The organism is Azospirillum lipoferum 4B, assembly GCF_000283655.1.
In the GTDB taxonomy this organism is placed as follows: domain Bacteria; phylum Pseudomonadota; class Alphaproteobacteria; order Azospirillales; family Azospirillaceae; genus Azospirillum; species Azospirillum lipoferum_C.
The window spans coordinates 1-55,444 of sequence record NC_016587.1; the positions used below are offsets into that span (position 1 = coordinate 1).

Here is a 55,444-nt window from a genome sequence, read left to right on the forward strand (position 1 = left end):
AGAGGGAACTCCGCCACCCTCGTACTTAACCCCCTCTCCCGCATAGCGGGGGAGGGTTGGGGAGGGGGCGCGGCGTCAGCCGCATCCATCTTCACCCCTTCTTCACCGCCGCCTTCTCCCGATCCACCACCTCCAGAATCCGCTGCAACGCCTCCGTGCTCAGCGGCGACTCCATCGTCAGCCCATCGCCGAACTTGCGCAGCGCGCCGATGGCGCGGCGCCGCGCGATGAACTCGTCGTCGCCCGGCTCGAAGGGCTCGACCACCGGACCCTTGTAATAACCGCCGCGGAAGCCCCACTGGCGGCGCCCGTCGGCGCGCCATTCGCTGCCGTCGGACAGCACCATGCAGCGCCCGCCTTCGGTATAGCGCTCCACCGTTGCGGTGGATTGCGGAATGGACTGGCCGCTGCAGATCGTCACGCGGTCGCCGACGCGGAAGCTGGCGGCAGTGAACATGCTGTCTCCCCAATTGGCGCCGGCCCTCTCAACCGGACCCGAGCGCCGCAGAAATTCCGAAGACGCTGTTTTCCACCAGTTGCCCCGGCAAATCCAGCCCTACAGCGCGAAACTCGCCACCACCGGCGCGTGATAGCTGACGGGGGAGGGCTCGTCGGCATGATCGACCTCGTCCGTCAGCTCCTCGTTGTGGATGGCGACCTCCCGCAGCCGTTCGGTCAGGCGCGGCGAGGCCATCAGATGGTCGAGAAGCACCGGCGTGCCGGCGTGCAGGACGGTGTAGCGCCGCTCGTCCGGGATCGCCTGCTCCAGCGGCTCCAGCACGCGGTTCGCCAGCTCCGGGTTGCCGGTGAAGTCGGGGCCGGCGCGGATGATGCGGACGGCGGTCTGCTCCAGGTCGGCGTTGCAGTCGCCGGCCACCACGATCAGCGCATCGGGATCGGCGTCGAACAGCCGGTCGACCGCCAGACGCGTCTCCAGCGCCTGCCCCGTCCGCTTGATCGAGGCGAGATAGAAGCCCTCCGCCCAGCCGGCCGCCGTCTTCCAGCTCTGGGCGCCGGTCTTCTGCCCCGGCACCGGGGCGGCGATGGGGGCGCGCAGATGCAGGTCGAAGACATGCAGGATGCGGCCGTCCGGCATCTCCACCTCGGCATGCAGCACCGGCCGGTCCCAGCCGACTTCGGTCTCCCTGTCCGAGGCCGGGTCGGCGGTGGCGAGGCGCACGCGGGCCGGCGGAACCAGATGGTGGCGCAGCAGCCGCGCCGCCCTGATCGGCCAGCGGCTGACGATCACCGGGTTGTGGCGGTCGGCCGGCGACGGGGCATCGCCCGCGGTAATATGATAATCCGCATAGCGCGTGCCCGCCAGAAGGCGGGTGAGCGCGCGCAAGCTCCGCGGCTCGCTCTTCACCGGGTGCTGGGCATCGACCTCCTGCAGGCAGAGGATGTCGGCCTCCAGCCGCTCCAGCTGCGGGCGCAGGGTGGCGATCCGCGCCTCGAAGGGCGGCTCGTCGGCATCGTCGTCCAGGTTTTCCAGGTTGAAGGTGGCGATCCGGAACAGCGTGTCGACCATGGCGGGCTCCGCGGAGGAACGGCGGGTGTCGGCGGCGCGCCCATGGATGAGGCCCGCGGATGAGGGCCGTGAATTGGGGCGCCGCCGGTCGAGCCTATCAGAACAGCTCGACGTCGCCTTCGATCCGCGTCCGGCCCAGATGTTCCATATAGGACGACTCGTTGCGGGCGATGTCGTGCAGGGTGTCGTCGCCGATCAGCCGGCGCTGGCTGCGCCCGCTGGTGGGGAAGAAGCGCACGGCGCGGGGGCTGGCGCCGCCGACGTCCCAGCTGACGGTGGGGATGCCTTCCGTCGCCAGATACTCCATCACGAACTCGACGTTGCGCTGGCCGATGTTGGCGGTGCGCAGCGTGGTCAGGTTCACGTTGGCGCCGCCGAACAGCTTGGCGCGCAGCCGGTCGCGCCGGCCGGTGACGGCAAGCAGACGGTTGATCAGTTGCTCCATCGCCGTGGCGCCGTAGCGGGACGACAGCGACAGCGTGTCCGTGCCGGCATCGGGCAGCAGGAAATGGTTCATCCCGCCGATCTCCGCCACCGGGTCGTACAGGCAGGCGGCGACGCAGGAACCCAGCGTGGTGGTGATGACGACGTTCGGGTCGTCGGTGACGACGCAGCCGCCGACGACGATGTTGACGATCTCCGCCCCCAGCCGCCGGTCATGGTAGCGGTTGGCGGCGACGTCCTGCCGTTCCAGCCTGCGGCGCAGGACGCTGCGCGCGGTCGAGGTGCGGGGACTGTCTGTCATCATCTGGCGGGGGACCCTCGCTGCTGAATGCGGACGGATATGGAGCGTGGAGACCCTCAATCAATCGAAGCGGCGATCGTTCGGGTTGCAGCCAATCAATTTTGATTTGCATTTTACCATATGCTTCATACTCCGTCCTATGACCTATGTCAGTCAATAGGTTAAAACCCACCGCTCCAATATCCCGCTCTGCAACGCACGGGCGTCCGCGGCCCAGACGCGTGCATCGGATGGGATGGCGGTCACCCGGCGATCCAGCGCCGCGTCCATCGCCGCCCGGCGCCCGGCATCGGCGATGAACAGGACGAAGCCCAGCCGCCGGCCGCTGGCCGCCGTCAGCAGCCCGGCCAACCCCTTGACATAGGCCAGGGTCCCGGACTTGGCCCGGACGCCGGGGGGCAGCGCCTTTCCCTCCTCCTCCCCCGGCAGCAGGTCCCACAGCGCCGGCCCGCCGGCCCGCAGCAGCGCCGCCATCTGCCGCGGCGTGGCGCGCGACCCGGTGCCCAGCCCCGAATGGTTGGCCAGCCGCAACCCGCTCCACCCCTCCCCGTCCAGCGGCTGCCGCGCCAACAGGCCCTGCAGCAGCGCCGCGGAACGCCCGAGCGTCGCGACGGCCGGATCCAGCCGCCGCGCGGCGGCCAGCCCGATGGTCTCGGCCGACAGGTTGTTGGAATGGCGCAGAAGCCCGCGGACCAGCTCCGCCAGCGGCAAGCTGTCCAGGGTCGCAAACGGCATCGCAGCGGCCGGCGCCCGTCCCGGCAGGGGCGGCGGCAGGGCGATGCCGGCCTCGGCGGCCAACCGGCGGAACAGCGTGGCGGCGGCCAGTCCCGGCCGGGCCACCGGCACCCAGGCCGCCCCGGTCGCCCCGGTCGCCCCCGCTGCCGGCGCCGTCATGCGCCAACGATCCGCCCCATCCGGCAGCAGCGGAAAGCGGCCGCCCGCCGCCATCGGCAGGACGGTGACGCTGTCCAGCGGCAGCCGCCCGGCATCGGCGACGGTCAGCGCCTCCGGCCCGCCCCGGCCCCAACTCAGCAGCGCGCGGTTGTAGTTCAGCGACAGCGCCCCGACGCCCGTGTTGTAGGGAGCGGCCCAGGGCTGGCCCGAATCGATCTCCGCCAGTTCGGGCAGCAGCGAGGCATCGAAGAGGAAGCGCCCCTCCACCCGGCGAAGTCCGGCGGCACGCGCCCGGTCGAGCAGCTGCAGCAGCCCCTCCGTCGCGAGCGCCGGGTCGCCGCCGCCCTGCAGGATCAGGTCGCCGCGCAGCACCCCGTCGGCTGACAGCCTGCCGGCAGACAGCTGGCCGCCGGATAGCCCACCGCCCAACAGCCGGGTTGCGAATCGGTGGTCCGGTCCCAGCAGGGCCAGCGCCGCCGAGGCGGTCGGCAGTTTCGCCACCGATGCCGGGATGAAGGGGGTGTCGGCCGCCCGCGCCTCCACCGCCCGGCCGCTGTCGGGATCGAACAGGATATAGCCGACCGCGGTGCCTTCCGGCCCCTCCCCTTCTAGATTTCCGGTTGCAGAATATGAAGGCCGCGCCACTGCGGGCAGAGCGAGGATACCGAGCAGGCCGAGGAACGGACGGCGGCCGAGCGGCATCGCGGGCAGGCGGCGCCTCAAATCGGGAAGGACGGTCACGGGTCGGGTCTTTCCGCTTCTGATACAGGCTTTCATAAAGTATTTTAGGGAAAAATCGCTGGAAATCGCGAACAGGGACGTAGCCGGGCAGCAGTCCGACAGGGGCAGGCCAAAGGGGGGCGGTATGGCAATGTCCAAGCGGCGCGAGGCGCGCTTCGAGGTGGTGGTCGAACAGGGCGGCAAACCGAACATCGACGGCGTCTTCGATGACGAGAAGTCGGCGACGGAACGCGCCAACTTCCTGCTGCGCCTTGCCAAGTTCCCGGTGGTGCGGGTGGTGAAGGTCACCGGCACCGGTCGGGAAGAGACGATCTTCCAGAAATCCTCCTCCGGCGGAACCAAGCTGACCACCATCTCGCCGATCGAGGAGGCCAGCCTCTGCACAAGCGTGCAGCAGGTCTTCTCCTTCGACAGCCGGATGACCCTGCTGCGGCTGCTGCGCGGTTATTGGGACGACCAGGGCGTCATTCCGGCGGAGCAGCTTCATCGCTACTATCCGTTGCGCTATTTCGAGCGGGAGGCGCTGCTGTTCAACCCGGCGCTCAGCCGGCTCGCCGCCATCCAGGCGCCGATGCTCGGGCTGAAGCCGCATGAACGCTACGACCAGATCGCCCGCCTGTTCGCCGGGCTGAAGGAACTCGCCCAGGCGTCCGACACGCTGGCGCCCTTCGATCAGGCGCTGATGCGCGGCGGCATATCCGGGCTGCTGCTCGCCGCCGTCGACCGCCCGGTGGAGGAGCGCGACCGCATCGTCACCCACGCCTTCGGCACGCTGCTGGAACCGCACCGCGAATGGGGGGCCAAGCTGTCCGCGGTGCTGCGCCTGCACCAGGAGGGCGACGGCGAGAACAGCCGGCTGGTCGACGAGTTCACGGCGGAGATCGTCGACGGGCGGGAGCCGATCCGCGCGCTGATCGGCTACGCGCCCGACCTGGGATCGGCCATCCTGGCGCTGCTGGCCACCCTGCGCGGCGACCTGGACGACCGCCTGCCCCATACCGAACCGCTGCTGGCGCTGTCGAATGTGCTCGGGTCCGAGGGACCGACGACCGGCTTTCCCCGCACGCGGGAGGCGCTGCTCAACCGCATCCGCGGCGGGCTGGACGGGCTGACGCCGCTGACCCGCACCGGAGCGGCCAGCGACGCCCGCGCCTTCGGCGCCATCGTCGACGGGATGATCGCCTTCGACGGCTTCATGGGCGGTCCGGCCATGGCGGAATCGCTGACCCGCCGCGGCAAGACGGTGTGGGCGACCGGCGGCAGCGACCTGCCTTTCGAGGAAACGATGACAAGGCTGACCGGGCGCTTCGGCACGGCGGCCGGGCGGCTGGGCTATCTGCTGGATCTCGGCACCAGCGCCTATGGCCACCGCAAGATCAGCACCGTCATCCAGCGTGTCGCCGACGAGTTCAACCGGATTAAATCGGCCGCCGAGCTCGCCGCCCCCGGCGCCTCCCTCCAGGAGGTGCGCGAAGGTCTGGGCCGCCGGCTGCGGGCCGCCGGCATTCCCCGCGCCCTGGCCGACGGGCTGATCGCAAAGATCGCAGCCATCCCCGACGACCAGAGGATATCGGTGACCGGCAGCGGCGTCGTGACGGGGATGCGCTTCGCGTCTTCGACGGCGGAGGTGATGACGGTCGACATGCAGGCGCCGGCGGCGGCGGCGCTGCGCCTGACGCTGAGCTTCCAGGGCCGCACGGTCGCCCTGCCCGATTTCGGCGGCGACGTCGTCATCGGCCGCGCCGCCGAATGCGGCATCGTGCTGGACCATGCCTCCGCCTCGCGCCGCCATGCGGTGGTGCGGCTGCGCGACGGCGCCTTCACGCTGGAGGATCTCAGCCGCAACGGCACCCGGCTGGTGCGGCAGACCGGCGAACAGCGCCTGCTGAAGATGGGCGACGTGGTGCCACTGTCCGGCCGGGGGGAGATCGTAATCGGCTCCCTCGACCTCGGCGAACATCCGGCACGGATCGCCTGGGACGTGTCGGGACGCTAAGCAGGTTTCTCCAGATCGGGCCACAGGCCCGGCCTGGAGAAACCTGCGGACTCTATGGTTTTGCAGGTTTTCCGAGCCCGCCCATTCGTGGGCGGAGTTCGGAAAACCTGCTTAGGGTCGGGGGGCCAGGGTCGGAACGTCGACCGCTCAGTCGCCGGCGCAGGCCTCGGCCAGCCGGGCGTCGGCGGCACGGCTGGCACGGTCGTCCAGCATCGCCACCGCCCACACCGCCAGACCGCCCAGCGCCAGCGCCGAACCGACCCAGGCGGTGGAGGTCCAGCCCCAGCCGGCGGCGATCGCCATGCCGCCCAGCCAGGGGCCGAGTGCGTTGGCGGCGTTGAAGGCGCTGTGGTTCAGCGCGGCGGCCAGCGTCTGCGCGTCCTCCGCCACATCCATCAGCCGGGCCTGCAAGGGCGTGCCCAGCCCGCCGCCGCAGCCGATCATGAACACCACGACCGACACCAGCCAGACATTGCCGGCGGCGAAGGGATAGAGCGCCAGCGAGCCGGCGCTCCACAGCAGGAGGAAGGCGACTGTCGGCATCAGGGCGCGGTCGGCCGCCCAGGCGCTGACCAGCGTGCCGACGGTCATGCCGGCGCCGAACACCGCCAGCACCACCGGCACCGCCGAGGGCGACACCTGCGTCACCTCCATCAGCGTCGAGGCGACATAGGTATAGACGGCGAACATGCCGCCGAAGCCGATGGCGCCGATGCCCAGCGTCAGCCAGACCTGCCGCCGCTTCAGCGCACCCAGCTCACGCAGCGGGCTGGCATTCGGATGCGGGCGGTCCTTGGGCGCGTAAATCCAGACCAGCAGCACGGTCAGCAGGGCCAGCAGCCCGACGACGCCAAAGCCCCAACGCCAGCCCAGCGCCTGGCCGATCCAGTTCGCCATCGGCACACCGACGATGGTCGCCACCGTCAGCCCCAGCATGGTGCGCGCCACCGCCTGCGCCCGGCGCTGCGGCGGCACCAGCGACGCCGCGACCAGGGCGGCCACGCCGAAATAGGCGCCGTGCGGCAGGCCGCTCATGAATCGGAAGACCAGCATCCAGCCATAGGAGGGCGAAAAGGCGCTGGCCACATTGGCGGCGGCGAAGACCGCCATCAGCCCGATCAGCAGCGTCCGGCGCGACAGCCGTGCCGCCAGCACCGCGATCACCGGCGCGCCCACCACCACGCCCAGCGCATAGGCGCTGATGACGTGCCCGGCGGTCGGCTCGTCGATGCCGAGGCCGCGGGCGAAATAGGGCAGCAGGCTCATCGTCGCGAACTCGGTCGTTCCGATGGCGAAACCGCCCATGGCGAGCGCCAGAAGCACCAGCCCGGGATGGGCCGAGGCCACCCGTGCCTCGGCACGCATGTCGCCGTGATGGCCGCCAGAAGCCATGGTCGTTTCTCCGCTGTCGCCGCTCGATGAAGGGATTCGGGAACCCGGCGGTCAGGGGACGGAAAACGACCGGGACAAGGTCAGGATATTTGCCTCACCCATGCTGAGGCAATCCGCCGCAGGCCGCCAATTCCGCAGATGCGAGATGAGCGGCGGGCATGGCTCGGGCGGGTGGGGGACAATCCCCTCTCCCCCCGGGGAGAGGGTTAGGGTGAGGGGGATGCGTGGCGAGGAGTCCCGCAAAGGCACGCGGTGCATCCCTCTCACCCTCCCCACTTCGTGGGTCTCCTCCCTCTCCCGGGGCGGGAAAGGGCATTCATGCCTAAAGCAGATCCTTGAACAGCGGCATCTCCGGCGCTTTCGTGGCCTTGCCCTGCTTGCGGGGGGCGGACTTCCGTTTCGGCTTGTCCTCGGCCTTGGCGGGCTGCTCCACCGGCAGTTCCGGTGCGGCCATCGGCATGGGGAGTTCCGCCGCCGGTTCCGGCGCCTCCTGCGGCGGAGCGGGCTCAGGCTCCGGTGCGGCGGCAGCCTCCGGCACCACCTCCGGCTCCACTTCCGCCACCTCCTCCGCCACCGGTTCCGCAGGCGGTGCGGCCACCGGCGCCACTTCAGGCGCGGCTTCCGGCACGGCCTCCGCCTCCGGCTGCGCTGCTTTCTTCTTGCGCGGCGGCCGGCGCGGCGCGACGCCGACGCCGTCCTTCGCGCGTTGCTTGCCCATGTCGCGGGCTTGGGCTTCCGGTGCGGCGGCATCCTCGGTCAGCCATTTGCGGCGCTTGATGACCTCGTTCACCCGACCCTGGTTGACGCCCAGCTGGAAGGCGATCTCCTGCTGGGTCATGTTGGTGGTTTCGTGCAGATGCAGGATCTCGGCGGCCAGTTCCGGCGTCATCTTGCGTCCGGTCAGGCGCCGGGCCGGGCGGATGGAGCGTTGGCTGCGGTCGCGCGCCCTCAGGGATTCCAGGATCTCCAGCGCCGCCGTGTTGCCCGCCGCCTTCAGCGCGTCCTCGAATTCCTTCAGCGTCGCCATGAACTTCCCTCCCCCTGTCACCGGCCCCTGTTGCCGGCCGGTTCCCGCTGCAACCGGCAGGATCACAGATAGTTCATGTCTTGGCGATGGAAAAGCCGTGGCATGTCCGTGTCCTTGCACGCGGGCTCCCCGCCGGGGCTCAGGCGGGAAAGCGCAGGTCGATCCGCGTGCCGGCGCCGTCGGCGGGGCCATAGCTCAGCTCGCCGGACAGCTGGGCGGCCAGGCTCTGGATGATCTTCCAGCCCAGGCTCGGCAGGCGCAGGACATCGACCCCTTCCGGCAAACCGACGCCGTCGTCGGTCACCCGCAGGTGCAGATGGCCGGGATGGTCCGGCACGGCATGCAGGTCGATGGCGACGATGCCGCCCTCGCGGCCGACGAAGGCGTGCTTCAGGGCGTTGGTCAGTGCCTCCACGATCAGCAGGGCCAGGGCCAGCAGCCGTTCGGGCGACTGCGGCGCCGCCCCGACCGAGACGCGGCAGGTGACGTCGGGTTTGCCGGCGGCCTCCAGCATGTCCCGGCACAGCCCTTCGACGTGGCGGCCGAAATCGTCGCCCGACCGCGGATCGTGCAGGCGCCGGTGCACCCGCGCCATGGTGTCCAGCCGCCGCCCCGCCTCCTCCAGCGCCGCCATCGCCCCTTCCGGCGACCGGCCGACCGACCGCCTCTGCAGGTCGAGGACCGACGAGACGAACTGCATGTTGTTGGCGACCCGGTGCTGAAGCTCGTGGAACATGGTGGTCTGCGCCGCCAGCAGGGAGGCGGTGCGGGCACGCTCCTCGTGCAGGCGCGCCAGCGTCACCTGCATGCCGTGGATCAGCGCGATGTCCACCGCGACGATCACCGCATAGAAGGTCAGCGCCAGCCCGCTGGACGCGTTCAGCGTGAAGGTTTCGTAGGGCGGAATGAAGAAGTACCAGGCGGCCAGCCCGGAGAGCACCGCCGTCGCCACCCCCGGCCCCAGCCCGACGACGAAGGTGGTCAGGATCACCGCGGGAAAGAAGGTGAGATAGGGGAAGCCGGACGGAAGGATGCCGTCGACGCTCCAGCGCAGCAGCAGGGCGATGACAAAGGTCGACAGCCCCGCGCCATAGCGCAGGGCGGGACCGCGCCGAAGCAGCGAAAAACGCGCCACCCGCTGCCAGACCGTCCACTCCGAACCCATCGACATCCCGTTCACGCAATACCGGCGCCAGCATAGCACCGGCAGCCGGCGCGTGTATGGGCAGTCTGCCGATGTCGCCCGAAAATTCCCGACGGCGCCGCCCTTGACCGGTATCGGGCGAAGCGCAACCGCCGGCTTCGCCGCAGAAGAGGTGATTTGTCCAAAGCTGTTCACAACTCTGCCACGCCCGTTCAAGTCCGCGGGGCACTTTGTTCAATCCACTGAGCGATTGTCGGGATGCGCGGCGGCCGGGGACATGCCCCGACCCGGCGCCCCCCGAACGATCTCCGAACGATCTCCGAACGACCTAGGCTGAAGGAGCCCCGCCCCGTGAAGACCCGTCCCGTGAAGTCCCGTCTGGGCGCGTTCGCCATCGCGGCCACCCTGTCCGTCTCCGCTCTCGCCCTGTCCGGCACCGCCCAGGCCGGCGCCACCTTCGACGGCGTGAAGCAGAAGGGCTACGTCCAGTGCGGTGTCAACCTGGGCCTCTACGGCTTCTCGTCGCCGGACGACAAGGGCAAGTGGACGGGCCTGGACGTCGACATGTGCCGCGCCGTCGCCGCCGCCATGTTCGGCGATGCCGAAAAGGTGAAGTACACCCCGCTGTCGGCGCAGCAGCGCCTGCCGGCCCTGCAGTCCGGCGAGATCGACATCCTCGCCCGCAACACCACCCGCACCCTGACCCGCGACACCGCCAACGGCCTGAACTTCACGCCGACCAATTACTATGACGGCCAGGGCTTCATGGTGTCGTCCAAGCTGGGGCTGAAGAGCGCCAAGCAGCTGAACGGCGCCACCGTCTGCGTCCTGCCCGGCACCACGACCGAGCAGAACGTGTCGGATTACTTCCGCGCCAACAAGATGACCTTCAAGCCGGTCGTCATCGAGAAGAACGAGGAGCTGAACAAGGCCTTCTTCGCCGGCCGCTGCGACGCCCTGACCTCCGACGCCTCGCAGCTGGCCGCCATCCGCGCCGCCGAGGTGCCGAACCCCAACGACTACGTCATCCTGCCCGAGCTGATCTCCAAGGAGCCGCTGTCCCCGGCCGTCCGCCAGGGCGACGAGGAATGGATGAATCTGGTCACCTGGGCCTTCTACGCCATGGTCCAGGCCGAGGAGAAGGGCATCACGTCGCAGACCGTCGACGCCGCCTTGACCTCTCCCGATCCCGACGTGAAGCGCCTGCTGGGCGTGACCGCCGGCAACGGCAAGGCGCTGGGCGTCGAGGAGAACTGGGCCTTCAACATCATCAAGCAGGTCGGCAACTACGCCCAGAGCTATGAGCGCAACGTCGGCGCCGGCTCCAAGCTGAAGATGCCGCGCGGCCAGAACGCCCTCTACACCGAAGGCGGCCTGATGTACGCCCCGCCGATGAAGTAAGCGAGTCATCCCTCTCCCGCCCCGGGAGAGGGAAGGGGCCCATGCGGAGCATGGGAAGGGTGAGGGGTCAGGCAAGGATCGATAATCCATGTCTGGATCACCCCTCACCCTCCCGCCTTCGGCGGGTCCCTCCCTCTCCCGGGACGGGAGAGGGTAGTCATCTCCCGCACGGAGCAACACCATGACAAACCCGGTCCAGGCGCTGAACTCCGCGCGCGTGCGGGGGTGGCTGTATCAGGCGCTGTTCCTGGCCTGCACCCTCGCCGTCGCCTGGTATCTCGTTTCCAACACGCTGACCAACCTCGCCACCCGCGGCGTCGCCACCGGGCTCGGCTTCCTGCAGCGCGAGGCCGGTTTCGAGATCGGCGAGAGCCTGCTGTCCTATTCCGCCTCCGACACCTATCTGAAGGCGCTGGTCGTCGGCCTGCTGAACACGCTGTCGGTGTCGGCCACCGGCGTCGTGCTGGCGACCGTGCTGGGCGTGCTGATCGGCATCGGGCGGCTCTCCTCCAACTGGATGGTGAACCGCTTCGCCGCCCTGTATGTCGAGACGGTCCGCAACGTGCCGCTGCTGCTGCAGCTGGTGGTCTGGTACACCATCATGAACCGGCTCCCCAGCCCGCGCGAGGCGCTGGAAATCCTGCCGGGCATCTTCCTCAGCAACCGCGGCATGAAGTTCCCGGTCCTGGTGGAGCATGCCGGCCATGGCTGGGTCCTGCTGGCTCTGCTGGCCGGCATCGCCGCCGCCGTCGCCATCGTCCGCCACGGCCGCCGCCACCGCGAGACGACCGGCAAGCCCTTCCCCACCCTGCCGGCCGCCATCGCAGCGGTGCTGCTGCCGCCGGCCGCGGCGTTCGTCGCCACCGGCGCGCCGCTGGCCTTCGACGTGCCGGTCCTGGCCGGCTTCAACTTCGAGGGCGGCGGATCGGTCACCCCGGAATTCACCGCGCTGCTGATCGGCCTGTCGGTCTACACCGCCGGCTTCATCGCCGAGATCGTGCGCTCCGGCATCCTCGCCGTGCCGCACGGCCAGACCGAGGCCGGCCTGGCGCTGGGGCTGTCGCCGGGCAAGATCCTGCGCCTGATCATCCTGCCGCAGGCGCTGCGCGTCATCGTGCCGCCGCTGACCAGCCAATATCTGAACCTGACCAAGAACAGCTCGCTGGCCGTCGCCATCGGCTATCCGGATCTGGTCAGCGTCTCCAACACATCGGCCAACCAGACCGGTCAGGTGGTGGAGGCGGTGGCGATGATGATGCTCGTCTACCTCGTCATCAGCCTCAGCATCTCCGCCTTCATGAACTGGTACAACCGCCGTGTGGCCCTGGTGACGCGATGAGGGACCCGATGAGCACGCACTCCCCGGCCGACCGGGCCGCCATCCCCACCGGTCCCGTCCCCCCCGCCCGCTGGGCCGCCTCCTACGAGGAGGAGCCGAGCCAGGCCTCCGCCCCGCCGCAGGCCAACGGCATGACGGCGCTCAAGCCCTTCGGCTGGGCCAAGGACAACCTGTTCAACACGCCGCTGAACACGGTCCTGACGCTGGCCTGCCTCGGCCTGCTGTGGCTGGTGGTTCCGCCGATGGCGAGCTGGCTTGTGCTGAACGCCAGCTGGTCCGCCACCGGCTCGGAGGCCTGCCGCGAGGCGGCCGGCGCCTGCTGGTCGGTGATCGCGGTCAAGCACCGGCTGATCTTCTTCGGCACCTACCCCTATGACGAGCAGTGGCGCCCCTTCCTGGCCTGCGCCCTGTTCGTGGCGATGCTGGGCGCCAGCGGCGTGCGCGCCTTCTGGCGGCCCTGGCTGGCCGGCGCCTGGGCGCTGACGCTGGTCGGCATGGGCGTGCTGATGTGGGGCGGCGTCGCCGGCCTCAGCTATGTGCCGAACGACCGCTGGGGCGGCCTGCCGATCACGCTGATGCTGTCGGTCTTCTCCATCGCGCTGGCCTTCCCGCTGTCGATCCTGCTGGCTCTGGGCCGCCAGTCGTCGCTGCCGGCGATCCGCAGCTTCTGCGTCGGCTTCATCGAGCTGATGCGCGGCGTGCCGCTGATCAGCGTGCTGTTCATGGCCTCGGTGATGTTCCCGCTGTTCCTGCCGGAAGGCGTCACGGTGGACAAGCTGCTGCGCGCGCTGGCCGGCATGACCCTGTTCACCGCCGCCTATCTGGCCGAGGCCGTGCGCGGCGGGTTGCAGGCGATCCCCAGGGGCCAGTACGAGGCGGCCGATGCGCTCGGCCTCAGCTACTGGCAGAAGACGATGCTGATCGTCCTGCCGCAGGCCCTGCGCATCGTCATCCCGCCCATCGTCAACCAGTTCATCAGTGCCTTCAAGGACACCTCGCTGGTCACCATCGTCGGCCTGTACGACCTGCTGACCGCCGCCACCGTGGCGACGACCGACCCCGAATGGCGCCCCTATTTCGCCGAGGTCTATATCTTCGCCGGGCTGATGTTCTGGATCTTCTGCTTCAGCATGTCGCGCTACAGCCAGTGGCTGGAGCGTCTGGCCAACCGTTACACCAGCCGCTGACCGGCTCTGGAGACCGAGCAATGACCGAAAACGCCATCATCGAACTCCGCAAGGTCGGCAAGTGGTACAACAGCTACCACGCGCTCCGCGACGTCAGCCTGTCGATCGGCAAGGGCGAGAAGGTCGTCGTCTGCGGCCCGTCCGGGTCGGGCAAGTCGACGATGATCCGCTGCATAAACCGGCTCGAGGCGCACCAGACCGGCCACATCGTCGTCGACGGCATCGAGCTGACCGACGACGTCAAGGCGGTGGAGAAGATCCGCCGCAAGGTCGGCATGGTGTTCCAGAACTTCAACCTGTTCCCGCACCTGACCGTGCTGCAGAACCTGACGCTGGCCCCCATCTGGGTCCGCGGCATGGCGAAGTCCGAGATCGAGGAGATCGCCATGATGTACCTGAAGCGGGTGCGCATCCCCGATCAGGCGCACAAGTTCCCCGGCCAGCTGTCGGGCGGCCAGCAGCAGCGCGTCGCCATCGCCCGCGCGCTCTGCATGCGGCCGGAGATCATGCTGTTCGACGAGCCGACCTCGGCCCTCGACCCCGAGATGGTCAAGGAGGTGCTGGACGTCATGACCGAGCTGGCGGGCGAGGGCATGACCATGGTCTGCGTCACCCACGAAATGGGTTTCGCCCGGCAGGTCGCCGACTCTATTGTCTTCATGGCCGAAGGCTCGATCGTCGAGAGCGGGTCGCCGGCGCAATTCTTCGAGAACCCGAAAAGCGAGCGCACCCGCCAGTTCCTGGGCCAGATCCTGGAACATTGAGGCGAACATCGAGGCGGACCCGCCGGTAAGGCGGGGTGCGGAAGGCGGACGAGAGGGCCATGCCGGCGACCATTGCCATCACCGACGACGACGCGGTGACGCGCGAGACGCTGAAGTCCTACCTGACGGACGAGGGCTTCGACGTCCTGCTGGCCCGAAGTGCGGAGGAGCTGAAGGACCTGCTGGCGACCGCCGCGGTGGACGTCGTGCTGCTCGACATCCGGCTGCCGCGCCAGGACGGGCTGACCCTGACCCGCGAGCTTCGCGCGGTGTCGGAGATCGGCATCATCCTGGTCAGCAGCCGGGCGGAGAAGCTGGACCGCATCATCGGGCTGGAGATGGGGGCCGACGACTACATCGCGAAGCCCTTCGAACCGCGCGAGATCCTGGCACGGTTGCGGAACCTGCTGCGCCGGCTGAAGGCGCCGGGCGATCAGCGCGACGACCGCCGGCGCTGCTTCGCCGGCTGGACCCTGTGGCTGGACCGCATGCGCCTGACCGACCCGCAGGGCCGGCCGGTGCGGCTGACGGGGGCGGAGTTCGAACTGCTGTCGACCTTCGTCTGCAACCCCGGCCGGGTGATGAACCGCGACTATCTTCTGACGGCGACGACCCGGCGGAAGACGGACGCGACCGACCGCACCATCGACAGCCTGGTCCGCCGCCTGCGCCGCCTGATCGAGACCGACGCCGCCGACCCCCGGCTGATCGTGACCGTCCACGGCACGGGCTACCTGTTCGCCGGCGACGTCACCCAGGACGGGTGAAAACTCCCTCTCCCGTCCCGGGAGAGGGAAGGGGCCCAAGCGGAGCTTGGGAAGGGTGAGGGATAAGACAAGGATCAAAAATCCATGTCCGGATAGCCCCTCACCCTCCCCGCGCCTCCGGCGCGGGTCCCCTCCCTCTCCCGAGGCGGGAGAGGGCCATACACCGAACCCCGAGCAAACTCCCCCGTCGCTTCAGTCTCGCGGCGGCCACGCGCTCGGCAACCTGGGCCACGGAAATCGCGAAAATTTTTCGCCGGCTTCCGTGGCCCATTTTTTATGCATCGACGCAGGCAATCGGCCTTTTCCGAAGTCAATCCGCCACATCCGGTTGCTTTTCGTCTTGCATCATTCCTCCATAGGAAAGTCCTGGACGGCCGACCAGTCAGAAAATCCGCCCTTTCCTTTGTCTGCGATAGTCCTGCTTGTCTCAAATGCAAACGAAAAGACACGAGCTGTTCACAAATGGACGCTAAACCGTTCAAAGGGCCCTGCGACGATGTGCGCGTAGCAATCCGTGAAACCGGTCTGTGGCGGCGGGGGGTTTGGGCATGACGGCAATCTCGAAGACGGCGGGCGGAATCACGGACGACGGCGGCACGCGCCACCGCTTCTGGACCCTGCGCCGCGCCATGGTGTCGGTGGTGGGCGTTCTGGTGGCGGCGCTGATCGCCAGCCAGGCCTGGGTGTCGCAACGCTACACCGACTTCGCGCTGACCACCTTCAACAGCAGTGCCGCGGCGACCCTGCGGGTGCTGGCCAACGACCGCATCCGCAAGAACTACACCGAATGGCTCCAGGGCCACGCCAACGAATGGAGCCGCGACTCCTTCCTGGTCGACAGCATCAACCAGAAGGACCCGGCCAAGACGATGCTGGCGCTGAAGAACATCAACGCCCGCCCCGTCGTGGTCGACCGCGAGGTCCGGCTGGTCTCGGTCGCCGTCTATGACGCCGACATGGCGCGCATCGCCGCGACCGGCGGGGAGCAGGACAGCGTCGCCACCGTCGCCCCGCTGTTCGAGGCGCTGAAGTCGCGCGACCTCGCCGACAAGCGCCGCCCGGCCAGCCTGCTGTGGCGCGACGGCCAGGGCCGGCCGCTCTACAGCATGATCGTGCCCATCGGCGGTTTCCGCGTGCTGGGCTTCCTGGAGGTGGTGACCGATCCGCTGCCGGCCCTGTCCAGCCTCGGCGCCGTGCTGGATGCCGACATCCGCTTCACCGACGCCAAGGGCGGCGTGCTTTTCGAATCCAAGGGCAGCGCGCCCTCGGACCATGCGCAGCTGTCCAGCACCACGGTGGCGCTCGGCGGCGACGGCGGGCTGCCCTGGGCGACGGCGGAAATCTCGCGCGACGTCGCCGAATTCGTCGACGCCACCGAGGAACTCCGCAACGACGCCCTCAAGATGGTTGCGGCCTTCGCGCTGGCCGTCGCCATCGCCGCCACCCTGCTTCTGCGCGTCGCCGTCTTCGCCACCCTGCGCAAATTCGCCCGCGCCATGGAGCAGATCGCCGCCGGCGACCTTTCCATCGAAATCCCCCGCACCGGCCGCGACGAGCTGGCGGTGATGGCGGCGGCGCTGCGCCATCTGCGCGGCAGCGTCGAACAGGTTCTGCTGATGAAGCGGATGGTCGACAGCAGCCCGGTGCCGACCGCCCTGCTGCGCACCGATGGCCCGAATGGAGAAGGACAGGTGGGATTCGTCAATCCGGCAGCCCGCGCCTTCTGCGAGGCGCACGGCATCGACCCGACCGGCCCCGACCTGCTGGCCCAGGGTCCTGACTTCACCGCCGACTGCACCGACCCCACCCGCCCGCCGATCCCGCGCCGCACCCTGACGGTCGGCGAGACCACGGTGGAGGCCCATGTCGACACCGTGTTCGACGACCAGGGCAATGTGCTGGGCAAGACGCTGTCCTGGACCGACGTGACCGACCAGATGCGCTCGGCTGCGCTCGCCCGCCAGTTGATGGAGGATGTGCATCAGGTGGCGTCGGGCGTCGCCACCCAGTCGGGCCAGCTGCGCGAGTTGGCCGACGCGCTGCGCCAGCAGTCGGCCGGCACCATCGACAGCACGGTCAGCGCCGGCAACTTCGTCGCCGAGAGCACCCGCAACGCCACCACCTGCAACGACAGCGCCGAGGTGCTGATGGACACCATCGGCAGCGTCTCCAGCCTCGCGACTGAAGCCGCGGGGGTGGTCGGCGCCACGCTGGGCGAGCTGACCGCCGCCCGCGAGGTGGTCGGCCAACTGGGCGAGAACACCGAGCAGATCCGCCGCATCGTCGACGTCATCACCGGCATCGCCCACCAGACCAAGCTGCTGGCGCTGAACGCCACCATCGAGGCGGCGGCGGCCGGCGTGGCGGGCCGCGGCTTCGCCGTGGTGGCGGCGGAGGTGAAGAAGCTGGCGGAGGAGACCGCCAACGCCACCGTGCAGATCGCCAGTTCGGTCAGCGCCATCAACGGCAGCATCCAGAACACCGTCGGCACCTTCGCCCGCATCTCCGGCTCGGTCGAGCGCATCAACGAGGTGCAGGATCTGATCGGCGAGGCGGTGGCGCGCCAGACCCAATCCTCCACCGACATCCGCAACCGGGTCGGCGTGATCGCCGGCAACACCGGCGAGGTGGCGGCACTGATCGACGGGGTCAGCGCCCAGGCCGCAAGGACCGGCGACATCGCCGGCTCGCTGACCCTGACGGCGAACACGCTGGCCGAGGAAGCCGCTTCGCTGCATAGTCTGCTCGGCACGCTGCGCGCCCAGCAGGCGGCCTGACCGCGGCCCGCCCGGTGCCGGACGCTGTGCGGATGGGCGCCGGACGGTTCGGGAGATGGATGTCACGATGAGGCTGGTCGGGACCCTCCGGCGTTTCGCTGCCGGGATGCTGCTGGCGCTGCTGGCGGCCTCACCGGTTTTCGCCGACGACGGCGAAACGCTGGAGCGCATCCACGGCCGCGGCTTCCTGATCTGCGGGCTGCGCAGCGGGGTCAGCGGGATTTCCTTTTCCGACCCGCAGGGGCACCTGGACGGTTTCCTCGTCGACGTCTGCCGCGTCTTCGCCGCGGCGACTCTCGGAAACGCCCAGGCGATCCGCGTCGTCCGCCTGCCGGAGAAGCCACAGGAATTCTCGGCGGTGGAGAAACACGAGGTCGACATCGCGCTGACCACCACGACCTGGACCTTCAGCCGCGACCTGTCCCACGACATCGAGTTCCTGATGCCGCTGCTGCATGACGGCCAGGGCTTCGCCATCCACGGCGACGGAACGCCGCCGCCGCTCGACCGGCTGGGCGCGCGCACCGTCTGCGTCAAGACGGCGACCACCACGGTCCGCAACCTGGAGGACCATATCCGCAAGTCCGACCTGCCCTGGACGATGCGGACCTTCCAGACGCTGGACGAGGCGCTGCAGGCCTTCCTCGCCCATGAATGCGACCTGCTGACCACCGACCGCACGGTGCTGGTCACCTCGCTCGCCGGCTACCGCAAGGCGGGGATGGGCATCCACATCTACCCGGACGTGATCTCGCGCGAGCCGCTGACCCCCTATATCGCGCGCGGCGACCGCAACTGGTACGACATCGCCCGCTGGGTCCTCCACGCCATCGTGCTGGCCGACGCCAGGGGCGTCACCTCCGCCGACGTGCAGGCGGGCCGCATCCCCGACGATTCCGAACTGCACCGCATGCTGGGCCATGCCGGCACCGCCGCCCGCAACCTGGGCCTGCCCGACGACTGGGCCCTGCAGGTGCTGGCGCAGGTCGGGAACTACGGCGAGATCTTCGAGCGCAACCTGGGAATCCCCTACGGCATGGACCGCGGCCTGAACAAGCCCTGGACCCAGGGCGGGCTGCTGTACGCGCCGCCGTTCAGGTAGGAGCGCCGACATGAATACTCCCTCTCCCGCCCCGGGAGAGGGAAGGGGCCCATGCGGAGCATGGGAAGGGTGAGGGGTTAGACAAGGAGCCATGCGGTTCGGGATGCTCGGATCACCCCTCACCCTCCCGCCTGCGGCGGGTCCCTCCCTCTCCCGGGACGGGAGAGGGTATTTTTTACGCCGCCAGCGCCACGCCCAGATGGCGTTCCAGCAGCGCCGCATCCGCCTTCGCCTGCGCCGCCGGCCCGGCATGCACCACCCGGCCGCGGTCGAGGAAGACCACGCGGTCGGCGAACTCCAGCGCGCGGTCGACCTGCTGCTCCACCAGCAGGATGGTCATGTCGAGCTTCGACAGCGCCGCCATCAGCATGTCGCAGATCACCGGGGCCAGCCCCTCCAGCGGTTCGTCCAGCAGAAGCACCGTCGGCTTGCCGAGCAGCGCGCGGGCGACCGACAGCATCTGCTGCTCGCCGCCCGACAGCTCGCCGCCGCCGTTGCGCCGCCGCTCGGCCAGCCGCGGGAACAGCTCATACGCCTCCTCCAACGCCGAGCGCGGACGGCCCTTCAGCCCGGTGACGAGATTCTCCTCCACCGTCAGCGACTTGAAGATGTCGCGCGTCTGCGGGACATAGCCCAGCCCTGCCGCCGCCCGCGCCGAGCTGCTCATCCCGCCGAGCTCCACCCCGTCCAGCCGGATGGTGCCGCCATGGCGGGTGGTCTGGCCGACCAGCGTCGCCAGCGTCGTCGTCTTACCCACCCCGTTGCGGCCGAGCAGGGCCAGCCGCCCGCCGGCCGGCACGCTGAAGGAGATGCCGTCGAGGATCAGCGTCTTGCCGTAGCCGGCGCGCAGATCCGCGACCTCCAGGCTTCCGACCGCTTCAGTGGGCATTGGTCCGGCTCCCCAGATAGACTTCGCGCACGCGCGGGTCGGCGACGATCTCCTTGGCGGTGCCGGTGCACAGCAGCCGCCCCTGCGCCAGCACAACGATCGAACTGGCGAAGCGGAAGACGAGGTCCATGTCGTGCTCGATCATCAGCACCGCCAGATCCTTGGGCAGCCGGTCGATGGCGTCGAGGATGCGCTGGCTTTCCGAATGGGGCACGCCGGCCGCCGGCTCGTCGAGGATCAGCACCTTCGGCTTCATGGCAAGCGCCAGCGCGATCTCCAGCAGCCGCTGCTGCCCATAAGCCAGCGAGCCGACCGCCGTGTGCGCCACATGGGTCAGCCCCATGGTGCCCAGCAGATCCGCCACCTCGTCGGCCAGACCGGCCACCTTGGCGACATTGGCGAACAGGCGGAAGGTGCGGCGGTCGCGCTGCAGGACCGCCAGCTCCAGATGCTCGCGCACCGTCATCGACTTGAACAGCCGCGCCACCTGGAAGCTGCGGATCAGCCCCAGCCGCACCCGCTCCGCCGCCGACAGCCTGGTCACGTCGCGGCCGTCCAGCCGGATGGTGCCGGCGCTGGGCGGAATCACCCCGGTGACGAGGTTGACGAAGGTGGTCTTCCCCGCCCCGTTCGGCCCGATCAGGGCGCAGCGGTCACCCGCCTTCAGCGTCATGGAGATGTCGGACGACACCTGGAGGCCACCGAAATTCTTGGACAGCCCCTCCACCTCCAGCAGCGTCGTCATGCGCCGCCCTCCTTTCCGCGCCGCAGCCCGCCCAGCCGTTCCGCCACCGACACGATGCCGCCGGGCAGGAACAGGACGATGCCGATCAGGAACAGGCCGATGAAGGCCATCCAGTGATAGGGGTCGTTGGCGGCCAGGATGTGGTGGACGCCCATGAAGGCCGCCGTGCCGATCACCGCGCCATAGAGCCGCCCGGTGCCGCCCAGCACCAGCATGACCAGCGCCTCCGCCGACCAGGAGAAGCCGGTGCTGTCCAGCCCGACGATGCCGCTGGTCACCGCGGTCAGGGCGCCCGCCACCCCGGCGAAGACGCCGGCCACCGCATAGAGCGCCACCAGATAGGATTTCGGCGAACCGCCGATGGCGGAGATCCGCAGCGGGTCCTCCTTCACCCCGCGGCAGGCCAGCCCGAAGGGCGAGCGCACGATCCGCCGCGCCACCGCCAGCCCGACCACCAGAACCGCCAGCGCGAACAGGTAGGAGGTGTGGCCGAACATGTCGAAGCGGAACATCCCCAGCACCGGCGCCGGGTCGATGCCCGACAGGCCGTCGCTGCCGCCGGTCCAGTCGCGCGCCTTGTTGGCGACCTCCTGAACGATTTGCGCCACGGCGATGGTCAGCATCAGCAGGGTCAGCCCGCGGGCATGCAGGATCAGGGCGCCGGTCGCCAGCGCGATCAGACCGCCGGCCAGCCCGCCGACCGCCAGCATGGCGAAGGGGTCGTTGTTCCAGTTGACCGCGAGGATGCCGGCGGCATAGGCGCCGGTGCCGAACATCGCCGCCTGCCCCAGCGTGGCGATCCCGCCATAGCCGAGCACGAGGTCGAGGGACAGCACGAACAGGGCCGAGGCGGCGATGCGGGTCAGCAGCGCCAGATCGTCCGGCAGCAGCCAATAGGCGGCCAGCCCGACCGCGGCGATCAGCGGGATGCCGATCCAGTCCAGCTCGCGGCGGGCCGCCAGCGGCAGGCGTCGGGTCATGGCGCCGGCCTTTCCGTCAGGTTCCGCGACGCTCGTCATGCCGTCCTCCCTTTGAAGAAGCCGTGGGGCCAGCGGAACAGGATCAGGATCAGCGCGGCGTAGAAGAAGAACTCGCCGAAATTCGGGATCAGGTATTTGCCGGCGGTGTCGACGATCCCCAGTGCCAGCGCCGCCGCGGCCGAGCCGAAGATGCTGCCCGCCCCGCCGACCGCCACCACCGCCAGGAACAGCACGATGTAGCGGATGGCGTAATAGGGTTCCAGCGGCAGAAGCTCCGCCCCCAGCACGCCGCCCAGCGCCGCCAGCCCGGTGCCGAGCGCGAAGGTCGCCAGATAGAGCCGCTCGGTGCGGATGCCCAGCGCCGCCGCCATGGCCGGGTCATCGACCGCCGCGCGCAGCCGGATGCCGAAATCGGTGCGCTCCAGCAGCCACCACAGCCCCAGCAGGGTCGCGGCCCCGGCGGCGATGACGAAGGCACGGTGGGTCGGGATCGCCTTCGGCCCCAGCTCCACCGTGCCGGTCAGCAGCTCCGGCAGCGGGATCCGCTTCAGCGTCGGGCCGAACAGGTAGTTCATGCCGGCGACGATGACGAAGGTCAGGCCGATGGTCAGCAGCACCTGCGCCAGCTCGTTGGCGGAGCCGTAGATGCGGCGGTACAGCAGCCGTTCCAGCGGCAGCGTCGCCAGCACCGTCAGCGCCACCGCCACCGCCAGCGCCGCCCCATAGGGCAGCCCGGCGCCCTGCGCCGCATAGGACGCGACATAGCCGCCGACCATGGCGAAGGCGCCATGCGCCAGATTGACCACCCGCATCAGCCCCAGCGTCACCGACAGCCCGACGGAGATGATGAAGAGGATCATCCCATAGGCGACCCCGTCGACCGCGATTCCGAAGATGCTTTCCATGCCGTCTCTCCGCCGTCCCGCTTCCCGGCCGGGAAGAGGGACGGATTGCGGGATACCCCCTTACTTCGCCAGCTTGTACCCATAGTCCGGCTGTTTCTCGAACGCCGCCTTCTCGACATTCTCCAGCCGGTTCCCGACCTTCTCGACCGTGCGCAGATAGATGGTCTGGGTGATGTGGCGGCTGTTCGGATCGATGGTCACCGGCCCGCGCGGGCTTTCCCAGCTCAGCCCCTTCACCGACTCCACCGCCTTGGCGCCGTCGATCTTGCCGCCGCCGTTCTTGATCATCTGATAGATCAGGTGGGTGCCGTCATAGGCGCCGACCGTGGTGAAGGTGGCGTTGTCGTCGTTGCCGAACAGCTCCTTGTGCTTGGCGAGGAACGCCTTGTTCACCGCCGAGTCGTGGGCGCGGCTGTAATGGAAGCTGGTGGTCATGCCCAGCACCGCGTCGCCCAGCGCCGGCAGGTCGGGCTCCTGCGTGATGTCGCCGGGCCCGAACAGCTTGACGCCCTTTTCCTTCAGCCCGTTGTCGGCGAAGGCCTTGGCGAAGGCCAGCGTGGTCGGGCCGGCGGGCAGGAAGGCATAGACCGCCTCGGCGCCGGTGTCCTTGATCCGCTGCATGAAGGGCGCGAAGTCGTTCGACTTCAGCGGCATGCGGATGGTGTCGGCCACCTTGCCGCCATTCTTCTCGAAGGTCGCCTTGAAGGCCGCCTCGCCGTCCAGGCCGGGACCGTAGTCGCTGACCGCGGTCACCGCGGTCTTGATGCCCTGCTTGGCCATATGCTCGGCCAGCGGAACCGTGTTCTGCCACAGGGTGAAGGAGGTGCGGACGAAGCGCGGCGACTTCTCGGTGATGGCGGAGGTGGCGGCGTTGAACACCACGGCCGGGATGTTCGCCTCGTCGATCAGCGGGGCGACCGCCATGGCGTCGGGCGTGAAGGCGAAGCCGGCCAGGAAGGACACCCGCTCCTTGACGATCAGCTCCTGCGCCAGCGCCTTGGCCTGGGCCGGGTTGGTCTGCTCCAGGTCGCGGAAGACGAACTCCACCGTATCGGCACCGACCGTCTTGCCATGTTCGGCCTGGTATTGGGCGATGCCTTCCTTGAAGGTCTTGCCGAACATCGCGAACGGCCCGGAGAAGGGAGCGATGACGCCGACCTTGATGGTGGCGGCGCCGGCCGGACCGGCCGCCAGCGCCAGACCGAACGCCGCACCCAGCAGCGCGTTGCGCAGAGTCCTCGTCATTGTCCCTCCCACATGTGACCATATGCCGGTGCCGGACGCTTTGTCCCGGTCGTTGACTGTTTGGTACACCGTACTGAGGGATGCCCGAACCGTCAAGTGCGATATTTGATGATACGTTCTATAATCGCACAAACTCCAGTGTCACCACAAGCCCCTGAAAAGCTGAGATTTATAGCGCAAATCTGGGAATGATTTTCGCGTATTCCTGATATTGCACCGCAATATGGGCGATTAACGAACTTGCACTAGCTTTTTCGCCCTTGACACGGAGCGAACAGCGTCGCCACTCTGTGCTGAAAGACGAACATTCGTGCGATTTTCGCACACACGGGAGGGTCATATGGCGAAGATCACGCCCCTGCGCGACGCGGTGGCGAGCCTCGTGCAAGACGGCGACACGGTCGCACTGGAAGGTTTCACCCACCTGATCCCCCATGCCGCCGGGCATGAGATCATCCGGCAGGGCCGGCGCGACCTGACTCTGGTCCGCATGACGCCCGACCTGATCTATGACCAGATGATCGGCATGGGCTGCGCGAGAAAGCTGATCTTCTCCTGGGGCGGCAATCCCGGCGTCGGCTCCCTCCACCGCTTCCGCGACGCGGTCGAGCAGGGCTGGCCCCACCGGCTGGAGACCGAGGAGCACAGCCATGCCGGCATGGCCAACGCCTATGTCGCCGGCGCCTCCAACCTGCCCTTCGCCCTGCTGCGCGGCTACACCGGCTCCGACCTGCCGAAGGTCAATCCCAACATCCGCTTCGTCGAATGCCCCTTTACGGGCGAGAAGCTGGCCGCCATCCCCTCCGTCCGCCCCGACGTGACGGTGATCCACGCCCAGAAGGCCGACCGCCGCGGCAATGTCCTGCTCTGGGGCATCCTCGGCGTCCAGAAGGAGGCGGTGCTGGCGGCCAAGCGCTCCATCGTCACCGTGGAGGAGATCGTCGACGATCTGGAAGCGCCGCCGAACGCCTGCGTCCTGCCGGCCTGGGCGCTCTCCGCCGTCTGTCACGTCCCCGGCGGCGCCTATCCGTCCTATGCGCAGGGCTATTCGGAGCGCGACAACCGCTTCTACAAGGCCTGGGACCCCATTGCCCGCTCGCGCGAGACCTTCCAGGCCTGGATGCAGCGCCATGTCCTGGACACCGACGATTTCGCCGGCTTCCGCCGCGTGCTGGCCGAAAGCATGAAGGAGGTTGCGTGATGAGCAGCCCTGAGACCACTGGCGAAACCCTCGATTTCACCGCGACCGAGATCATGACGGTGGCGGCCAGCCGCCTGCTGCAGAACGGCACCGTCTGCTTCGTCGGCATCGGCCTGCCCTCGACCGCCGCCAACCTCGCCCGGCTGACCCATGCGCCGGACGTGGTGCTGATCTATGAATCCGGCCCCATCGGCGCCAAGCCGACCGTGCTGCCGCTGTCGATCGGCGACGGCGACCTTGCGCTGACCGCCGACACCGTGGTCGGCACGCCGGAGATCTTCCGCTACTGGCTGCAGGGCGGGCGGATCGATGTCGGCTTCCTCGGCGCCGCCCAGGTCGACCGCTTCGCCAACATCAACACCACCGTCATCGGTCCCTATGACGCGCCGAAGGTGCGGCTGCCCGGTGCCGGCGGCGCGCCGGAGATCGCCTCCCAGGCCAAGGAGGTGTTCATCGTGCTGAAGCAGAGCCCGAAGGCCTTCGTCGCCAAGCTGCCCTTCGTCACCTCGGCGGGCTATCTCGACGGCGGGGACGCACGGGCCAAGGCCGGCATCCCCGGCGCCGGCCCGACCGCGGTCATCACCGATCTCGGCATCCTCACCCCCGACCCGGTGACCAAGGAACTGACCCTGACCAGCATCCACCCCGGCGTGACGGTGGAGCAGGTGAAGGCGGCCACCGGCTGGGACCTGAAGATCTCGCCCGACCTGAAGACCACCGAAATCCCGGACGCCGGCGCGCTCGCCGCCCTGCGCGACCTCCAGGCCCGCACCGCCGCCGCCCACGGGCAAGTTGGCGGGGAAGGATAAGATCATGCGTGACGCCTATATCTGCGACGCCATCCGCACCCCCATCGGCCGCTATGCGGGATCCCTGTCGTCGGTGCGCGCCGACGATCTCGGCGCCGTGCCGATCCGCGCGCTGATGCAGCGCAACCCGTCGGTCGACTGGGCCGCAGTGGACGACGTCATCTATGGCTGCGCCAATCAGGCCGGCGAGGACAACCGCAACGTCGCCCGCATGGCGGCCCTGCTGGCGGGCCTGCCCGACGCGGTGCCGGGCACGACGATGAACCGGCTCTGCGGCTCCGGCCTCGACGCCGTCGCCACCGCCGCCCGCGCCATCAAGGCGGGCGAGGCCGATCTGATGATCGCCGGCGGGGTGGAGAGCATGAGCCGCGCCCCCTTCGTCATGGGCAAGGCCGACACCCCCTTCTCCCGCTCCGCCGAAATCTTCGACACCACCATCGGCTGGCGCTTCGTCAACCCGGCGATGAAGGCGGCCTACGGTGTCGATTCGATGCCGGAGACGGCGGAGAATGTCGCCGACGACTGGAAGATTTCGCGCGCCGACCAGGATGCCTTCGCGCTGCGCAGCCAGGAGCGCGCCGCCCGCGCCATCGCCGACGGCAGCATGGCCCGCGAGATCGTCCCCGTCACCGTCAAGTCCCGCAAGGGCGAGACGGTGGTGACCACCGACGAGCATCCCCGCGCCACGACCATCGAGGCGCTGTCGGCGCTGAAGCCGATCGTCCGCCCCGGCGGCACCATCACCGCCGGCAACGCCTCGGGCGTCAACGACGGTTCGGCCGCGCTGCTGATCGCGTCCGAAGCGGCGGTGAAGCGTTACGGCCTGACCCCGCGCGCCCGCATCGTCGGCGGCGCCACCGCCGGCGTGCCGCCGCGCGTCATGGGCATCGGCCCGGCGCCCGCGACCCGCAAGCTGCTGGAGCGGCTCGGCCGGACCGTCGCCGACATCGACCTGATCGAGCTGAACGAGGCCTTCGCCGCCCAGGCGCTGGCCGTCCTGCGCGAGCTTGGCCTGCCGGATGACGCCGCCCATGTGAACCCGAACGGCGGCGGCATCGCGCTCGGCCATCCGCTGGGAGCCAGCGGCGCCCGTCTGGCGACCACTGCGGTCTACCAGCTCGAACAGTCCGGCGGCCGGACGGCGCTCTGCACCATGTGCATCGGCGTCGGCCAGGGCATCGCCGTGATGATCGAGCGGGTGTAGCCTCACGCTTCGAATGCCCCCTCCCTACCCCTCCCCCACCTTCGGTGGGAGAGGGAACTCCGCCGCCCTTGCACTTAACCCCCTCTCCCGCGGAGCGGGGGAGGGTTGGGGAGGGGGCAAGAGCACTCCATCAATCCGGAACCGTCAGCGGACCCCCCATGCCCTTCATCGAAGCCGCCGGCATCACCCAGCACTACGACCTGACCGGCCCGGCCGGCGCGCCGGTGCTGCTGTTCGCCAACTCCATCGGCACCAGCCTCCAGATCTGGGACGCCGTGGTGCCGCACCTGTCGGACCGCTACCGCGTGCTGCGCTATGACATGCGCGGCCATGGGCTGACCCAGGTGACGCCGGTCACCGAAGAGGTCGGCTACAGCATGGACACGCTCGCCGACGACGCCGCCGGCCTGCTCGACGCGCTGGGCATCGCGCGCGCCCATGTCTGCGGCCTGTCCATCGGCGGCATGATGGCGCAGCGCCTCGCCGTCAAGGCGCCGGACCGCGTGCATGGGCTGATCCTGTGCGACACCGCCGGCATGATCGGCCCGCCCTCCATCTGGGCAGACCGCATTGCCGCCATCCGCGCCCGCGGCATGGGCGCCATCGCCGACGGGGTGATGGCCCGCTGGTTCACCCAAGCCTTCCGCGACAGCCGGCCCGAACAGATCCGCGGCTACACCGCCATGGTCGCCCGCACCACCGAGGACGGCTATGTCGGCTGCTCGATGGCGATCCGCGACGCCGACCTGCGTGCAGACAATGCCGCCATCGCCGCCCCGACCCTGGCGATCTGCGGCGAGGAAGATGTGGCGACCCCGCCCGACACCGTCCGCGATCTCGCCGCCGGCATCCCCGGCGCCCGGTTCGAGCTGCTGCCCGGCGCCGCCCACATCCCCGGCGTCGAGAAGCCGGCGGAGCTGGCCGCCCTGATCGACGGCTTCCTGAGGGATCTGTGATGGCCGACCGTGAAATAAAGGACAAGGATCTGTACGACCGCGGCATGGCGGTGCGCCGTTCGGTGCTGGGCGACGCCCATGTCGACCGCTCGCTGGAGCGCGCCACCGATTTCGACGCCGATTTCCAGGAGTTCATCACCAAGACCGCCTGGGGCCAGATCTGGACCCGGCCGGGGCTGGACATCCGGACGCGCAGCATGCTGACCATCGCCATGCTGGCGGCGCTGGGCAAGGACGGCGAGCTGAAGCTGCACATCCGCGCCACCCGCAACACCGGCGTCACCCGCGACGAGGTGAAGGAAATCCTGATGCAGGCCGCCGTCTATGCCGGCATCCCCGCCGCCAACCACGCCATCGCGCTGGCCCGCGCCGTCTATGCCGAGATGGACGAAGAGGACGCCCGCAAGGGCTGACATGCAAGGGGTGAAGCCCATGACCGCCGACCGCCATTCCGATCCGCTGCTCGACCCGCTCTTCACCAGCGACGCGGCGGCCGATGCCTTCTCCCCCACGGCACGGCTGCAGGGCATGCTGGATTTCGAGGCGGCGCTGGCGCGGGCGGAAGCGGCGGTGGGCGTCATCCCCGCCCATGCCGTCCCGGCCATCGAAGCGGCCTGCAAGGCTCATCTCTACGAGCTCGACGCGCTGGGGGCGGAGGCGGCGCTGGCCGGCAACACCGCCATCCCGATGGTCAAGCACCTGACCCGTGCCGTGAAGGCCGCCGACGAGGAGTCCTCCCGCTACGTCCATTGGGGCGCCACCAGCCAGGATGCGATGGACAGCGGCCTGATGCTTCAGCTGCGCCGTTTCCTCGACGGGCTGGATGCCGATCTGGCGGCGCTGGCCGACGGCCTGGCCGAGCTCGCCGACCGCCACCGCGCCACGCTGATGGTCGCCCGCACCTGGCTGCAGCACGCCCTTCCCACCACCTTCGGCCTGAAGGCCGCCGGCTGGCTCGACGCGCTGGGCCGCGACCGCCAGCGGATCGCCGCCGCCCGCACCCGCCTCGCCCTGCAATTCGGCGGCGCAGCCGGGACGCTGGCAGCCCTGGGCGAGGCCGGCCCGGCGGTGGCGGAGGCGCTGGCGACGGAGCTGGACCTCCCCCTGCCCGCCCTGCCCTGGCATGCCAGCCGCGACCGCATCACCGAACTGGCCTCCTCCCTCGGCATTCTCGCCGGCACGCTCGGCACGCTGGGCCGCGACATTTCGCTGATGATGCAGATGGAGGTCGCCGAGGCGTTCGAGCCCGCCGGCCCCGGCCGCGGCGGCTCCTCCACCATGCCGCACAAGCGCAACCCGGTGTCCTGCGCCGTCCTGCTTTCCACCGCCATCCGTGCCCCGGCGCTCGTCGGCGGGCTGCTGGCGGCACAGGTGCAGGAACACGAACGCGGCCTCGGCGGCTGGCATGCCGAATGGCAGGCGCTGCCCGACCTCTGCCGCCTCGTCGCCGGGGCCGCCCGCCATGCCCGCGAGACCATCGCCGGCCTGACCGTGGATGCGGAGCGCATGCGCGCCAACCTGGACCTCACCCGCGGCCTGATCCTGGCCGAGGCGGTGACCATGGCGCTGGGCGACCGCATGGGCCGCATGGCCGCCCATTCCCGCGTGGCCGACGCCAGCCGCCGCGCCGCCGAAGCCGCCCGTCCGCTGCGCGACGTGCTGGCCGAGGATGCCGAGGTGGTGCGGGCGCTGGGCATCGACGGCCTCGACCGCCTGTTCGACCCGCTGCGCTACACCGGCGCAGCCTCCCATTTCATCGACCGCGTTCTGGCACTCCACAGGCACCAACGGCGTCAGCAGAACTGACTGCCCCCAAGGAGGACTCCCGAGATGGACACAGCCGTTCACGAAGCGGCGGGCGACTTCCGCCCCCGCGATTGGGCGCAACACCCGCCCTACCTGTCGCCGGACTACAAATCGACGGTGCTGCGCTCGCCGTCCAAGCCGCTGATCCCGATGAAGCAATGCCTGTCGGTCCGCACCGGCCCGGTCTTCGGCCATGACAGCCTGGCGCCGCTGGACAGCGACCTGACGAAGAACGGCCGCGTCAACGGCGAGCCGGTCGGCGAGCGCATCATCGTCACCGGCCGCGTGCTGGACGAGAATGGCCGGCCGGTGCCGCACACGCTGCTGGAGATCTGGCAGGCCAACGCCTGCGGGCGCTACGTCCATCGCTGGGACCAGCATGACGCGCCGCTCGACCCCAATTTCTTCGGGGCCGGCCGCTGCATCACCGACGCGGAGGGCCGCTACCGCTTCACCACGATCAAGCCCGGCGCCTATCCCTGGGGCAACCACCACAATGCCTGGCGCCCGGCGCACATCCATTTCTCGCTGTTCGGGCCGTCCTTCCTGACCCGTCTGGTCACCCAGATGTATTTCCCGGGCGATCCGCTGCTGCCGCTCGATCCCATCTACAACGGGGTGCCGGAGGGGGCGCGCGAGCTGCTGATCTCCCGCTTCTCCATCGACGTGACCGAGCCGCTGTGGGCGCTCGGCTATGAGTTCGACATCGTCCTGCGCGGACGCCAAGCCACGCCGATGGAGGGCTGACCCCCATGAGCCAGATGCTGAAACAGACGCCGTCCCAGACCGTCGGCCCCTATTTCGCCTATGCCTGGACGCCGGAACTCTACGGGCGCCGCCCGCTGGCGACCAACCGGCTGGCGACCCGCGACCTGCCGGGCGAGCATATCCGCATCGAAGGCGTCGTCACCGACGGCGAGGGTGCGCCGATCCGCGACTGCGTGGTGGAGATCTGGCAGGCCGGCGCCGACGGCAGCCATGCTCCCGGTGCGGCGGGCTTCGGCCGCTGCGGCACCACCGATGCCGGCTATTACTTCTTCGACACGGTGAAGCCCGGCGCCTGCGAGCCGGGCCACGCCCCGCACATCGCGGTGACGGTGTTCGCCCGCGGCATGCTGAGCCACGCCTTCACCCGCCTGCACTTCTCGGATGAGGCCGCGGCGAACGAGGCCGACCCGGTGCTGGCGAGCGTCCCGGCCGACCGCCGCGACACCCTGATCGCCCAGCGCGCCGAGGCTCCGGGCGGCGTGGTCTACCGTTTCGATATCCGGCTGCAGGGCGAGGGGGAGACGGTGTTTTTTGATTGCTGAGGGTGAGGAGTCGTCGGCTTCGATTGCCCCCACCCTAACCCTCCCCCACCTTCGGTGGGAGAGGGGACTGCCGCTGCTTCGGCATTGAAGCAGCTTAGACAAGCGTCCTGCCCCCTCTCCCACCGAAGGTGGGGGAGGGATGGGGGAGGGGGCACCACGCAGGCGCCTCCTCACCCCTCCCGGATCGTCGCCACGAAGCGCTGCACTTCGCTGCGCAGCTGGGCCGACTGGTGCGACAGCGTGTCGGCAGCCGCCCGCGCCTGGGAGGCCATGCTGCCGGTCTCGCTGGCGGCGCGGGTGACGCCCTCGATGTTGCTCGACACCTCGCGGGTGCCGGCGGCGGCCTGCTGGACGTTGCGGCTGATCTCGCGCGTCGCCGCCCCCTGCTCCTCCGCCGCGGCGGCGACGGCGGTGACCGTCTCGCTGATGCCCAGGATGGTGCGGCCGATGGCCTGGATGGCGCCGACGGCGCTGCCGCTGACCGACTGGATCTCGGCGATCTGGGCGGCAATCTCCTCCGTCGCCTTGGCGGTCTGGCTGGCGAGGTTCTTCACCTCCTGCGCCACGACGGCGAAGCCCTTGCCGGCCTCGCCCGCGCGGGCCGCCTCGATGGTGGCATTCAGCGCCAGCAGGTTGGTCTGGCCGGCGATGGACTGGATCAGGTTCACCACGTCGCCGATCTTCTGCGCCGCTTCGGCCAGACCGGCAACGGTGCCGTTGGTCTTCTCGACCTCGCCCACCGCATCGTTCGCCATGCGCGACGAGGCGGCGATGCGCTGGTTGATCTCCTCGATGGAATGGGCCAGCTCCTCCGCCGCGGCGGCCACCGTCTGCACGTTGCTGCTGGCGACGTCGGCGGCGCTGGCGACGGCCGCGGCCTGGGCGTTGGTCTGCTCGGCGATGGCCGACAGCCCTTCCGAATCGGTGCGGATCATTTCCGCCTGCTGGGCCACATTGGCGACCACGCCGCCGACGGTGCCCTCGAACCGGTCGGCCATCCGGGCCAGTTCCTGCTTGCGCAGTTCGGCGGCGCGCTGCTCGTCCAGACGGCGCTGCTCCTCCATCTCGGCGACGCGGCCGGCATTCTCCTTGAACAGCTGAAGCGCCTTGTTGATGGCGCCGATCTCGTCGGCACGGTCGCGGTCACCGACCTCCACGTCGCGCCGGCCGGCGGTCAGTGCCCCGATGGTTGCAACGATCCGCCGCAGCGGCTGGCCGACCACCAGACGGCTGGTCAGCCACAGCGCCAGCAGAAGCCCGGTGCTCAGCAGCACCGCGCCCACCGCGATGAAGGTGGTCAATTCCTGCTTCGGCACTTCGATCCTGTTGATCGGCAGGTTGACCAGGATCGACCAGGGCGTGCCGGTGCTGCCGACGACGACCGGGACGAACAGCTGCTTCACCTCGGTCTTCAGGCTGGCCGACACCGAGTAATGTGCGAAGGTCCTGCCTTCGCGGATGGCGGGCAAGGCATCCTTCAGCCGCTGGTTGGTCTCCATGATCGGCTTGCCCAGATGGTCGGGGTTGCTGTAGGCCGCCCACGCCCCGCCGTTGGAGATCAGGAAGACCGATCCGGTCTCGAACGGCTTGGCCACCTTCAGCTCGTTCCAAATCTCGTCGTTGGCGATGTCCACGCCGGCAACGCCGATGAACTTGCCGTCCTCCATGATCGGAACGACAAGCGACACCATCAGCACGTTCTTGCCGGCGACAAGATAGGTATAGGGTTCGACGATGACTTCGCGCTTCTGACGTTTGGGTTCATTGTAATAGAAGCCATCCGCACCGGATCCCTCGTAATTGGACAGCGGCTGGTAATTGATCTTGTCTCCGACCCGGTTCCAATAAGGGATGAAACGCCCGGTGGCATCTCCGGTGGGGGCGTTGACGAAATCCTTGTCTCTTCCGTCGAGTGCGTTGGGCTCCATGCCCACCCAGACACCCAGCAGTTTGGGATTGGCGACCAGCAGGCTTCTGAGCCACTGGCTCAACTTGTCGCGGTCGACGACACCCTGCTGCTTCATGGAGAGTACGGTGGTGCCCATGAAGCGGCTGATGTTCATGGCCTCGTTCAACCGCCGTTCGACGACGGCGGCGTGGTACTTGCCCAGCTCCTCTCCGACCTTGAAGGACAGCTCGTCGGTATCCGCCCCGCTCTTGACGGAGATCACGAGCGACCCTGCCCCCAGCCCGATCATCAGGACCAGGCCGATCGCCAGCACCAGCTTGGTCACCAAAGGCAGCTTTTTGAACATCGATTCCCCCGCAACACGTCGAATATCAGGCTTGCATCCCTAGACTGTCCCGCAGTTGGGTTAAATTCGCGTAAATTGCCCATTGGCATGATCCCCAGTTTTAAAAATACTAAGAAGCATTCTCAGTAAAAGCATGCCAAAACCGAATTCTATCTTTGGATCATACTTTAGGACCAGCACCACAGAATGCCCGATATCGGCAACCTCTATTCTCTCAAAACCCTATCTCTTCATCCCTAGGGGCGAGGATTGATCAGCACCGACCGGCGGGGGGCGCCGGTGCTGCCGACGAAGACCGGCTGGAACAGTGGCTTGACCTCGCTCCGCAGGCTGGCCGACATCGCCGCTTCCTGGTGCCGCTTGGTCTGAAGGAGCGGCCAGGGGATGAGGCGGCCGCTGCCGGCGCTGTTGACCAGGGCGTCATCATCGCCGTCCAGTGCCGCACGCTCCAGCAGGTGCGCCTTGTCTTCCACGGAGAGCGGATGGCTTCCCCGCTTCCGCGAGCCGGGCGCTCCGGCCAGATGGAAGAAACCCATCCCTGCGGACCGTTTTCGCGGCAACGGCACTCCATTGCATCTTTATACGGGAATTTTATCGAAACAGCGCCTCTATGGATTTGATTCCATCCCGCGTCTGAGTCATAGTCATCCACAGACGAGAACAAATAAAACTTAGAAGCCTAACGATCGAAACCCGTCATCGAACCCTTCCACAACAAAGGTTTCAATATGAAGGGTTGGAGGCAGGCGGATAAGCCTGTCTTCAGGCGAATCGGGATGGAAGACAAGCAGCCGGATCTTTTTCAAGATCCGGCAATGAACTTCAAAGGAAACGGCGACTCCATGACGCCGACCGCCGGAATTCACCTGATTGGACTGCCATTTTGACAAGAGGAATCATGAGGATCATGAACGTGAAGCTACTCGGAATTCTCTGCGCCGGCGCCTTGGTCGGCTTCACCAGCGCCGCCTCGGCCCAGAGCGCCGTGACGGTTACGGTGAACAACACGACGCCCGTATTAACCAACTTCTCGTCCCCTTCGGGATGTCAAGGATCTTCGGGATTGGGAGCGCTGTCTGCAGGAGGCAGTGCAATCTCAAGCATTCAAAGCCCTTACTCGACATCCAACGGATGCTCTATTCGCTACACGCGGGCTGATAACTCTCGCTACTGCAATTGGGTACTCTCGCGCACTCGCAGTTCCTTGAGCGGCCCCTGGAATTATCCGACCGTCAACACGACAAAAAGCTCGTCCGGAGTCACCTGCACCGCGACCATTACCTCAGTCAGTGCCAGCGGCGACTGGAGCGTCTCACTCAAAATTGCACCTTAACCGACCTGCGCCAGCGATCCGGAGAGGGGCGATTCAGAAAACGCGCTTCGCTCCCCAAAGCCGAGCGCATCGGCATCGCATCCAAATGCAATGGAACCGCCACGAAGCCGGACATCGCCGGGACAGGAGCTCCCATTATGATGAACATCGCCGCTACTCCTTCCGCGTCCTCCCTCCTGCCGTTGGCCCAGGGCAAGGCGAAGGCGCTCCAAACCGCAGCGCAAACACAATCCACGACCAAAGCCGAAGGAACGGCGTCCGCCAGCGCCGCACGGACAACGGATGATGGCAAGAAGGACTTCGCGACCGTCGCCAAGGATGCTCGCGCTGCTCTGGACGCCGGATATCAGAAACTGGGCAAGACCGGCGATATCTACACCTCTTTCAACGATTGGCAGAGTGTTCTCGGCGGTCTCGACCGCCGTTCCCTCCATGCCATCGCCAGTAACGAGGGCGGACAATTCAATGAAAGCGAACGGGTTGGCGCTCAGAACGTCATGGACAAGCAGTTGAATGACGCCATGGGTCTTGACCAGGCGACAGCGGCGGCAGGCAAGCTCACATCGGACATGTTCCTGAAGGGCGTCCGGTTCATGGACAGTGTGAGCGACGAAGAAAAGACCAGCATGGTCTGGGCGGAAAAGCGCGCGGCGCTGCAATTTTCCTATGAAGGCCGTTCCCGTCAGGAGGGCAAGGAGCCGGAGGCTGTGGACAGCGAAAGCCCATTGGCGAAGCTGATCAAGGGCGGTCTGGAAAATCTGCGGCGGACGGGCGATCCCTCCCGCCAGCTCAAGGACACGCCGGAATACCGGCAGGCGGTCCAGCTCTCCGAACAGCTCAAGGCCGGATTGGCGGCCAAGTCGGCATCCGGCGGACGGGCCGTCGACCTCACGGCGTGAACGCCGCGCCCTGAAGGCGGAGGGCGGGACCGGCCGCCGCCGATCCACGCCCCACTCCCACCGGTCTGCCGCTTACTTGCGGGCGGCAGCGATGGCGGCCTGAATCTCCTTCAGGATCTCCGCACCGCCATCGGCGGCGTACTTGTCGAAGGCGGGCTTAACCATCTCGCGCATGCGGTCCAGCTCGGCCGGGCTCAGCTCGTTGATCTGCATGCCCTTTTCCTTCAGATAGGCCACGCTCTGGGCCGAGGCCTCGCGGCTGTCCTTGCGCTCGAACTCGCGCGAGGCGGCGGCGGCCTCGTGGACGATCTTCTTCTCGTCGGCCGACAGGCCGTCGTACCAGCGCTTGCTGGCCAGCACGATCCACGGGCTGTAGACGTGGCGGGAAATGGTCAGGTACTTCTGCACCTCATAGAACTTGGACGACTGGATGGTCGTGACCGGGTTTTCCTGGCCGTCGACCGTGCCGGTCTCCAGCGCGGTGAACAGCTCGGAGAAGGCCAGCGGCACCGCGTTGGCGCCGAAGCGGTTGAACATGTCGATGTAGACCGGGTTCTGCATCACGCGCAGCTTGATGCCGCCCATGTCTTCAAGCTTGGTGATCGGCCGCTTGCTGTTGGTCAGGTTGCGGAAGCCGTTCTCCCAATAGACCAGCCCGACCAGCCCCTTGTCGTTCAGCGCCTTCAGCAGCTTCTCGCCGAACGGGCCGTCCAGGACGGCGTCGGCCTCCTTCTCGTTGTTGAACAGGAAGGGCAGGTCGTAGACGCCGAAATCCTTGACGATGCCGACGAGCGTGGCGGTGGAGCCCACCATCATCTCCTGCGCGCCGCCGATCAGGGCGTTCTGCATCTGGATGTCGTTGCCCAGGCTGGCGTCGCCGAAGCCCTTCATCTTGAACTTGCCGCCGCTGCGCTTGGACAGCTCCTCGGCGAAATACTTGACGGCGCGGCCCTGGTTGCTGCTTTCCGACAGGCCATAGCCGAAGCGGATGATGCGGGTCTTCACCTCCTGGGCGGAGGCGCTGGTGGCGGCGACGACCGGGGCGAGCAGGGCGGCGGCGATGCCGGTGGCGAGAAGCAGTTTGCGGAACATGGTGTCGGTCTTCCTTCCTTGGGCGTTTCGTTGTGGTTGGCGTTCGGGCGTTTGGTGTTCGGGCGTCAGTGGAAGAAATGCAGCGGCGCGGTGACGATCTCCGGCACGGCGATCAGCAGGCCGAGCAGCACGATGTAGGTCAGCAGGAAGGGCCAGATTCCCTTGGTGGCGCTTTCCAGCGAGATGCGGGCGACGCCGCACACCACGTTCAGCACCGTGCAGACCGGCGGATGGATCAGGCCCAGCGTGCCGACCAGGACGAACATCACGCCGAAATAGGCGGGGTCGATGCCGGCCTTGATCGCCAGCGGCGTCAGCACCGGGCCAAGCACCAGGATGGTCGGCGTCAGGTCCATCACCGTGCCGACGGCCAGCAGCAGGCAGGCGATGGCCAGCATCAGCAGCTTCGGATTGTCCATCAGCGGCGCCAGCAGCTCCGTCATCTGCTGCGGCAGGTCGGCCAGCGTCACCATGTAGGACGACACCAGCGCCGCGGCGCACAGGAACATCACGGTGCTGGTGGTGCGCGCCGCCTGGACCAGCAGCGGCACCAGCTGCGCCAGCGTGACCTGCCGGTAGACGAACAGCGCGACGAACAGCGAATAGACGGCGGCGACCACCGCGGCCTCGGTCGGCGTGAAGATGCCGCCGCGCAGGCCGCCGATGATGATGACCGGCAGGGCCAGTGCCCAGATGCCGTCGCCCAGCGCCTTCAGCCGCTCCCGCCCGCTCGCCTTCGGCTGCAGCTTCACCGTCATGTCGCGGACGACGAACATCCAGGCGCAGACCAGACCGATGCCCATCAGCAGGCCGGGCACGATGCCGGCCATGAACAGCGAGCTGATCGAGGTGTTGGTGGTCACGCCGAAGATGATGAAGGGCATGCTGGGCGGGATGATCGGGGCGATGATGCCCCCCGATGCGATCAGCCCGGCCGAGCGCGGCACCGGATAGCCATGGTCGCGCATCATCGGGATCAGCAGCGTGGCGAGCGCGGCGGTGTCGGCGATGGCCGATCCCGACAGGCTGGCCAGCATCACCGAGGCGCCGATGGTGACGTATCCCAGCCCGCCCTTGATGTGGCCGACGAGGCTGACCGCGAGGTTGATGATGCGCTGGGAAATGCCGCCGGCATTCATCAGCTCGCCGGCCAGGATGAAGAAGGGCACCGCCATCAGCGGGTAGTTGTCGGCGCCGCTCAGCATGTTCTGGGCGACCAGCTGGGCGTCGAAGAAATCCAGGTGAACCATCAGCGCGACGCCGGTCAGCATCAGCGCGAAGGCGATGGGCATGCCGAGCAGCATCAGGCCGAACAGCGAGCCCAGGAAAATGGTCAGGGTCATGGCGGAAACTCCGTCCGCAGGAGGTCGTCTGGGCTCAGTGCTTGGCGACGGCGGCGCTGCCGTGCGGGGCGGGTGCCGGCGGCGCAACCGCGGGGCCGTGCGACTCCGGATGGTCCATCGTCGTGTCGGGATCGCCGGGGATGCGGGCGCCGGGCTGGTTGGTGACGATCCGCAGCAGGTTCGCCAGCACGATCAGCGCCATGGCGATGGCCGGGAAGAAGCCCGCCGCGGCGTAGAAGGCCATGGGGAAGCGCAGGACGGTGGAGAAGGTGTCCATGCCGATCAGCAGCTGGATCCAGCTGCCCTGAACGAACAGCCACAGGGCATAGAGCATCATCAGGTGGGCGATCACCGCGCAGACGCGGCGGACCCTGGCCGGCAGGCGGCTCTGCACGATCTCCAGGCCCAGATGCCGCTGGTGCCGCAGCGCGACGGTGGCGCCCAGGAACACCAGCCAGACGAACATCAGCCGCGCGATCTCCTCCGCCGCGACGATGCCGCTGTTGAAGATGTAGCGCAGGACGACGTTGCCGAAGACGAGACCGACCATGATCGCCAGCATCAGCGCCATGATCCATTCGGTGATCCGCTCCAGCAGATCCGCCACGCGTTTCATGCGGTCCTCCCAATTTTCTCTCCGCCGGTCAGGCGGGCGCAGGCGTCGGCGACGATGGCGTCCGCCGGCAGCGTCACCTCATAGGACAGCACCGCCTCGTCGTCGGCGGGCATCTCAAGGTCGGCGAACTGGCTGTCGACCAGGGCGGTGGGCATGAAATGGGCGGTCCGCGCCCCCATGCGAGAGGCGATCAGCGCCTTGTCGCCGTGCAGATGCAGGAAGACGACCCGCTCGCAATCGCCGCGCAGCCGGTCGCGGTAACGCCGCTTCAGCGCCGAACAGGCGACCACCAGCCCGCGCCCTTCGCGATGCGCATCGGCGATGAAGCCGGCCAGCGTGGCCAGCCAGCCGTCGCGGTCGTCGTCGGTCAGCGGGATGCCCGACGACATCTTCGCGATGTTGGCGGGCGGATGGTGCGCATCGCCTTCGATGAAGGCATGGCCCAGCGCCGCGGCAAGGCTCTGGCCGACGCTGGACTTGCCGCAGCCGGCGACGCCCATCACCACGACGACCGGCGGTGCCGAGGACAGGCTGTCCGGCGGGCGGGCGCTGGCGGCGGGAGACGGCGCGATGGAGGGACCGTTCATGAGGCTCGTGTTCCCGATTCCCGGTGCAGGGCGGCATCCGCGCCCTCGCAGGTCACGGCGGCCAAGCCCTACAAAAATGTGTTAGCGCTATCATTGCCGGACCAAAGGCACATCCGCGACCCTATGGCCCGAATGCACGGATGACGCCGACACGAGATGACGATACTGTTAGCGCTAACCTTGACGGGCGTAAAGAGTTTTGTTTGAGTTGCGTACGAACGGATTGGCGAGACGATCGAATGGCCGCGGGGTTCAGGCGATGGCCTTGCGGAACAGGCGGCTCTTGCCCGCCATGCTACACAACGCTAATCAGCGATCCTGCGTGGCGCTTCGTCGCGCCTGCGCCAACAGGCCGGAAATCCGGCCGGTATCGGAAGGACGGAGCCCTGTGACGACACGTGGCGGTGATCGGCCTGCATCCCCGACGGTCAAGACGCGCAAGCCGCGCTCCTCGCGCACCGGGCGGGCGACGATGGCGGACGTGGCGGAGCGGGTCGGCGTCAGCGCCATCACCGTGTCGCGCGCCTTCAAGCGGCCGGAGCTGGTCGGGCCGGAGCTTCGCCAGCGCATCCTCGACACCGCCCAGTCGATGGGCTACGTGCCGAACCAGGCGGCCAGCGCGCTGGCGTCGGCGCGGTCGATGACGGTGGCCGTGCTGATCCCGTCGATGACCAACATGGTCTTCGTCGAGACGCTGGCCGGCATCCACGACATGCTGCTGCCGCGCGGCTATCGCGCCCTGATCGGCGTCACCCACTATTCCCCGGAGGAGGAGGAGCGGCTGATCCGCACCTACCTTCAGTTCCAGCCCGACGGCATCCTGCTGACCGGCACCGACCACACCGACGTCACCCGCACCTACCTGTCGGCATTGAGCAGCCCGACCGTCCACATGATGGAGCTGCTGGACGATCCCGAAAGCCTCAGCGTCGGCTGTTCGCAGGAGGAAGGCGGGCGGCTGATGACCACCCATTTGCTGGAGCGCGGCTACCGCCGCATCGGCTTCGTCGCCGTGCAGCTCGACCCCCGCACGCTCTCCCGCCTGGACGGCTACCGCCACGCGCTGGAGGAGGCCGGGCTGTATGACGAGACGCGGGTGTGGCGCCTGCCCGACCCGTCCTCCATCCATCTGGGTGCGGCGATGATCGACCGGCTGATGGCCGAGAACACCGACTGCGACGCCATATTCTTCTGCAACGACGATCTGGCGCAGGGTGCGCTGTTCCAATGCCAGCGCCGCGGCATCCGGGTGCCGGACCAGCTCGCCATCGCCGGCTTCAACGACCTGCCGGCGTCGGCCTGGACCACCCCCACCCTGACCACCGTCGCCACGCCGCGCTACGCCATCGGCCGCCACGCCGCGGCCATGCTGCTCGACCTGATGGAGGGCAAGGAACCGCCGCGGCGGCGCGTCGACCTGGGCCTGACCTTCATCGCGCGGGAGAGCACCTGAGCAGGAACCGCGCGCGGGTTCACAGGACAATCGTATTTGGATTTCAGCCGCATACAAAGCCCCTCTCCCCTTGCGGGAGAGGGGCATTCGACACGGAACGTCGCCGCTCCGGTTCGATATGCGATTACCCCACCTTGGCGGCGCCTTACGCCGCCCGCACCGTCGCGATGAAGGTCCCGACCTCCCGGCGCAGCCGCTCCGCCTCGACGGCCAGTTCGTGCGAGGTGCCGTGGACGCGGCCGGCGGCGTCGCCGGTCTCGTGAACGGCGGAGCTGACGCCGGCGATGTTGCTCGACACCTCTTCGGTGCCCTGGGCGGCCTGGGTGACGCTGCTGGCGATCTCCCGCGTGGCGGCGGCCTGTTCCTCGATGGCGGCGGCGATGGCGGTGGTGATCTCGCTCATCTGGCCGATGGTCCGGCCGATGCCGCCGATGGCCTTCTGGGCGCCGCCGGTCGTCTGCTGGATTTCCTGCACCTTGGCCTGGATCTCGTCCGTCGCCTTGGCGGTCTGGGTGGCCAGCGCCTTCACCTCGCTCGCCACGACGGCGAAGCCCTTGCCGGCCTCGCCCGCCCGCGCCGCCTCGATGGTGGCGTTCAGCGCCAGCAGGTTGGTTTGCGCTGCGATGCCGCTGATCAGCTCCACCACCGCGCCGATCTGCTCGGCGGCGGTCACCAGGTCGCGCATGGTGCGGTCGGCCCCGTCGGCATCGGCCACCGCCTGGGTGGCGATGCGGGTGGAGTTCTCCACCTGCTGGCCGATCTCGGCGATGGAGGCCGACAGCTCCTCCGTCGCGGTGGCGACGGTCTGCACGTTGGCCGAGGCCTGTTCCGACGCGCTGGCGACCAGCAGCGAACGCTCGCTCGCCTCATGCGCGGTGGCGGTCAGCGCGGTGGCGGCGTCGCGCATGCCGGTGGCGGCGTTGGCGACGGTGTCGACGATGCCCTTCACCGTGCTTTCGAAGGTGTCGGCCATCTGCATCATGGTCTCGCGGCGATGCTCGGCGGCCTTGCGTTCGCTCTCCTCATGCGCCTTGCGCAGGCGCTCCACCTCCAGCGCATTGGTCTTGAAGACCTGGAGCGAGCGGGCGAGAGCGCCGATCTCGTCCCGGCGCTCGCCATCGGTGACGGCAACGCTCAGGTCGCCCTGGGCCAGACGCCCCATCGCCCCGGTGATGGCACCGAGCGGCCGGGTGATGGCGCGCGAGATCGCCCAGGCCAGCAGCAGGCCGGCCAGCAGGGCGACCACGGTCACCGCCGTGCCGCGCGATTCGGCCGCTTTGACCTCGGCGGCGGCGCTGCGTTCCAGCTGCGCCAGGAATTCGGCGGACTGGCTGCGGATCATGCCGATCTTGTCGCCGATTTCCTTGCCAGCCTTGCCCAGCGTCTGGCTGTTCAGCGACTTCAGATCGGCGCTCAACACCGCGATGCGCTCGATCCCCGTGCGGTAGGCGGGCAGCTTGGCGACGGCCGCGGCCAGCTTGGTCTTGACCGGACCGTCCGCCATCCCGTCGCGCAGCGCCTCTGCCTTCGCGGTCACGTCGGTCAGATCCTTGCGGATGCGCTCCAGATCCTCCGCCTTGGTTTCCGCCACGAAGCGGGCGACCAGCACGCGGACCAGCAGGTACTGTTCGCTGACCTCGGCCGCGCGCACGGTGCGGTCCAGGTTGCCGCCGTCCTTCTCGGCCTTGACGGTATCGCTCAGGGTGCGGCGGATGTCGGCGCCCAGCGTGTTCACCACCGAGGCGACGATCTGGTCGCGCTCCGTCCGCGCGGCGACGAGACGGTCGAAACCGCCGGTCAGCGTCTGGCGCAGCGCGGCGATCTCCTGCGCCGCCTGAAGGTCGGAGGCACGGGTCATCCGCGCGGTGGCGGCGTCCAGTTTCTGGCGGAACTTCTCGACGTCGCTGCGGAAGCGGTCGGCCACCGCGGGGGAGCCGCTGGACACGAATTCCTCCGCCGAGCCCAGGGCGTCGGCCATGTTGGTGTCCGCCTCCGCCACCGTCATGGCGACGTGCGACTGCCCCGCATATTGGCGGAGCGCGTCGTCGCTGGACTGCAAGCCCGTCCAGGATACCGCCCCGAGCCCGACCAGAAGCGCCAGTGTGACGCCGAAGCCTGTGTAGATCTTGGTCGCCGTCCGCAGGTTGGCGAAGGGGCCGGCTTTGGCGGAATGGCTCTGGCTGGTGGCGTTCATCATGGTGACCCCGGCTTCCACTGGCGACGGAGCGGTCTTTGATCAGGCCGCTGATTGGTCAGTCACGTTACAAGAACAATGCCAAAGGACCATTAATGGCCGGTTTGCTTTTCTACCCTGCGAAAACGCCGCCGGTTGCCTGCAAACACGCCGGCGGCATTTCGCATTTCGCCAACACATGTGACGCTGCTTTGCATTTTGCCAGTTCCGCCGCTCCGAAACTGCGAAACCCGGCCGTCAGTTATAGAACTGTCCTCCATTCACCTCGATCACCTGCCCGGTGATGTAGCCGGCCAGCCGTCCGGAGGCGAGGAACAGATAGGCGCCGACGCAATCCTGCGCCGTGCCCAGCCGCTTCAGCGGGATGCGCGCCGCGGTTTGCGCCAGCTTGTCCGGGGTCGAGTAGCGTTGGTGGAAATCGGTGTCGACGGTGCCGGGAGACACGGCGTTGACGCGGATGCCGTGCGGCGCCAGCTCCGTCGCCAGCGAGCGGGCGAGGCTGGCCTGGAAGGCCTTGGCGGCACTGTAGAGCGACGACCCCGCGCTGCCCCCGGTCCTGCCGGAGATGGAGCCGGTGTTGACGATTGCCCCCGTCGACGCGACCAGCGCCGGCAGCGCCGTCCGGCTGGCGATGAGGGCGGAGGCGGCGTTCAGGTCGAACTGCCGCTGCAGGAAGTCGTCGTCGATGTCGCCCAGCGCCACCCGGCCCAGCATGGTGCCGGCATTGTTGATCAGCACGTCCAGCCCGCCCAGCCGGTCGACCGCGCTTTCCACCACCCGGCGGACCTCCGCCTTGTCGGCGAAGTCGCCGGCCAGCGGGACCACTTCCGCCCCCATGCCCGCCCCCATCCCCGCCGCCACGGCCTCCAGCGCCGCCGCGTCGCGGCCGTGGATGGCGACATGGGCGCCGAGCCGGGCGAAGGCCGCCGCCACCGCGGCGCCGATGCCGCGGCTGCTGCCGGTCACCAGAACCCGCTTGCCGCGGAACTCCTGCGCCAGCAGGTCGGCGGGCCAATCGGCAAATTCGGTCGCGGTCATGAACGCGTGCTCCCCTGATGGCAGGCCGCCCCGGCCGATGTTCGGAATCGAAAGGCAGCCTGATTGTTCGTGTTCCAATCCGATCATAGGGGGCGCCGCTTCCCCCCGTCAATCCAGGGTCCGGCGGCAGGTCCGGCGACAATGGGCCGATTGTCGTTTCCAGGCGAATAGTGTTGTCGGAACTGCCGGATTTATCCGGCTGCGGCAGACGGTTAACTCTGTGTTCACGGCCGACGCTCCCCGGCGCCGACCGGACGTCAACCTCCAGCCCCGCCCCGCGCCCGGTGACGAATCCCCCGTCGCCGGGCGCATCCCCCGGCAGGGCGGTTTCCGCCTGAAAGCACAGCAGTCTTCACGCAGGCATCCGCCGCCGCCCCGTTTCGCGAGAAACCTGTCGAAGACGGCCGGCCTTCGGGCTATGTAGGCGGGATGAACACCGACCCCGACCATATCGACCAGAATTTCGAGATTTTCCTGGTGGCCGCCCCCGGCCTGGAAGCCGTGCTGTGCGCGGAGGCCGCCGACCGCGGCTTCGCGAACCCCACCGCGGTGAAGGGCGGCGTGACGGTCACCGGCGGCTGGCCGGAGGTCTGGCGGGCAAATCTGGAGCTGCGCGGCGCCACCCGCGTGCTGGCGCGCATCGCCTCCTTCCGCGCCTTCCATCTGGCGCAGCTGGACAAGCGGGCGCGCCGCGTTCCCTGGGCGCAAATCCTGCGCGCCGACGTGCCGGTGCGGGTCGAGGCCTCCTGCAAGGGCTCGCGCATCTACCACGCCGGCGCCGCCGCCCAGCGCATCGAACGCGCCATCGCCGAGGAGCTGGGCGCCCCCATCGTCAAGGCCGCGCCCAAGCCCACAGGCAAATCCACCGGCCGGAACGCCCCGAAGGATACGGAGGCGGAGGACACCCGCCCCCTGGAGGAGATCGCCGTCCAGATCAAGGCGCGCATCGACGACGACCTCTGCACCATCAGCGTCGACAGCTCCGGCGAGTCGCTGCACAAGCGCGGCCACAAGGAAGCGGTCAACAAGGCGCCGATGCGCGAGACGCTGGCCGCCCTGTTCCTGCGCCAATGCGGCTATGACGGGCGCGAGCCGGTCCCGGTGGTCGATCCGATGTGCGGCTCCGGCACCTTCGTGATCGAGGCGGCCGAGATCGCCGCCGGCCTGAAGCCCGGCCGGTCCCGTTCCTTCGCCTTCGAACAGCTCGCCAACTTCGACCCCGCCGTCTGGCGGAGCCTGCGCGGCGACGCCACGGCCACCGCGCCCGCCGTCCGCTTCTACGGCAGCGACCGCGACGCCGGCGCCATCGCCATGAGCCGCGCCAATGCCGAACGGGCCGGCGTCTCCGCCTGGACCGACTTCGCCCACCACGCCATCAGCGACCTGACCCCGCCCGAGGGTCCCCCCGGCCTCGTCATCGTCAACCCGCCCTACGGCGCCCGCATCGGCGAGGGCAAGTCCCTGATCCCGCTCTACCACGCCATGGGCCAGACGCTGAAAAGCCGCTTTGGCGGTTGGCGGGTGGGCATCGTCACCAACGAAGCGGCCCTGGCCAAGGCGACGGAGTTGCCGTTCGGGGAGAACGGGATGTCGGTGTCGAACGGGGGGATCAGGGTGACGCTGTATCGGACAGGGGTGTTGGGGTAGCATTGCACCCGTCTCGGTATTACTTCCAACAAAGTTGAGCGATCTCAATATCTTGCGCAGGAGTGCCCATTGCTTTCTGCTCTGCGCAGATGCTCGGACTCGGCGTATCAGCGAGCGAGAGCTTTATTAACCATAAAAAATTTTGGTTCGCTGGCAGCGAACTATGTTGACCAATCTCTGAACCCACACTATCTTCGTACTTAGTTGGTGACGTTAATGGAGATAAGCCCATTCGCTGAGTGAATCTCTCGATTCACTCGTGGGAGATATATAAATCTCCTAACATCCTGCACGGGTGGTCCGGCGACGCGGCGACGCGGCGGCGGCCGTCCGCAGGCGGCGCGGGGCCGGGGCACCGGCCCCGCGCCGGGTCAAGCTGGGTAAAGCCGTCGTTCTCCACTTCTCTTTGGGGGCAGAAGCGTTCTGCAATCCCGCAGGCGCTTGCAATGAGAAGGAGAACTCCGTCATGTCGGTGGTCGATTCACGTTCCAACCAGCGACGGCGGCGGCAGATCCTTACGCAGGTGTTGCGCATACTGTGCAACCCCTGGACGGCGCGGTTTTTGATCGCAGTCGCACGATTCGTCGCGAAGGTGATCGAACACTTCGACGATAGGAACTGACGCCACCCAGCCTTGTTACCCTGGGATGCATTCGAGGAGGTAACCGTGTTGAACGAAGCCTTGCGACTGCTCCGGGTCTTTCATGACTTGTCGCAGAAGGATTTGGCAGCAAAACTTGGCGTGACGAAGTCGTATATCTCGGAGATTGAGGCAGGAAAGAAGGTGCCTACGTTGCAATTACTTGAGCGATACGCTCAGGTATACAACATTCCATTGTCTTCGATTATGTTCTTTTCCGAGAATATAGGAAAAGAAGGTACGGCTGAGAAAACGCGCCAATTTGTATCCGAAAAAGTCTTGCGACTGATGGCGTTCATTGCAGAGCGGTCGGGGAAGCAGGGTGATGACGAAGAAGATCAAAAGTTATCCGCTTGATCAATCACCCTTTTATAAGCTGACTACCAAGCGAAAGCTTGCTGAACTTCTTCGACTTCCGCTGGGCAGGCTCAAGAGAATCGCTCTCTTGTCACCCAATATGTATAATGAGTGGATACAAGAAAACGCGAAAGGAAAAAAAAGGCAAATTGAAGATCCTGCGCGCCCTCTTAAGCTGGCGCAAGGAAGGATTGCAAATATACTATCGTCCATCTCAGCGCCGAATTATCTTCATTGTCCGGTCAAGGGCCGGTCCTATATTTCAAACGCGGCTGAGCATATCGGTGCAAAGCATATAAGGAATATAGACATTAGTAATTACTTTCCATCTACCAAATCAACTCGCGTTTACTGGTTCTTTAATACTATTCTAAAGTGCACACCTGATGTCTCTGGCATTCTAACCGCCCTAACTACTTACAAGGGGCATCTGCCGTGTGGAAGTCCAGCCAGCTCTATCTTAGCATACTTTGCTCACTACGATATGTGGCAGAGTATTGATCAAATCGTTTCGGAGAATGGCTGCAAATTATCTGTATACATGGATGATATCACTGTCTCTGGCGAGATGGTTACAGAGCGCGTTATATTCCAAGTGCGCAGATGTATATTTCGCGCGGGCCTTCAGCCAAAGAAGGAAAAGGAAAGGTGGTATCGCCATGGTATTGGCATTGTCACAGGCATTGTCGTTCGACCCAGCGGTCTATCTGCCCCAAACTCAGCCCACCTAAAGCGCTTCACTTTGCGGCGCCAGATAGCATCTTCATGCAACGAATCTGAGAAATCTTCTTTGCGAAGAAGTCTCAAGGGCATAGAAGGACAGCAGTCTCAAATTGACCGTTGGAATAGACGATTGCACAATTCTAAATCAAATGCAAAAGAGCATGTGAATTTGAAGCCAAATTAGGTAGACTATGTTTGGAAATTACAGTTGATTTATCCTAGAAAATGGCGTCCCCGACGGGAGTCGAACCCGTGTCGCCGCCGTGAAAGGGCGGTGTCCTAGGCCTCTAGACGACGGGGACGTTGTAACCCTCAACTCGCGCTCAAAAAACGCATCCGACTGCTTGGATGGCAGGGCGTGGATGGCGTCCCCTAGGGGATTCGAACCCCTGTTACCGCCGTGAGAGGGCGGTGTCCTAGGCCTCTAGACGAAGGGGACGTCTGGTCCCGATGCATGCTGCGGCGGTGGAGGCTGCCACCGGCCGCTCGACCCAACCTTGGAAGGTTGGCGTCCCCAAGGGGAGTCGAACCCCTGTTACCGCCGTGAGAGGGCGGTGTCCTAGGCCTCTAGACGATGGGGACGTCATCGGCGTGGGCGGGTTTCTAACCAAGCCCGCCCCGGCGATCAAGCCTTTTCTTGGAGTCGGCGCAAAATACCCAGCAAACCGTCCACCGCCGCCGCCGGGGTGTCGAACGCCGTCACGAACCGCGCGCTGCCGTCGTCCCAGCGGTAGAAGCCGTAGCCGGCCCCCTCCAGCGCCTCGGCGTAAGCGTCCGGCAGGCGGATGAACAGCTCGTTGGCCTCGACCGGGTGGGCCAGCTCGACGCCGGGAAGCGCCGTCAGCCCGGCGGCCAGACGGTCGGCCATGGCGTTGGCGTGGGCGGCCAGACGCAGCCACAGCCCGTCCTCCAGCCAGGCGTCGAGCTGCGCCGACAGGAAGCGCATCTTCGACACCAGATGGCCGCCGCGCTTGCGGCCGAAGCCGAAATCCTCGGCCATCGCCGGGTTGAAGAACACCACCGCCTCGGCGGCGAGGCAGCCGCCCTTGGTGCCGCCCAGCGTCAGCACATCGACCCCGGCGCGCCACGTCACGTCGGCCGGGGCGCAGCCCAGCCGGGCGATGGCGTTGGCGAAGCGGGCGCCGTCCATATGCACGGCCATGCCGTTGGAATGGGCGGTCTCGACCAGCGCCTCGACCTCCGCAGGGGTATAGACGGTGCCGGCCTCCGTCGCCTGGGTCAGGCTGAGGGCGGCGGGCTGGACGCGGTGGACGACGCCGACGCCAGCCCGGGCGATGTGGCGCGACACCGCGTCGGGCGTCAGCTTGCCGTGCGCGCCGGCCAGCGGGACCAGCTTGGCGCCGCCGGTGAAGAACTCCGGCGCGCCGCATTCGTCGATGGTGATGTGGGCCTCGTCATGGCACAGCACGGCGCCATAGGGCGGCACCAGCGCCGACAGCGCCAGCGAGTTGGCCGCCGTGCCGGTGGCGACCGGGAAGACCGCGACCTCGGTCTCGAAGATCGCGCAGAGCCGCTCGGTCACCCGCGCGGTCCAGGGATCGTTGCCGTAGGGGGAGGCGGTGCCGGACGATGCCGCCGCCAGCGCCGTCATCACCTGCGGGGCGGCACCGGCGACGTTGTCGCTGCGGAAGTCATACATGATCGGAAACCCCGTTCTTCAAGGAGCAGCCCTGCCGGAGACGGGGCCGGCGGTGATGGTGGCGGCGACGGCGCCGGTGCGCGGGTCCATCAGGTACAGGCGGTCCGGCCCCTGCGGCAGGCTCACCTTGAACAGGACGCGGTTGCCGACGACCACGAGCTCGCCGATGCGGGAACCGGCCGGGACGTCCAGCGTCACGTCGACGGCGGGCTCGGCCGGAGCGGGCGAAGGCGCGATGGCGGTCAGGGAGGCGCGGTTGGGGTCCGACATCCGCTTGTACAGCTCCACCCCCAGAAAGGTGAAGCCGGCGAGGATCAGAACGCCCATGATGACGACGAGTGCCTTGAGGATCTGCACGGTTTGGGGTCCACTCCCGGACGATTGAAACAGGACGCGATACGCAAAGCCGATGGCCGCCAACATGCCGGACGACACCAACCCGGACGACCTGTCCGACGATTTCCTCGATCCGGACGACGACGCCGGTTCGCCTGCCCGCGCCCTCGCCTACACGGTTCCCGACGAGGCGGCGGGCCAGCGGCTGGACAAGGCGTTGGCGGCGGGCCTGCCGGACCTGTCGCGGTCGCGCGTGCAGGCCCTGCTGGAACAGGGCTGCGTGCGCGGCGACGGGCGGACGATAACGGACCCGTCCCTGAGGGTCAAACCCGGCCAGACCTTCGAGGTCGAGGTTCCCGGCGCGGAGGCCGCCGAACCGGTGGCGCAGGACATCCCGATCGACGTGGTGTTCGAGGATGCCGACGTGCTGGTGATCGACAAGCCGGCCGGCCTCGTCGTGCATCCCGCCGCCGGCAACCCGGACGGCACGCTGGTCAACGCCCTGCTCGCCCATTGCGGCGACAGCCTGTCCGGCATCGGCGGGGTGAAGCGGCCGGGCATCGTCCACCGGCTGGACAAGGACACCAGCGGCCTGATGGTGGTCGCCAAGAACGACCGCGCCCACCATGGCCTGTCGGAGCAATTCTCCGACCGCACGCTCAGCCGCACCTATCTGGCGCTGGTCTGGGGCGTGCCCAACCCGACGCAGGGCCGGATCGAGGGCAACATCGGCCGCAGCAGCGCCGACCGCAAGAAGATGGCGGTGGTGACCGGCGGCGGGAAGCACGCCGCCACCAAGTACCGCGTGGTGAAGAGCTTCGGCATGGCGGCCTCGCTGGTCGAATGCGTGCTGGAGACCGGGCGCACCCACCAGATCCGCGTCCACCTGACCCATATCGGCCATCCGCTCGTCGGCGACCCGCTTTATGGCCGCGGGCGGTCGGGGCGGCCCGGCGGCAAATTCGCCTCGCTGCTGCCGGAACCGGTGCGAGGCAGCCTTGTTGGCTTTCCGCGACAGGCGCTGCATGCCGCGGCGCTGACCTTCCGTCATCCGGTCAGTGGCGAGATCGTGACCTTCCGCTCACCAATCCCGGCGGATATTCATGAACTAATTGTCACCTTGGAGACGGGTTAAAACGATACACCGGGAAATCTTTCTTGGTTAGACTCCCGGTCAATGGCGAGGTTCCGCCGCCCGCTCATTGAGAGGGGCCTATGGAACCCGCGCTGAAGAACGGCAGTGTGCGCATGAATTCATGTCGGCGCGCACCGGCCGTCATAAAGGGGGTTTTAGAACCATGGCGACGGCGTCCAACCTTCCGGCTATCGGGTCCGAAAGCAATCTGTCCCGCTATCTCCAGGAAATCCGCAAGTTCCCGATGCTGGAGCCGGAGCGGGAATACATGCTGGCCAAGCGGTGGCAGCAGCATGAGGATTCCGGCGCCGCCCACCAGCTCGTCACCAGCCACCTGCGGCTGGTCGCCAAGATCGCCATGGGCTACCGCGGCTACGGCCTGCCTTTGTCGGAACTGATCTCCGAAGGCAATGTCGGCATGATGCAGGCGGTCAAGCGCTTCGATCCCGACCGCGGCTTCCGGCTGGCGACCTACGCCATGTGGTGGATTCGCGCGGCGATCCAGGAATACATCCTGCACAGCTGGTCGCTGGTGAAGATGGGCACCACCGCCGCGCAGAAGAAGCTGTTCTTCAACCTGCGCCGGCTGAAGGGCCAGATGCAGGCAATCGAGGAGGGCGACCTGTCGCCCGAGCAGGTCCAGGCCATCGCCACCAAGCTGGACGTGCCGGAACAGGACGTCGTCAACATGAACCGGCGCCTTGCCAGCCCCGACCATTCGCTGAACGCGCCCCTGCGCGCCGAAAGCGAGGGCGAATGGCAGGATTTCCTGGTCGACGAGACCGCCAGCCAGGAAATCACGCTGGCCGACCGCGAGGAGCTGGGCAAGCGCCGCAAGCTGCTGGCGAACGCCATGACCGCGCTGAACGAGCGCGAGCGCGACATCCTGACCGAACGCCGCCTGCGCGAGGCGCCGACGACGCTGGAGGATCTGTCGCAGAAATACGGCATCAGCCGCGAGCGTGTCCGCCAGATCGAGGTCCGCGCCTTCGAAAAGCTGCAGAAGGCGATCAAGGCCGCCGCGGTGGAACAGAGGATGGAGACGGAGGCGTAAGGGGCGAACCCGACCGCCGACAGCGCGTTATGACCAGGACCAAGCAGGACGGCGAGGTTGCCCTCGCGACCGTCGATCCCGGCGATCTGCCGGCCTTCAAGGCGGTTATGGAGGCGTCCTTCGCGGTCGCCGTCATCGAGGAGTTCGGCTCCGTTGAGGAGGGCTCGATCCCCTCGGGCAGCGATCTCGACGAATCCATGACGGCGCCGGGCACCGAGCTTCTGCATATCCTTTGCGACGGCCAAAGGGTCGGCGGCGCCGTCGTCGTGATCGACGAGGCGACGCAGCGCAATTCGCTGGACCTCTTCTTCCTGTCGCCGGCACAGCATGGCCGGGGACTGGGCTTCAAGGCCTGGATGGCGATCGAGCGGCGCTATCCCAAGACGCGCGTCTGGCAGACCCACACGCCCTATTTCGAGAAGCGCAACATCCACTTCTATGTGAACAAGTGCGGCTTCAGGATCGTCGAGTTCTTCAGCGACCGCCACCCGGATCCGCACCACCCCGGCCCGTCCGGCCTGCCCGGCGGCGGCGAGATGTTCCGCTTCGAGAAGGTGATGTAGGCCCCCTCCGGGCCTACAGCTTCTCCGCGATCAGCCGGAGGCCGAAGGCCGCCAGGACCGAACCGATGGCGCGCTCGATCCACTGGCCGAACCGCTCGAACGCCGCCCGCGCCGCACGCGAGGACAGCAGGAAGATCACCGCCCCATACCAGAGGAGTTCCACGGCGAACCCACCGCCGAGAATGACGATCTTGGCCCATAGCGCCGTCTCCGTCGGGATGGCGACGGCGTAGAGTCCGATGAAGAAGGTGATGCCCTTCGGGTTGGCCAGATTGACGACCGCCCCCATCCGCAAGCCGCGCCAGGCACCGACGGACGCGACCACGCCCTGCTGTGCCGCGGCAGCCGGCCGGGAGGCGAACCAGGCCATCACCCCGAGATAGATCAGGTAACAGCCGCCGACGATCTGGACGAGGCTGGCGAACCAACCGATCCGCGTCAGCACCAGAGCCAGCCCCGTCATGGTCAGGACGGCGTAAACGAAGGAGGCGACCGCAAAGCCCAAGGTCGCCCCCAGGGCGGCGGGACGCGCCCCGGAAATGGCGAGCCGGGAAATGAGCGCGAAATTCGGACCCGGGCTCACGACCACAGCCGTGTACAGCCCGAGAGCTGTTGCAATGACGAAAAGCTCTTGAGTCATGGCTGGCTCCCAATAGATGCCGTGCCTTTATCCAAGGCGGCTGAACGCTCTACGCCTTCACATACACCCAGGCCTCGGCCCCCGACTTCAGGCGGACCATGACGCGCCTGTAATCGGCGACCTCATAGGAATCGGCGGCGGCCAGCTCCGCCGCGGTGATCTCGAACAGGGTGCCGGCCACCTCGTCGGCCGGGTCGCCGCTCTCGACGACCACGGGGTGGAAGCGCTTGCCGCTGGTGCGGATCACCTCCGGGTCGGTGATCTCCAGCATGTCGCAGCGATAGCCCGGCATGGCATCCGCCCGCCCGGCCAGCAGCCGGCCGAAGGACGCCAGTTGCACAGTCTCCTGCTGCAGGGTGCCGTAGGAGAAGAGGCGCACGGAATTGTCGGACATGGATGATCCTCCCCCGCATCACACCAGGATCGAGCCTTCGAGATACAGCACCGCCTGCCCGCCGATCTTCACCCGGTCGCCGGCCAGCTCGCACAGCAGCTCGCCGCCGCGGGCCGAGACCTGACGCGCCGTCAGCACCGTCTTGCCCAGCCGCTCCGCCCAGTAAGGCGTCAGCATGCAGTGGGTTGAGCCGGTGACCGGATCCTCCGGGATGCCCTGGGCCGGGGCGAACAGGCGTGACACGAAATCGACCCCGCCCTCTCCCGAAGCATCGCCGGGCGCGGTGACGCAGACCGCCCACTTGTCCAGCTTCGACAGAAGCGCCATGTCCGGCGCCAGCGCCCGCACCGCATCGGCCGACTCGTAGACCACCAGATAGTCGCGCCCGCTCAGGATCGCGACCGGCGCCGGCCCGCCCAGCGCCGCCAGCAGGGTCGGATCGGGGGTCTCCGCCGGCTGGGGCGGGCGGTTGGGAAAGTCCAGCGTGTAGCGGTCGCCGTCGCGGGTGACCGTCAGCGTGCCGGCCTGCCGGGTGGCGAAGTCCATACGCCCGCGGCCGGGCTCCAGGATGGTGGCGATGACGAAGGCGGTCGCCAGCGTGGCGTGGCCGCACAGATCGACCTCCACCGCCGGGGTGAACCAGCGCAGCTCATAGCCCTCACCATTTCGGATGAAGAAGGCGGTCTCCGCCAGATTGTTCTCCGCCGCGATGGCCTGGAGCTGCGGATCGGGCAGCCAGGACTCCAGCGGCACGACCGCCGCCGGATTGCCGGCGAAGACGCGGTCGGTGAAGGCATCGACCTGATAGATGGGCAGGCGCATGGCTTTCCCGGTCATTGTAGGGATCCCTTACGTCTTGGGGGAATTCGATTCGGAGAAAACGGGAGTTCAGCCCGCCTGCACCAGCGCGGAGAAGCGGGAAAGATCGACGTTGCCGCCGGTGACGACGATGCCGACGCGCTTGCCGCGCACGTCGATCTTGCCGGACAGCACCGCGGCGGCGGCGAGGCAGCCGGTCGGCTCGACCAGCATCTTCATCCGGCTGGCGAAGAAACGCATGGCGTCGACCAGCTGCTCGTCGGTGACGGTGTCGATGTCGTCGACCAGCCGCTGAATCACCGGGAAGGTCAGCTGGCCGACCGCGCGGCTCTGGGCGCCGTCGGCGATGGTCTTGGGCGCGTCGATGCGGACGATTTCGCCGCTGCGCAGGCTCTGCTGGGCGTCGTTGCCGGCCTCCGGCTCGACGCCGATCACGCGGCAGCCGGGATTGAGGGTCTTGGCGGCAACGACGCAGCCGGACAGCAGACCGCCGCCGCCGGTCGGCACGACCAGCAGGTCCAGCGGTGCCCCGCCTCCCGCCAGAACCTCCTCGATCAGTTCCTTGGCGACGGTGCCCTGGCCGGCCATCACATGGGGATGGTCGAAGGGCGGGATCAGGACGCCGCCCCGCTCCTCCAGCACACGGGCGACAGCGGCGTCGGGCGGCTCGGCATAGCGGTCGTACAGAACCACGTCGGCACCATAGCCGCGCGTCGCCGCCAGCTTGGCCGCCGGGGCGTCCTGCGGCATGACGATGGTGGACCTCACCCGCAGCATCGACGCGGCCAACGCCAACGCCTGGGCATGGTTGCCCGACGAATAGGCGACGACGCCCAGCGCGCGCTGGAGCGGGGTGAAGCGCGATACGGCGTTGTAGGCGCCCCGGATCTTGAAGGCGCCGGTGCGCTGGAAATTCTCGCACTTGAACAGCAGCTCACCGCCGGTCAGCGTGTCGGCGGTGCGGCTGGTCAGCATCGGCGTGCGGTGGGCGACGCCGGCGATCCGCTCCGCCGCCCCCGCCACGTCGGCGTAGGAGATGGCGAGGCCCGCGGTGTCGATCCTGCTGTCGGCCCCGCTGCTGATGATCGTATCGGGCATGGCGGCGGTGCTCCTCCCGGATGTCTTAGTCCAGATCGGTGAACAGGAAGGCCTGCCCGTGCCGCGTCAGCCCGGCCTGCTCATAGAAGCTGACGGCCTTGGGTGCGGACAGCAGCAGGCACATGGTGCCCGGCCCCATCGCGTCGCGGGTGCGGCGCATCAATTCTTTGCCGATGCCGCGCCCCTGCAGGGCGCGGTCGACGGCGAGGTCGGACAGGTAGCAGCAATAGACGAAGTCGGTGATCGACCGGGCGACGCCGACCAGCCGGCCGTCGGCCCTTGCGGTGACGATCAGGCCGGCGTTGCGCAGCATCGCCTCCACCCGCGGGCGGTCGCCCACGGGCCGGCGTTCCGCCAGCCCGGAGCGTTCCAGAACGTCGATGAACGCATCCGCGCTCAGCTCCGGTTCCACCGCGTAGTCGATCCGCATGGCGTCGCCGTGAACGGATTTGTCGGCCATCGTCTCATCCCCGCCAGAACGGCTTCGTCACTTCCTGTTCCACCTGGGACCGGCTGAGGCCGATGTCCTTCAGCTGATGGTCGTCGAGGTGCATCAGCGCATAGCGTTGTTTGCGCCGTTCCAGCGCGGAGAACAACAGGTCGAGCATCCGCCAGAGGGGGCGCGAGGCGACACGGGTGACGCGGTCGGCGGCCGGGACGGCGCCCGGGGCTGCCGTGAAAGTGCCGGAACTGCGGGTCACGTCTGTGTGGCGC

The 55,444-nt window shown here is 67.8% G+C and carries 53 protein-coding genes and 3 tRNA genes (1 of these 56 cut by a window edge); 25 read left to right on the forward strand and 31 right to left on the reverse strand.

Annotated features, from left to right (window positions below):
* Positions 1-91: 91 nt before the first annotated feature.
* From AZOLI_RS24270 to AZOLI_RS24285, 4 genes are all read right to left on the reverse strand, one after another.
* A complete protein-coding gene (locus AZOLI_RS24270; protein ID WP_014189268.1) occupies positions 92-457 on the reverse strand; it encodes a hypothetical protein in 366 nt (121 codons plus the stop codon).
* Positions 458-556: 99 nt separating this feature from the next.
* Positions 557-1,528: an endonuclease/exonuclease/phosphatase family protein gene (locus AZOLI_RS24275; protein WP_014189269.1), complete on the reverse strand. Its 972-nt coding sequence runs from the start codon at positions 1,526-1,528 to the stop codon at positions 557-559.
* 97 nt (positions 1,529-1,625) lie between these two features.
* Positions 1,626-2,276 carry a chemotaxis protein gene (locus AZOLI_RS24280; RefSeq protein ID WP_014189270.1) on the reverse strand — a complete coding sequence of 217 codons (651 nt, stop codon included), beginning with the start codon at positions 2,274-2,276 and terminating at the stop codon, positions 1,626-1,628.
* Positions 2,277-2,426: 150 nt separating this feature from the next.
* The gene (locus tag AZOLI_RS24285) at positions 2,427-3,908 is read right to left on the reverse strand and encodes a D-alanyl-D-alanine carboxypeptidase/D-alanyl-D-alanine-endopeptidase (RefSeq protein ID WP_014189271.1); all 1,482 of its coding nucleotides are present in this window, start codon (positions 3,906-3,908) and stop codon (positions 2,427-2,429) included.
* Between the two features lie 124 nt (positions 3,909-4,032).
* Between AZOLI_RS24285 and AZOLI_RS24290 the strand changes: the two genes are divergently transcribed.
* Entirely contained in the window at positions 4,033-5,904 is a 1,872-nt protein-coding gene (locus AZOLI_RS24290) for an FHA domain-containing protein (protein WP_014189272.1), read from the forward strand.
* Between the two features lie 147 nt (positions 5,905-6,051).
* Here the strand turns inward: AZOLI_RS24290 and AZOLI_RS24295 are convergent, their stop codons facing one another.
* The 3 genes from AZOLI_RS24295 to AZOLI_RS24305 form a co-directional block, all read right to left on the reverse strand.
* Positions 6,052-7,296, reverse strand: a complete 1,245-nt coding sequence (locus AZOLI_RS24295) for an MFS transporter (RefSeq protein ID WP_014189273.1) — start codon at positions 7,294-7,296, stop codon at positions 6,052-6,054.
* A 322-nt stretch (positions 7,297-7,618) separates the two neighbouring features.
* Entirely contained in the window at positions 7,619-8,323 is a 705-nt protein-coding gene (locus AZOLI_RS24300; RefSeq protein ID WP_014189275.1) for a hypothetical protein, read from the reverse strand.
* 139 nt (positions 8,324-8,462) lie between these two features.
* Positions 8,463-9,494 (reverse strand): sensor histidine kinase, encoded by a 1,032-nt coding sequence (locus AZOLI_RS24305; RefSeq protein ID WP_065814243.1) that lies wholly within the window; start codon positions 9,492-9,494, stop codon positions 8,463-8,465.
* Positions 9,495-9,818: 324 nt separating this feature from the next.
* Between AZOLI_RS24305 and AZOLI_RS24310 the strand changes: the two genes are divergently transcribed.
* The 7 genes from AZOLI_RS24310 to AZOLI_RS24340 all read left to right on the forward strand — a co-directional run bounded on the left by AZOLI_RS24310 (position 9,819) and on the right by AZOLI_RS24340 (position 18,804).
* Entirely contained in the window at positions 9,819-10,868 is a 1,050-nt protein-coding gene (locus AZOLI_RS24310) for an amino acid ABC transporter substrate-binding protein (protein WP_014189278.1), read from the forward strand.
* A 181-nt stretch (positions 10,869-11,049) separates the two neighbouring features.
* Positions 11,050-12,207 carry an amino acid ABC transporter permease gene (locus AZOLI_RS24315; RefSeq protein WP_014189279.1) on the forward strand — a complete coding sequence of 386 codons (1,158 nt, stop codon included), beginning with the start codon at positions 11,050-11,052 and terminating at the stop codon, positions 12,205-12,207.
* Positions 12,204-13,394 carry an amino acid ABC transporter permease gene (locus tag AZOLI_RS24320; RefSeq protein WP_014189280.1) on the forward strand — a complete coding sequence of 397 codons (1,191 nt, stop codon included), beginning with the start codon at positions 12,204-12,206 and terminating at the stop codon, positions 13,392-13,394. Before AZOLI_RS24315 ends, AZOLI_RS24320 begins: the two co-directional genes overlap by 4 nt.
* Positions 13,395-13,414: 20 nt before the next feature.
* Entirely contained in the window at positions 13,415-14,158 is a 744-nt protein-coding gene (locus tag AZOLI_RS24325) for an amino acid ABC transporter ATP-binding protein (RefSeq protein ID WP_014189281.1), read from the forward strand.
* A gap of 59 nt (positions 14,159-14,217) precedes the next feature.
* On the forward strand, positions 14,218-14,925 hold the full coding sequence (locus AZOLI_RS24330; RefSeq protein ID WP_014189282.1) for a response regulator: 708 nt from the start codon (positions 14,218-14,220) through the stop codon (positions 14,923-14,925).
* A 548-nt stretch (positions 14,926-15,473) separates the two neighbouring features.
* Positions 15,474-17,702: a methyl-accepting chemotaxis protein gene (locus tag AZOLI_RS24335; RefSeq protein ID WP_014189283.1), complete on the forward strand. Its 2,229-nt coding sequence runs from the start codon at positions 15,474-15,476 to the stop codon at positions 17,700-17,702.
* A gap of 55 nt (positions 17,703-17,757) precedes the next feature.
* Entirely contained in the window at positions 17,758-18,804 is a 1,047-nt protein-coding gene (locus tag AZOLI_RS24340; RefSeq protein WP_244442660.1) for an amino acid ABC transporter substrate-binding protein, read from the forward strand.
* 175 nt (positions 18,805-18,979) lie between these two features.
* Here AZOLI_RS24340 and AZOLI_RS24345 read toward each other — a convergent pair whose 3' ends face one another.
* The 5 genes from AZOLI_RS24345 to AZOLI_RS24365 are packed head-to-tail and all read right to left on the reverse strand — an operon-like array spanning position 18,980 to position 23,568.
* A complete protein-coding gene (locus AZOLI_RS24345; RefSeq protein WP_014189285.1) occupies positions 18,980-19,693 on the reverse strand; it encodes an ABC transporter ATP-binding protein in 714 nt (237 codons plus the stop codon).
* On the reverse strand, positions 19,683-20,438 hold the full coding sequence (locus AZOLI_RS24350; RefSeq protein ID WP_014189286.1) for an ABC transporter ATP-binding protein: 756 nt from the start codon (positions 20,436-20,438) through the stop codon (positions 19,683-19,685). The genes AZOLI_RS24345 and AZOLI_RS24350 overlap by 11 nt, the downstream gene beginning before the upstream one ends.
* On the reverse strand, positions 20,435-21,457 hold the full coding sequence (locus AZOLI_RS24355; RefSeq protein ID WP_014189287.1) for a branched-chain amino acid ABC transporter permease: 1,023 nt from the start codon (positions 21,455-21,457) through the stop codon (positions 20,435-20,437). Before AZOLI_RS24355 ends, AZOLI_RS24350 begins: the two co-directional genes overlap by 4 nt.
* A complete protein-coding gene (locus AZOLI_RS24360; protein WP_014189288.1) occupies positions 21,454-22,323 on the reverse strand; it encodes a branched-chain amino acid ABC transporter permease in 870 nt (289 codons plus the stop codon). The genes AZOLI_RS24355 and AZOLI_RS24360 overlap by 4 nt, the downstream gene beginning before the upstream one ends.
* A 60-nt stretch (positions 22,324-22,383) precedes the next feature.
* A complete protein-coding gene (locus AZOLI_RS24365; RefSeq protein WP_014189289.1) occupies positions 22,384-23,568 on the reverse strand; it encodes an ABC transporter substrate-binding protein in 1,185 nt (394 codons plus the stop codon).
* Positions 23,569-23,908: 340 nt separating this feature from the next.
* Between AZOLI_RS24365 and AZOLI_RS24370 the strand changes: the two genes are divergently transcribed.
* The 8 genes from AZOLI_RS24370 to pcaG all read left to right on the forward strand — a co-directional run bounded on the left by AZOLI_RS24370 (position 23,909) and on the right by pcaG (position 30,854).
* Complete coding sequence (locus AZOLI_RS24370; RefSeq protein WP_014189290.1) at positions 23,909-24,769, forward strand: CoA transferase subunit A; 861 nt, start codon at positions 23,909-23,911, stop codon at positions 24,767-24,769.
* The gene (locus tag AZOLI_RS24375) at positions 24,769-25,578 is read left to right on the forward strand and encodes a CoA-transferase subunit beta (protein WP_014189291.1); all 810 of its coding nucleotides are present in this window, start codon (positions 24,769-24,771) and stop codon (positions 25,576-25,578) included. The genes AZOLI_RS24370 and AZOLI_RS24375 overlap by 1 nt, the downstream gene beginning before the upstream one ends.
* A 4-nt stretch (positions 25,579-25,582) precedes the next feature.
* Positions 25,583-26,782 (forward strand): 3-oxoadipyl-CoA thiolase, encoded by a 1,200-nt coding sequence (gene pcaF, locus AZOLI_RS24380; RefSeq protein ID WP_044553097.1) that lies wholly within the window; start codon positions 25,583-25,585, stop codon positions 26,780-26,782.
* Between the two features lie 158 nt (positions 26,783-26,940).
* The gene (gene pcaD, locus AZOLI_RS24385) at positions 26,941-27,738 is read left to right on the forward strand and encodes a 3-oxoadipate enol-lactonase (RefSeq protein ID WP_014189293.1); all 798 of its coding nucleotides are present in this window, start codon (positions 26,941-26,943) and stop codon (positions 27,736-27,738) included.
* Entirely contained in the window at positions 27,738-28,151 is a 414-nt protein-coding gene (gene pcaC, locus AZOLI_RS24390) for a 4-carboxymuconolactone decarboxylase (RefSeq protein ID WP_014189294.1), read from the forward strand. The genes pcaD and pcaC overlap by 1 nt, the downstream gene beginning before the upstream one ends.
* 19 nt (positions 28,152-28,170) lie before the next feature.
* A complete protein-coding gene (locus tag AZOLI_RS24395) occupies positions 28,171-29,544 on the forward strand; it encodes a 3-carboxy-cis,cis-muconate cycloisomerase (RefSeq protein ID WP_014189295.1) in 1,374 nt (457 codons plus the stop codon).
* Between the two features lie 24 nt (positions 29,545-29,568).
* Positions 29,569-30,291 (forward strand): protocatechuate 3,4-dioxygenase subunit beta, encoded by a 723-nt coding sequence (pcaH, locus tag AZOLI_RS24400; protein WP_014189296.1) that lies wholly within the window; start codon positions 29,569-29,571, stop codon positions 30,289-30,291.
* A gap of 5 nt (positions 30,292-30,296) precedes the next feature.
* The gene (gene pcaG, locus AZOLI_RS24405; RefSeq protein WP_014189297.1) at positions 30,297-30,854 is read left to right on the forward strand and encodes a protocatechuate 3,4-dioxygenase subunit alpha; all 558 of its coding nucleotides are present in this window, start codon (positions 30,297-30,299) and stop codon (positions 30,852-30,854) included.
* 170 nt (positions 30,855-31,024) lie between these two features.
* Here pcaG and AZOLI_RS24410 read toward each other — a convergent pair whose 3' ends face one another.
* On the reverse strand, positions 31,025-33,109 hold the full coding sequence (locus tag AZOLI_RS24410; RefSeq protein ID WP_014189298.1) for a methyl-accepting chemotaxis protein: 2,085 nt from the start codon (positions 33,107-33,109) through the stop codon (positions 31,025-31,027).
* Positions 33,110-33,345: 236 nt separating this feature from the next.
* Positions 33,346-33,582, reverse strand: coding sequence for a hypothetical protein (locus tag AZOLI_RS24415; protein WP_162488414.1), 237 nt, complete (start codon positions 33,580-33,582; stop codon positions 33,346-33,348).
* Between the two features lie 997 nt (positions 33,583-34,579).
* On the opposite strand from AZOLI_RS24415, the gene AZOLI_RS24425 reads away from it, so the two are divergent.
* Positions 34,580-35,341, forward strand: coding sequence for a hypothetical protein (locus AZOLI_RS24425; protein ID WP_162488415.1), 762 nt, complete (start codon positions 34,580-34,582; stop codon positions 35,339-35,341).
* A gap of 72 nt (positions 35,342-35,413) precedes the next feature.
* On the opposite strand, the gene AZOLI_RS24430 is transcribed toward AZOLI_RS24425, so the two are convergent.
* From AZOLI_RS24430 to AZOLI_RS24445, 4 genes are all read right to left on the reverse strand, one after another.
* A complete protein-coding gene (locus AZOLI_RS24430) occupies positions 35,414-36,433 on the reverse strand; it encodes a TRAP transporter substrate-binding protein (protein WP_014189302.1) in 1,020 nt (339 codons plus the stop codon).
* A 65-nt stretch (positions 36,434-36,498) separates the two neighbouring features.
* A complete protein-coding gene (locus AZOLI_RS24435; RefSeq protein WP_014189303.1) occupies positions 36,499-37,776 on the reverse strand; it encodes a TRAP transporter large permease in 1,278 nt (425 codons plus the stop codon).
* 34 nt (positions 37,777-37,810) lie between these two features.
* On the reverse strand, positions 37,811-38,392 hold the full coding sequence (locus tag AZOLI_RS24440; RefSeq protein WP_014189304.1) for a TRAP transporter small permease: 582 nt from the start codon (positions 38,390-38,392) through the stop codon (positions 37,811-37,813).
* Complete coding sequence (locus AZOLI_RS24445; protein WP_014189305.1) at positions 38,389-38,979, reverse strand: gluconokinase; 591 nt, start codon at positions 38,977-38,979, stop codon at positions 38,389-38,391. Before AZOLI_RS24445 ends, AZOLI_RS24440 begins: the two co-directional genes overlap by 4 nt.
* A gap of 388 nt (positions 38,980-39,367) precedes the next feature.
* On the opposite strand from AZOLI_RS24445, the gene AZOLI_RS24450 reads away from it, so the two are divergent.
* Positions 39,368-40,432, forward strand: a complete 1,065-nt coding sequence (locus AZOLI_RS24450) for a LacI family DNA-binding transcriptional regulator (RefSeq protein ID WP_014189306.1) — start codon at positions 39,368-39,370, stop codon at positions 40,430-40,432.
* Between the two features lie 145 nt (positions 40,433-40,577).
* On the opposite strand, the gene AZOLI_RS24455 is transcribed toward AZOLI_RS24450, so the two are convergent.
* Complete coding sequence (locus AZOLI_RS24455; protein WP_014189307.1) at positions 40,578-42,629, reverse strand: methyl-accepting chemotaxis protein; 2,052 nt, start codon at positions 42,627-42,629, stop codon at positions 40,578-40,580.
* A gap of 234 nt (positions 42,630-42,863) precedes the next feature.
* Positions 42,864-43,664, reverse strand: coding sequence for an SDR family NAD(P)-dependent oxidoreductase (locus AZOLI_RS24460; protein ID WP_014189308.1), 801 nt, complete (start codon positions 43,662-43,664; stop codon positions 42,864-42,866).
* Between the two features lie 429 nt (positions 43,665-44,093).
* Between AZOLI_RS24460 and AZOLI_RS24465 the strand changes: the two genes are divergently transcribed.
* The 4 genes from AZOLI_RS24465 (at position 44,094) to AZOLI_RS31700 (ending at position 47,215) form a co-directional block, all read left to right on the forward strand.
* Positions 44,094-45,311, forward strand: coding sequence for a THUMP domain-containing class I SAM-dependent RNA methyltransferase (locus tag AZOLI_RS24465; protein ID WP_014189309.1), 1,218 nt, complete (start codon positions 44,094-44,096; stop codon positions 45,309-45,311).
* 466 nt (positions 45,312-45,777) lie between these two features.
* Positions 45,778-45,933 carry a hypothetical protein gene (locus AZOLI_RS32710; protein ID WP_162488416.1) on the forward strand — a complete coding sequence of 52 codons (156 nt, stop codon included), beginning with the start codon at positions 45,778-45,780 and terminating at the stop codon, positions 45,931-45,933.
* Between the two features lie 45 nt (positions 45,934-45,978).
* Entirely contained in the window at positions 45,979-46,308 is a 330-nt protein-coding gene (locus tag AZOLI_RS31695; RefSeq protein WP_081506026.1) for a helix-turn-helix transcriptional regulator, read from the forward strand.
* Positions 46,277-47,215 carry a reverse transcriptase family protein gene (locus tag AZOLI_RS31700; protein WP_081506012.1) on the forward strand — a complete coding sequence of 313 codons (939 nt, stop codon included), beginning with the start codon at positions 46,277-46,279 and terminating at the stop codon, positions 47,213-47,215. Before AZOLI_RS31695 ends, AZOLI_RS31700 begins: the two co-directional genes overlap by 32 nt.
* Before the next feature lie 42 nt (positions 47,216-47,257).
* Here AZOLI_RS31700 and AZOLI_RS24470 read toward each other — a convergent pair.
* The 5 genes from AZOLI_RS24470 to AZOLI_RS24490 all read right to left on the reverse strand — a co-directional run bounded on the left by AZOLI_RS24470 (position 47,258) and on the right by AZOLI_RS24490 (position 49,048).
* A tRNA-Glu gene (locus AZOLI_RS24470) sits at positions 47,258-47,333 on the reverse strand.
* Positions 47,334-47,394: 61 nt separating this feature from the next.
* Positions 47,395-47,470, reverse strand: a tRNA-Glu gene (locus tag AZOLI_RS24475).
* 67 nt (positions 47,471-47,537) lie between these two features.
* A tRNA-Glu gene (locus tag AZOLI_RS24480) sits at positions 47,538-47,613 on the reverse strand.
* 43 nt (positions 47,614-47,656) lie between these two features.
* Positions 47,657-48,691: a threonine aldolase family protein gene (locus tag AZOLI_RS24485; RefSeq protein ID WP_014189313.1), complete on the reverse strand. Its 1,035-nt coding sequence runs from the start codon at positions 48,689-48,691 to the stop codon at positions 47,657-47,659.
* An 18-nt stretch (positions 48,692-48,709) separates the two neighbouring features.
* Positions 48,710-49,048, reverse strand: coding sequence for a hypothetical protein (locus tag AZOLI_RS24490; protein ID WP_014189314.1), 339 nt, complete (start codon positions 49,046-49,048; stop codon positions 48,710-48,712).
* A 52-nt stretch (positions 49,049-49,100) separates the two neighbouring features.
* Between AZOLI_RS24490 and AZOLI_RS24495 the strand changes: the two genes are divergently transcribed.
* The 3 genes from AZOLI_RS24495 to AZOLI_RS24505 all read left to right on the forward strand — a co-directional run bounded on the left by AZOLI_RS24495 (position 49,101) and on the right by AZOLI_RS24505 (position 51,779).
* A complete protein-coding gene (locus AZOLI_RS24495) occupies positions 49,101-50,162 on the forward strand; it encodes an RluA family pseudouridine synthase (protein ID WP_014189315.1) in 1,062 nt (353 codons plus the stop codon).
* Between the two features lie 163 nt (positions 50,163-50,325).
* Positions 50,326-51,216 carry an RNA polymerase sigma factor RpoH gene (gene rpoH / locus AZOLI_RS24500; RefSeq protein ID WP_014189316.1) on the forward strand — a complete coding sequence of 297 codons (891 nt, stop codon included), beginning with the start codon at positions 50,326-50,328 and terminating at the stop codon, positions 51,214-51,216.
* Positions 51,217-51,245: 29 nt separating this feature from the next.
* Complete coding sequence (locus tag AZOLI_RS24505) at positions 51,246-51,779, forward strand: GNAT family N-acetyltransferase (protein WP_014189317.1); 534 nt, start codon at positions 51,246-51,248, stop codon at positions 51,777-51,779.
* Positions 51,780-51,792: 13 nt separating this feature from the next.
* On the opposite strand, the gene AZOLI_RS24510 is transcribed toward AZOLI_RS24505, so the two are convergent.
* The 6 genes from AZOLI_RS24510 to AZOLI_RS24535 all read right to left on the reverse strand — a co-directional run.
* Entirely contained in the window at positions 51,793-52,419 is a 627-nt protein-coding gene (locus AZOLI_RS24510) for a LysE family translocator (protein WP_044553103.1), read from the reverse strand.
* Positions 52,420-52,468: 49 nt separating this feature from the next.
* Positions 52,469-52,813 (reverse strand): gamma-glutamylcyclotransferase family protein, encoded by a 345-nt coding sequence (locus AZOLI_RS24515; protein ID WP_014189319.1) that lies wholly within the window; start codon positions 52,811-52,813, stop codon positions 52,469-52,471.
* Between the two features lie 18 nt (positions 52,814-52,831).
* Entirely contained in the window at positions 52,832-53,635 is an 804-nt protein-coding gene (locus AZOLI_RS24520; RefSeq protein WP_014189320.1) for a PhzF family phenazine biosynthesis protein, read from the reverse strand.
* 66 nt (positions 53,636-53,701) lie between these two features.
* The gene (locus AZOLI_RS24525) at positions 53,702-54,730 is read right to left on the reverse strand and encodes a threo-3-hydroxy-L-aspartate ammonia-lyase (RefSeq protein ID WP_014189321.1); all 1,029 of its coding nucleotides are present in this window, start codon (positions 54,728-54,730) and stop codon (positions 53,702-53,704) included.
* 25 nt (positions 54,731-54,755) lie between these two features.
* A complete protein-coding gene (locus AZOLI_RS24530) occupies positions 54,756-55,190 on the reverse strand; it encodes a GNAT family N-acetyltransferase (protein ID WP_014189322.1) in 435 nt (144 codons plus the stop codon).
* 4 nt (positions 55,191-55,194) lie between these two features.
* Positions 55,195-55,444 carry the 3' portion of a DUF1127 domain-containing protein gene (locus tag AZOLI_RS24535; RefSeq protein ID WP_167331756.1) on the reverse strand. The gene runs 2 nt beyond the window's last position, so 250 of the gene's 252 nt are visible here — the last part of the coding sequence; the start codon is cut by the window's right edge — 1 of its three bases falls inside, at position 55,444; it ends in the stop codon at positions 55,195-55,197.

Excerpts from the sequence above, each read along its gene's own strand:
- AZOLI_RS24270 (WP_014189268.1), bottom strand. The coding sequence starts at position 457 with ATGTTCACTGCCGCCAGCTTCCGCGTCGGCGACCGCGTGACGATCTGC.
- AZOLI_RS24275 (WP_014189269.1), bottom strand. The coding sequence starts at position 1,528 with ATGGTCGACACGCTGTTCCGGATCGCCACCTTCAACCTGGAAAACCTG.
- AZOLI_RS24280 (WP_014189270.1), bottom strand. The coding sequence starts at position 2,276 with ATGATGACAGACAGTCCCCGCACCTCGACCGCGCGCAGCGTCCTGCGC.
- AZOLI_RS24290 (WP_014189272.1), top strand. The coding sequence starts at position 4,033 with ATGGCAATGTCCAAGCGGCGCGAGGCGCGCTTCGAGGTGGTGGTCGAA.
- AZOLI_RS24295 (WP_014189273.1), bottom strand. The coding sequence starts at position 7,296 with ATGGCTTCTGGCGGCCATCACGGCGACATGCGTGCCGAGGCACGGGTG.
- AZOLI_RS24300 (WP_014189275.1), bottom strand. The coding sequence starts at position 8,323 with ATGGCGACGCTGAAGGAATTCGAGGACGCGCTGAAGGCGGCGGGCAAC.
- AZOLI_RS24305 (WP_065814243.1), bottom strand. The coding sequence starts at position 9,494 with ATGTCGATGGGTTCGGAGTGGACGGTCTGGCAGCGGGTGGCGCGTTTT.
- AZOLI_RS24315 (WP_014189279.1), top strand. The coding sequence starts at position 11,050 with ATGACAAACCCGGTCCAGGCGCTGAACTCCGCGCGCGTGCGGGGGTGG.
- AZOLI_RS24320 (WP_014189280.1), top strand. The coding sequence starts at position 12,204 with ATGAGGGACCCGATGAGCACGCACTCCCCGGCCGACCGGGCCGCCATC.
- AZOLI_RS24325 (WP_014189281.1), top strand. The coding sequence starts at position 13,415 with ATGACCGAAAACGCCATCATCGAACTCCGCAAGGTCGGCAAGTGGTAC.
- AZOLI_RS24330 (WP_014189282.1), top strand. The coding sequence starts at position 14,218 with ATGCCGGCGACCATTGCCATCACCGACGACGACGCGGTGACGCGCGAG.
- AZOLI_RS24335 (WP_014189283.1), top strand. The coding sequence starts at position 15,474 with ATGACGGCAATCTCGAAGACGGCGGGCGGAATCACGGACGACGGCGGC.
- AZOLI_RS24340 (WP_244442660.1), top strand. The coding sequence starts at position 17,758 with ATGGATGTCACGATGAGGCTGGTCGGGACCCTCCGGCGTTTCGCTGCC.
- AZOLI_RS24345 (WP_014189285.1), bottom strand. The coding sequence starts at position 19,693 with ATGCCCACTGAAGCGGTCGGAAGCCTGGAGGTCGCGGATCTGCGCGCC.
- AZOLI_RS24350 (WP_014189286.1), bottom strand. The coding sequence starts at position 20,438 with ATGACGACGCTGCTGGAGGTGGAGGGGCTGTCCAAGAATTTCGGTGGC.
- AZOLI_RS24355 (WP_014189287.1), bottom strand. The coding sequence starts at position 21,457 with ATGACGAGCGTCGCGGAACCTGACGGAAAGGCCGGCGCCATGACCCGA.
- AZOLI_RS24360 (WP_014189288.1), bottom strand. The coding sequence starts at position 22,323 with ATGGAAAGCATCTTCGGAATCGCGGTCGACGGGGTCGCCTATGGGATG.
- AZOLI_RS24365 (WP_014189289.1), bottom strand. The coding sequence starts at position 23,568 with ATGACGAGGACTCTGCGCAACGCGCTGCTGGGTGCGGCGTTCGGTCTG.
- AZOLI_RS24370 (WP_014189290.1), top strand. The coding sequence starts at position 23,909 with ATGGCGAAGATCACGCCCCTGCGCGACGCGGTGGCGAGCCTCGTGCAA.
- AZOLI_RS24375 (WP_014189291.1), top strand. The coding sequence starts at position 24,769 with ATGAGCAGCCCTGAGACCACTGGCGAAACCCTCGATTTCACCGCGACC.
- pcaF (WP_044553097.1), top strand. The coding sequence starts at position 25,583 with ATGCGTGACGCCTATATCTGCGACGCCATCCGCACCCCCATCGGCCGC.
- pcaD (WP_014189293.1), top strand. The coding sequence starts at position 26,941 with ATGCCCTTCATCGAAGCCGCCGGCATCACCCAGCACTACGACCTGACC.
- pcaC (WP_014189294.1), top strand. The coding sequence starts at position 27,738 with ATGGCCGACCGTGAAATAAAGGACAAGGATCTGTACGACCGCGGCATG.
- AZOLI_RS24395 (WP_014189295.1), top strand. The coding sequence starts at position 28,171 with ATGACCGCCGACCGCCATTCCGATCCGCTGCTCGACCCGCTCTTCACC.
- pcaH (WP_014189296.1), top strand. The coding sequence starts at position 29,569 with ATGGACACAGCCGTTCACGAAGCGGCGGGCGACTTCCGCCCCCGCGAT.
- pcaG (WP_014189297.1), top strand. The coding sequence starts at position 30,297 with ATGAGCCAGATGCTGAAACAGACGCCGTCCCAGACCGTCGGCCCCTAT.
- AZOLI_RS24410 (WP_014189298.1), bottom strand. The coding sequence starts at position 33,109 with ATGTTCAAAAAGCTGCCTTTGGTGACCAAGCTGGTGCTGGCGATCGGC.
- AZOLI_RS24425 (WP_162488415.1), top strand. The coding sequence starts at position 34,580 with ATGATGAACATCGCCGCTACTCCTTCCGCGTCCTCCCTCCTGCCGTTG.
- AZOLI_RS24430 (WP_014189302.1), bottom strand. The coding sequence starts at position 36,433 with ATGTTCCGCAAACTGCTTCTCGCCACCGGCATCGCCGCCGCCCTGCTC.
- AZOLI_RS24435 (WP_014189303.1), bottom strand. The coding sequence starts at position 37,776 with ATGACCCTGACCATTTTCCTGGGCTCGCTGTTCGGCCTGATGCTGCTC.
- AZOLI_RS24440 (WP_014189304.1), bottom strand. The coding sequence starts at position 38,392 with ATGAAACGCGTGGCGGATCTGCTGGAGCGGATCACCGAATGGATCATG.
- AZOLI_RS24445 (WP_014189305.1), bottom strand. The coding sequence starts at position 38,979 with ATGAACGGTCCCTCCATCGCGCCGTCTCCCGCCGCCAGCGCCCGCCCG.
- AZOLI_RS24455 (WP_014189307.1), bottom strand. The coding sequence starts at position 42,629 with ATGATGAACGCCACCAGCCAGAGCCATTCCGCCAAAGCCGGCCCCTTC.
- AZOLI_RS24460 (WP_014189308.1), bottom strand. The coding sequence starts at position 43,664 with ATGACCGCGACCGAATTTGCCGATTGGCCCGCCGACCTGCTGGCGCAG.
- AZOLI_RS24465 (WP_014189309.1), top strand. The coding sequence starts at position 44,094 with ATGAACACCGACCCCGACCATATCGACCAGAATTTCGAGATTTTCCTG.
- AZOLI_RS32710 (WP_162488416.1), top strand. The coding sequence starts at position 45,778 with ATGTCGGTGGTCGATTCACGTTCCAACCAGCGACGGCGGCGGCAGATC.
- AZOLI_RS31700 (WP_081506012.1), top strand. The coding sequence starts at position 46,277 with ATGACGAAGAAGATCAAAAGTTATCCGCTTGATCAATCACCCTTTTAT.
- AZOLI_RS24485 (WP_014189313.1), bottom strand. The coding sequence starts at position 48,691 with ATGTATGACTTCCGCAGCGACAACGTCGCCGGTGCCGCCCCGCAGGTG.
- AZOLI_RS24495 (WP_014189315.1), top strand. The coding sequence starts at position 49,101 with ATGGCCGCCAACATGCCGGACGACACCAACCCGGACGACCTGTCCGAC.
- rpoH (WP_014189316.1), top strand. The coding sequence starts at position 50,326 with ATGGCGACGGCGTCCAACCTTCCGGCTATCGGGTCCGAAAGCAATCTG.
- AZOLI_RS24505 (WP_014189317.1), top strand. The coding sequence starts at position 51,246 with ATGACCAGGACCAAGCAGGACGGCGAGGTTGCCCTCGCGACCGTCGAT.
- AZOLI_RS24510 (WP_044553103.1), bottom strand. The coding sequence starts at position 52,419 with ATGACTCAAGAGCTTTTCGTCATTGCAACAGCTCTCGGGCTGTACACG.
- AZOLI_RS24515 (WP_014189319.1), bottom strand. The coding sequence starts at position 52,813 with ATGTCCGACAATTCCGTGCGCCTCTTCTCCTACGGCACCCTGCAGCAG.
- AZOLI_RS24520 (WP_014189320.1), bottom strand. The coding sequence starts at position 53,635 with ATGCGCCTGCCCATCTATCAGGTCGATGCCTTCACCGACCGCGTCTTC.
- AZOLI_RS24525 (WP_014189321.1), bottom strand. The coding sequence starts at position 54,730 with ATGCCCGATACGATCATCAGCAGCGGGGCCGACAGCAGGATCGACACC.
- AZOLI_RS24530 (WP_014189322.1), bottom strand. The coding sequence starts at position 55,190 with ATGGCCGACAAATCCGTTCACGGCGACGCCATGCGGATCGACTACGCG.